We start from the raw sequence: 57,671 nt of genomic DNA, 5'->3' as shown, positions 1-57,671 counted from the left end.
TCCCCATCGGCCGGCCGCTGCGCAACACCCGCCTGTACGTCCTCGGCGACGACCTGCTGCCCGTCCCGCGCGGCGTGCGCGGCGAGCTGTACATCGCCGGGGCGGGCGTGGGGCGCGGCTACCTCGGCGACACCCGCCGCACCGCCGTCACCTTCCTGCCCGACCCCTTCGCGGCCGACGGCTCCCGCATGTACCGCACCGGCGACCTCGTGGAGCTGCGCCCCGACGGGCAGCTCGCCTTCGTCGGCCGCCGCGACCACCAGGTCAAGATCCGCGGGCAGCGCATCGAGCTCGGCGAGGTCGAGACGGCGCTCCGCGCGCTGCCGGGCATCGCCGACGCGGTCGCCGCGGCCGTCGCCGACCCGGCGGGGCACAAGCGCCTGGTGGGCTACCTGGAGCCGGAGCCCGGCACCTCCCCCGACACCGCCGCCCTGCGGGCCCTGCTCGCCGGCCGGCTGCCCGAGGCCCTCGTCCCCACCGTGCTCGTCACCCTCGACGCGCTGCCGCTCACCGCACACGGCAAGGTGGACCGCAAGGCACTGCCCGTCCCCGACCAGGTCGCCGCCGCCACCGCGGTCCGGGCCCCCCGGACCCCCGCGGAGGGGATCATCTGCGCGGTCCTGGCCGAGGTGCTGGGCCTGCCCGAAGTCGGCGTGGACGACAGCTTCTTCGCCCTGGGGGGCGACAGCATCAGCTCCATCCAGGTCGTCAGCCGGGCCCGCCGGGCCGGACTGGTCGTCACCGCGCGCGACGTGTTCAAGCACCGCACGCCGGCCGCGATCGCCGCCGCGTCCCGCCTGGCCGAGGCGGCCCCGACCGCCGCGGCCGCCGTCCTGGACGACGGCACCGGGGAGATCGAGCCGACCCCCATCTTCGACCGGCTGCGCGAGCAGCTGTCCGAACTGCCGGACGCGACCCGCGAGTTCGCCCAGTACATCGCCGTCAACGCACCCGCCGGCCTGACCCCGGCCGTCCTGGAGCCCGCCCTCCAGGCCGTCCTGGACCGGCACGACGCCCTGCGGCTGAAGCTCACCTCCCCGGTACCGGGCCTGTGGACGCAGGAGGCCCTGCCGGCCGGCGCGGTCGACGCCGCCGACGTCGTCACCCGGGTCACCGTGCCCGCCGGCGCCGACCGCGCCGCCGTGCTCGCCGAGCAGACCGCCGCCGCCCGGGCCCGGCTGCGCCCCGAGACCGGCCTCGTCGTCCAGGCGGTCCTGCTGGAGGAGGCGCCCGGCGCGGGTGGCCGGCTGCTGCTGGTCGTCCACCACCTCGCCGTGGACGGGGTGTCCTGGCGGATCCTGCTGCCCGACCTGGAAGCCGCCTGGCAGGCCGTCACCGAGGGCCGCACGCCCGCCCTCGACCCCGTCCCGACCTCCTTCCGGACCTGGGCCAAGGCCCTGTCCGCGGAGGCCCGCACCTCCCGCCGGGTGGCCGAACTCCCCCTGTGGAACGCCCAGTCGGCCGGTCCCGCCGAGCTCCTCGCCGACCGCCCGCTCGACCCGGCCGCCGACACCTGGGCCACGGCGGGACGGCTCCGCCTGGAGCTGCCCGCGGCGCTCACCGCCGACGTCCTCACCCGGGTCCCCGCCGCCCTGCACGCCGAGATCAACGAGGTGCTGCTCACCGGCCTCGCGCTCGCCGTCACCGGCCGCACCGGAGCCGGGGGCACCCGTACCGTCGTCGAGCTGGAGGGCCACGGCCGGGAGCAGATCGGCGACGGTCTCGACGTGTCCCGCACGGTCGGCTGGTTCACCAGCGCCTTCCCCGTCGCACTGGACGTCGGCGAACTGGACCGGGCCGAGGTCCTCGCCGGCGGCCCGGCCGCCGGCACCGCCCTCAAGCGGGTCAAGGCCGCCCTGCGCGCCCTGCCCGACCACGGCATCGGCTACGGCCTGCTGCGCCACGTCAACCCGCAGACCGCCCTGGTGCTCGCCCGGGCCGCCGTGCCCCAGATCGGCTTCAACTACCTGGGCCGGTTCGCCTCGGGCGACGGCGCCTGGGCGATCGAAGCCGGCGGCGCCGGCCTCACCGGCTCCCCCCGGACCCCGCTCCGCCAGCCCCTGGACCTGGTCGCGATGACCGAGGACCGCCCCGAGGGGCCGGTGCTGGTGGCCGAGTGGACCTGGCCCTCCGGCGCCCTCGACGAGAGCGCCGTACGGGAGATCGCCGAGGCGTGGTTCGCCGCGCTCGGCGCCCTCGCCGCACACGCCGGCCGGCCCGGCTCCGGCGCCCGGATCGCCGCCGACTTCCCGCTGGTCGACGTCGGTCAGGAGGAGGTCGACGCCTGGGAGCGCGAGCTGGACGGGCTCACCGACGTGCTACCGCTCTCCCCGCTCCAGCGCGGCCTGTTCTTCCAGGCCGAGTTCGACCGCCAGGGCATGGACGCCTACACCCTCCAGGTCGTCATGGACATCGGCGGCTCCCTGGACGTGGCCGCGCTGCGCGCCGCCGCCACCGCCCTGCTGGAGCGCAACCCGGCGCTGCGCGCCCGGTTCCGCGACCGCGAGCACGGCGACCCGGTGCAGCTGATCCCCGCGTCCGTCCCCCTGCCGTGGGTCGAGCACGACCTCACCGGCTCCGCGGACCCCGGCGCCGAGGCCGGCCGCCGTACCGAGGAGGAGTGGCTGGACCGCTTCGACGTGACCCGGGGACCGCTGACCCGCTTCACCGTCTACAAGCTGGGCGCCGAACGCCACCGCGTCGTGTGGACCACCCACCACATGCTGGTGGACGGATGGTCGCTGTCCGCCGTCCTCGCCGAGGAACTCGTCACCCTGTGGGGCAACGGCGCAGACCTCAGCGCCCTGCGCCCGGTGGCCCCCGGCCGCGCCTACCTGGAGTGGTCCGCCGCCCAGGACAAGCCGGCCGCCCGCGCCGCCTGGCAGCGGGAGCTCGACGGCATCGACGAGGCCACCCGGCTCGGTCCCGCCGACCGGGCGCGGGTCTCCGTCCTGCCCGAGACGTACACGGTGGAACTGCCCGAGCGGATCACCGCCGCGCTCACCCCGTGGGCCAACCGCCAGGGCCTGACGATGAACACCGTCGTCCAGGGGGCGTGGGCCGTCGTCCTGGGCGGCCTCACCGGCCGCAGCGACGTCACCTTCGGCGCGGTCGTCTCCGGACGGCCCGCGGACCTCCCCCAGGTCGAGCAGATGGTCGGCGCCTTCCTGCACACCCTGCCCGTACGGGCGGACCTGGATCCGGCCGTGCCCTTCGAGGAGATGCTGGCCGGCCTCCAGGACCGTCAGCTCGCCCTGGAGGAGCACCAGCACCTGGGCCTGGCCGAGGTGCAGCAGGGCGTCGGCATCGGCGAACTCTTCGACACCGTGGTCAGCTTCCACAACTACCCCGCGGCCGCCCTGGACGCGATCGGCTCCTACGTGCCCGGCCTGACGATGCTGGACTGGAAGGCCCGGGTCATCGCCGAGTACCCGCTCGCGGTCGGGGTGTTCCCCACCGGCGGGCAGGGCCTGCGGGTGGAGGCCCAGTACCGTCCCGACGTCTTCGACGCCGCCCGGGCCGAGGTCTTCGTCGACCGGTTCGCCCGCGTCCTGGAGCAGCTCGCCGACGCCCCGGACACCCCGCTGGGCCGGGTCGACGTGCTCACCGGCGGCGAGCGGGACCGGGTGCTCGGCACCTGGTCCGGCGCGGCCGCGGCCCGGCCGGCCGCCACCACCCTCGCGACGGCGGCGTTCGAGCGGTGGGCCCGGGTCTCGCCGGCCAAGCCCGCCGTCTCGCTCGGCGCCGAAGAGCTCGACTACGCCGAGCTGAACGCCCGCGCCAACCGGCTGGCCCGGCTGCTGGCCGCACGCGGCGTCGGCCCCGAGCAGCCCGTCGCCGTGATGCTGCCCCGCTCGCCCGGGCTGGTCGTCGCCGCACTCGCCGCGCTCAAGGCCGGCGCGGTGTTCCTCCCCGTGGACGCCGACTACCCGGCGGACCGCATCGGCTACATGCTCGAGGACGCCCGGCCGCCGGTCCTGCTGACGGACACGGCGACGGCGGCGCGCCCCGCCGGTCTGCCCGACCTCGCGGGTCTCGGGACCGTACCGGTCCTGCTGGACGCGCCGGAGACGGCCGCCCTGCTCGCCTCCCTCGGCGGGCACGACCTCACCGACGCCGAGCGGACGGCTCCCCTGCACCCGCAGAACACGGCCTACGTCATCTACACGTCCGGCTCCACCGGCCGCCCCAAGGGCGTCACCGTGGCCCACACCGGCCTGATGTCGATGGTCGCCAGCCTCTCCGACCGGTTCTGGCTCGACCACGACGTCCGGGTCCTGCAGTTCGCCTCGTTCAGCTTCGACGCCTCCGTCTTCGGCATCATGCTGGCGCTCCTGAACGGCGGCACCCTGGTCATCGCCGACGAGGAGGCCCGCAACCCCGGACAGCCGCTCGTCGACCTGATCAACGAGGCCCGCATCAACCTGGTCGCCCTGCCGCCCGTCGTGGTCGGCGGGCTGCCCGCCGACGCCACCCTGCCGGCAGACCTGCGGCTGGTGGTCACCGGCGAGGCGGTCCCGGCCGGGGTCGTCGAGCGCTGGGGCGGCTCGGTCAGGCTGTTCAACGGCTACGGGCCCACCGAGGCGGTCGTCGGCTGCACCGTCGCCGGCCCGCTGGCCCCGCAGGGCGGACGCCCGCCGATCGGCAAACCCACCAACGCCCACCGGGTGTACGTGCTCGACGGGAACCTGCGGCCCGTGGCCCCCGGCGTCACCGGCGAGCTGTACGTCGCCGGCGGCCTGGCCCGCGGCTACCTGGCCCGGCCCGGACTGACCGCGTCCCGGTTCGTCGCGGACCCGTACGGCCCGGCCGGCTCCCGGATGTACCGCACCGGCGACCTCGTGACGTGGCTGCCCGACGGGGACCTCGACTACCTGGACCGCGTCGACGACCAGGTCCAGCTCCGCGGCATCCGCATCGAGCTCGGCGAGATCTCCTCCGCCCTGCTCGCCCAGCCCGGCGTCGAACAGGCCGTCGTGGTCATGCGCGAGGACGAGGCGGGCGAGCGGCGCCTGGTCGCCTACGTCGTCGCCGGCTCCGCCGCCGGCCCGGCGGACACCGGCGTGCTGCGCGAACGGCTCGCCGCCGAACTCCCCGACTACATGGTCCCCTCGGCCGTGGTCGCCCTGGAGGAGCTTCCGCTCACCGCCCACGGCAAGCTGGACCGCGGAGCCCTGCCCGACCCGGACCTGGGCGCCGCCTCCCGCGGCCGCGCCCCCCGCACGCCCGTCGAGGGCATCCTGTGCGGGCTGTTCGCGGACGTCCTCGGCCTGGAGCAGGTCTCCATCGACGACGACTTCTTCGAGATCGGCGGGCACTCGCTGCTCGCCACCCGTCTGGTCAGCCGGGTCCGCAGCACCCTCGGCGTCGAACTGCCCATCCGGGCGCTGTTCGAGGCGAGGTCCGTGGTGGCCCTGGCCGGACAGGTCGCCCACGCCGCGCAGGCCCGGCCCGCGCTGGCACCGGCCGCGCCCGGAGGGGAGCGCCCGCTCTCCTTCAGCCAGCAGCGCCAGTGGTTCCTCAACCGGCGACAGGGCCGCGCGGACGGCTCGTACAACAGCGCCATGGCCTTCCGCCTGACCGGGAAGCTCGACACGGACGCGCTGCAGGCGGCCCTGGGGGACCTGGCGGCCCGGCACGAGGTGCTGCGGACCGTGATCCCCGAGCGGGACGGGACACCCGTGCCGCGGGTGCTGGACCCGGAAGCGGGAGCTCCGGTCCTCGGGACCGTGTCCGTCTTCACCGACCAGCTCGACACCGCACTGGCCTCCGAGGCCGACCGCGGCTTCGACCTCACCGAGGAACCCCCGCTGCGGGTCCGGCTGTTCCCGGCCGGCGCGGACTCCTTCGTCCTCCTGATCGTCCTGCACCACATCGCCTTCGACGGCTGGTCGATGGAACCGCTGCTCGACGACCTGGCCACCGCCTACCGGGCCCGGACCGGGGGGCGAGCCCCCCGGTGGGAGCCGCTGCCCGTGCAGTACTCCGACTTCGCCGTCTGGCAGCGCGAGCTGCTCGGCGACCCGGCCGACCCGGACGGGCTGGGCGAACGGCAGCTGGACTTCTGGCGCGACGCGCTGGCCGGCCTGCCGGAGGAGCTGCCGCTGGCCACGGACTTCCCCCGCCCCGAGGGCGGCGGCACCGCCGGTGACACGGTGATGTTCGAGGTGGACGCCGCTCTGCACGGCGCCCTCGCGGAGATCGCCCGGACCACCGGGAGCACCGAGTTCATCGTCTTCCAGGCGGCGCTCTCGGCCCTGCTGACGCGGTGGGGTGCCGGAACCGACATCCCGCTCGGGGTGTCCGTCGCCGGACGCACCGACGACGCCCTCGCCGGCATCGTCGGCATGTTCCTCAACACCCTGGTGCTGCGCGGCGACACCAGCGGCGACCCCACCTTCCGGGAGCTCCTGGAGCGGCTGCGGGAGACCGACCTCGCCGCCTACTCGCACCAGGACGTGCCGTTCGACCAGGTCGTGGACGCGCTCCGGCCGGCCCGCGCGCTGGGCCGCCACCCGCTGTTCCAGGTCTCGCTCACCGTGCAGCACGACGGGGTGCGCGTACCGGACCTGGTGGGGCTGACCGCCGAGCCCGAGTACGTCGGGTCCGACCAGGCCAAGCTCGACCTGGTGCTGGAGCTGTTCAACTGGCCCGGCCGGGAGGGCATGCGCGGTCTGCTGACCTTCAGCACCGCCCTGTTCACCCGGGAGACCGCGGAGCGGCTCGTCGAGCAGTTCCAGCAGGTGCTGCGGGCCGCCGCCGCCGACCCGGAGGTGCGCATCAGCGCCCTCGAGGCGGACCGCGGACCGGTCGGCACCCCGCTCGGCGCTCCGGCTGCCGCACTGATCGCGCGGGTCGCCGAGCGGATCGCGGCCGCCCCGCAGGACATCGCCGTCGGCTCCGGCTCCCGGGCCCTGTCGTACGGGGCACTGGACGAGCGCGCCCGGCAGCTGGCACCGCACCTCGCCCGGCAGGGCGCCGGCCCCGGCCGGGTCGTCGTCCTCGCCGTGCCGCGCGCCGCCGACCAGGCGGTCGCCGCGCTCGCGGTCCTCGGCACCGGTGCGGCGTACGTACCGGCCGGAGCCGAGGAGCCGAGCGAGCGGGTCCGCGCACTGGTGGAGGCGACCGCCGCGGTGGCCGTCCTCACCACCGAGGGGCTCGCCGGACGGCTCCGCAGCGCCGGTGTGCCGGTCGTGGTCCTGGACTCCCCCGAGGTGCGTTCCGGTGCGGCGCTCCCCCTGCCCGACCGGGCGCCGGACCAGGACGGGACCGCCTACCTGGTGCGCGCGGCCGACGGGTCGGCCTCCGCCACCCCCGTCAGCCACGCCGAGGCGGCCGTCCTGGCCGGCGTACCGGGGTCCGGGCTGTGGCAGGCCCTGCTCTCCGGCAACGGCACCCGGGTCCCGGACCGGCCGGGCCGCGACTGGTCCACCCCGGACCCGTCCTCCCCGGCGGCGGCCGGGACGCCCGCACCGCCGGCCGGGGAGGCCGCCGCAGCGCCCGCCGCGGAGGACTCCGCGAGCGACCCCGTCACGGCCGCGCTCCTGGGAATCGTCCACGACGTGCTCGCCAGTGACGCGGTCACCGCCGCGGAGAACTTCTTCGACGCCGGCATGGACAGCATGAAGTCCCTGCGGCTGGTCAGCCTGGCCCGCAAGGCCGGACTGAAGCTGAGCATCGCGGACGTCTTCGTCCACCAGAGCGTCGCCGCGCTGGCCGCGAGCCTGCGCCCGGAGCCCGAACCGGAGCCCGAACCGGAGCCCTCACCGGTCCCCGAGCCCGCCGTCGCCGCCCCGGCCCCCGAGTCGATGCGCAGCAGCGCCCGGGGCATGGCCGAGGCCATCGCGGAGGCCGACGGAATCGACCACGTCGAGCACTTCACCCCGATGCTGGCCATCCAGCCCGACGGCGACCGCGTCCCGCTGTTCTGCGTGCACAGCGGCGTGGGCCTGTCCCTCTCCTACCTGACGCTGGTGCCCTACCTCCACCCCGACCAGCCCGTCTACGCCCTCCAGTCGCCCACGGTGGTGGACGGCGCCCCGCTCCCGGAGAGCATGGAGGCGAACGCCGCGACGTACATCCGCCTGATCAAGGAGGTCCGGCCCGAGGGCCCGTACCACCTGCTGGGCTGGTCGTTCGGCGGACTGCTCGCCTACGAGATGGCCGTCCAGCTCCGGGCCGCCGGCGACGAGGTCGGCGTCCTGACCGTCATGGACTCCTTCCCGCGCACCGACGCGGTCGACGAGCGGGACGAACAGGTCCGGCTGGGCTGGCTGATGGAGGGCATCGGCCACCACCGCGACGAGTTCGCGGGACGCCGGCTCGTGCCGGACGACCTGTACGAGACCCTGCGCCGGGACGGCAACCCACTGGCCCGGATGGGCCAGGAGCGCCTCGCCCGGGTGGTGGACCTGATGGGCCGCCACCAGATCCTGAACACCCGCTACGAGCCGGGGGAGTACGCCGGAGCGGTCGAGCTCTTCCTGGCCGAGCACTCGCCCTGGGGCGAGGTGACCGACAAGGACGTCCTGTGGAAGGAGTTCATGACCGGCTCCGTGCGGGTCCACCGCATCGACTGCGCGCACGACGACATGCTGAACCCGGAGCCGCTGACCGCCATCGGCCCGGCCCTGCGGACCGCCCTCGACGCGTGGAAGGCCGGTGACCGGTCATGACGACCACCCTGCCGCGCCCCGCGGCCGAGCCGGACAAGACCGCCGTGACCGCCGCGACCGGGACGCCGCAGCTCGCGGCGGCCCGGCCGGCGGCCCTGCGGACGCTGCTCACCGAGGCCGGTGCCATCATCGGCCGCCGGCTGCGCCGGATGCGGCGCGCACCGGGCCGCTCGATCGGCATCGTCCTCAATCCGATGCTCTCGCTGATCATGCTCGGCTACCTGTTCCGCAACTCGATCCACCTGCCGCAGGGCGGCGACTACGTCGAGTACGTCTTCGCCGGCGGAGCCGTCCAGGTCGGCCTGGCCTGCGTCGGACCCACGGCCGTCTCCCTCGCCCTGGACCTCCAGGGCGGCCTGGTCGACCGCTTCCGCTCCCTGCCCATCAACCGGGCCTCGATACCGATCGGGCACACCGCCGCGGACTGGCTCGTGGGCATGGGCGGGCTGGGCACCACCGTCGTCATCGGCCTCGCCCTGGGCTGGCGTTCGCACACCGGGCTGGTGCCCACCCTGGCGGGCTTCGCCCTCATCGGCCTGTTCATCTACGCGATGCTGTGGCTCGGCGTGCTGCTGGCGCTGACCCTGCGCAGCGTCGAGACGATCAGCGTGGTGGCCCCGTTCATCGTGGTCGTCCTGCCCTTCCTGTCCAGCGCGTTCCTCTCGCCGCAGACCATGCCGGCGGCCCTGCGCCCGCTCGCCGAGTGGAATCCGGTCACCGCCGTCATCGCGTCCTGCCGCGACCTGTGGGGGAACCCGGACACGCCCAGCACCGGCTTCGCGGGCACCCATCCGCTCCTGGTCGTCACGGTCACCCTGACCGTGACCTTCGCGACCTGCGCGTTCGTGAGCCTGCGCCGCTTCCGTACGACGACCAGCTGAAGACCCGAGGACCCACACCATGACCGTGACCCAGGACGTGGCCCAGGACGTGGCCCAGGCCACCATCCCCGACCTCGCCACCCTCGACCTCACCGACCCGCAGACCTTCCTGGACGTCGACCCGCACGCCATGTGGCGCCGGTTCCGTGCCGAGAGCCCGGTGCACTGGCACCCCGCGGGACCGCGCACCCCCGGCTTCTGGGTGGTCTCCACGTACGCCGACGCCGTGGCCGTCTACCGGGACAACAAGCGCTTCACCTCCGAGAAGGGCAACGTCCTCACCACCCTGCTGCAGGGCGAGGACTCCGCCTCCCGCAAGATGCTCGCCGTCACCGACGGCGCCCGGCACCGCGAGATCCGCAACGTGATGCTCAAGTCGTTCGCGCCGCGCGTCCTGGAGCCGGTCGTCGCCGGGGTCCACGCCCACACCCGCGACCTGCTCGGCCGGGCGATCGCGGCGGACCGGGTGGACTTCGTCGCCGACGTGGTCGACCACATACCGATCCAGACCATGGGCGACCTGCTCGACATCCCGCACGCCGACCGCCCGCGGCTGGTGGCGTGGAACACCCGGACCCTGGCGCAACACGGCTCGGGGGACGACGAGTTCGAGTCGATCATGGCCCGCAACGAGATCATCATGTACATGGGCGAGCTGGCAGCCGAGCGGCGCCGGAACCCGGGTGAGGACGTCCTGAGCGTCCTGGCGGCGGCGACCGTCGACGGCAAGCCGCTCACCGAGGACGAGATCGTCCTCAACGCCTACAGCCTGATCCTCGGCGGCGACGAGTCCACCCGGACCTCCCTCATCGGCGGGCTGATCGCCCTCGCCGAGCACCCGGAGCAGTGGCGCCGGCTCACGTCCGGCGAGGTGTCGGCGGACGCGGCGACCGAGGAGATCCTGCGCTGGACGACCCCGGCGATGCACTTCGGACGCCGTGCGCTGGTCGACGTACCACTCCGGGACAAGATCATCAGGGCGGGCGACATCGTCACCCTCTGGAACACCTCGGCCAACTTCGACGAGCAGGCCTTCACCGGCCCGGAGCTCTTCGACGCCGGGCGCAGCCCCAACAAGCACGTGGTGTTCGGCCACGGACCGCACTTCTGCCTCGGCGCGTTCCTGGGCCGGGTGCACGTGAAGGCCATGGTGGAAGCCGTGCGCGACATGGTCGACGACATCACCCTGCTGGGCCCGCCCCAGCGCCTCTACTCCAACTTCGTCCGCGCCTACAGCGCCCTGCCCGTCGCCTTCACCGCCCGGGCGGCGGCGCAGGAGGCACCGGCGCCCGCGACACCGAGCCAGACCGGCAAGGAGACCCACTGACATGCGACACGAGACCCGCACGGCCGGCGGCACCACCCTGGCCGTCCTGTACGCCGACACCCAGTCCCCCGAGGTCCGCGCCCGGGCCGAGGAGCTCCTGGCGGAGCACGGCGCCGTCCTCGTACGCGGCCTCGGACTGACCGACGCGGACGCCTTCCACGCCGCCGTGACCCTGTTCGGCGACTCCCTCATCGACAGCTACCGCGGCGGCAACACCCCCCGCGCGGCCGTCTCCGAGGGGGTGTTCACCTCGACCGAGTACCCGGCCCGGTTCGACATCTCCCTGCACAACGAGATGTCGTACGCCCAGGCCTGGCCCGCCCGGCTGTTCTTCGGCTGCCTGATCGCCCCCGAGACGGGCGGCGCCACCCCGGTCTGCGACGGCGGCGCGCTGCTGGCCTCCCTGCCGGCGGACGTACGGGAGCGGTTCGCGTCCGGGGTGGTCTACCGGCAGCACCTGCACGGCGGCTTCGGACTCGGCAAGTCCTGGCAGGCCACCTTCGAGACCGAGGACAAGGCGGTGGTCGAGCGGTTCCTCGAGGACTCGGCGGCCGCGTACGAATGGACCGCCGACGGCGGCCTGCGGGTCGCCCAGCACCGCCCCGGTGTCCGGCACAACCCGCGGACGGGCGCCGACACCTGGTTCAACCAGGCCGACCAGTGGCACCCCTCCAACCTGCCGGACGACGAGGCCGAGACCCTGCTGTCGCTCATCGACGACGTGAACGAGCTCCCGCACTGGATCACCTACGGCGACGGCACCCCGCTGTCCGACGACGACCTGGCCCACGTGCGCAAGGCCCAGCGGGAGAACAAGCTCGTGGAGCCGTGGCAGGTCGGCGACATCATGATCGTGGACAACATGTCCGTGCTGCACGGCCGCGAGGCGTACACCGGGGACCGGAAGATCGTCGTCTCCATGACCTGATGCCCGGCCGGTTCGGCGGAAGGGGCCCGGCACGCGGTACGCCGGGCCCCTTCCGGTCCCTCCGGAACATTCACCGCACCCTTAAGGACGTGGCCGTCCGCCGGCCCCCCTCCTAGGGTCCGACCCGACGGCGCACGTGGTGCCCGCGGTGCCCGGCGGTGCCCGGGCGAGAAATGGACGGATTGCATGAACGCGCTCGACGACATCATCGGAGGCGTGCGGGCCGGCCTGGCCGAGCGGCGGCGCCGGATCCCGGAGTGCGAGCTGCGCGACCTCGCCTCTGAGGTCCGGCCGGTCCCGGACTGCGCCGAGTTGCTGCGCGGCACGGACGGGCTGAAGGTGATCGCGGAGGTCAAGAGGGCCAGCCCCGCCCGCGGCCGGCTCTCGGAGATCGAGGACCCGGCGGCGCTGGCGGCCGCCTACGAGGCGGGCGGCGCGGCGGCGGTCAGCGTGCTGACGGAGGAGCTCCGGTTCGACGGGTCGCTGGCGGACCTGGAGTCCGTACGGGCCCGGGTGTCGGTGCCGCTGCTGCGCAAGGACTTCGTCGTCGACCCCTACCAGGTGTGGGAGGCGCGGGCCCACGGCGCGAGCCTGGTGCTGCTGATCGTCGCCGCGCTCGAACAGCCCCTGCTGGCCGACCTGGTGGCGCAGGCCGCGGAGATCGGCCTGACCCCGCTGGTGGAGGTGCACGACCCGGGCGAGGCCCGCCGGGCGCTGGACGCCGGGGCCTGGGTGATCGGGGTCAACGCGCGCAACCTGAAGACCCTCGAGATGGACAAGGGGGCCTTCGCCCGGATCGCGCCGGACATCCCGGAGAACATCGTGCGGATCGCCGCGTCCGGAGTGCGCGGCCCGCGCTGCGCGGTCGAGTACGCGGAACTGGGCGCCGACGCGATCCTCGTGGGCGAGGCCCTCGTCACCAGCGGCCACCACCGGGAGGCAGTGGCCGCGCTGGTGGCGGCGGGCCGCCGGGTCAACGCACCGCGGCCGCAAGGCGTCCGGGGGTTCCCGCGGCTGCCCGGTTCCCCCGGCAGCGCTTTCCCGTGACGGCCGCCCAGTGCTCCAGCACGGCGGCCGCCGCACCGGAGTCCACCGCCTCGGCGGCCCGCGCCACCCCGTCGGCCAGCCGCGCGGCGACCGGCCGGGCGTCGGGGGACAGGGCCGCCAGCCCGGCCGCCGCCGACAGCAGCACCGCGTCGCGGACCGGCCCCCGGGCACCGGCCAGCACCTCGCGGGCCACCCGTGCGTTGTGGACCCGGTCGCCGCCGCGCAGCGCGTCGGCGGGCGCGTAGGGGATCCCGATCTCCCGCGGGTCGAAGGTCTCCGCCCGCACACCGGAGCCGGTGGCCGTCCACACGGTGGAGGTGGTGGTGACCGTCAGTTCGTCCATCCCGTCGTCACCGCGGAAGACCAGCGCGGACACCCCCCGCCGGTCCAGCACCTCGGCGATCAGCGGCGCGAGCCGTGCGTCGGCGACCCCCACCGCCTGGGCGGCCGGATCGGCCGGATTGGTCAGCGGGCCCAGGGCGTTGAAGACCGTACGGATGCCCAGCTCACGGCGGGGTCCGGCGGCGTGGCGCATGGCCGGGTGGAACACCGGGGCGAAACAGAAGGTGATGCCGGTCTCCACCGCGACCTCCGCGACCTGCGCCGGGGGCAGGTCCAGGGACACCCCGAGCTCCTCCAGGACGTCGGCCGAACCGCAGGCGGACGAGGCGGACCGGTTCCCGTGCTTGACGACCCGGGCACCGGCTCCCGCGGCCACCACCGCGGACATGGTGGAGACGTTCACGCTGTGCGAGCCGTCGCCGCCCGTGCCGACGATGTCGAGGGCGGGACCGGGCACCGACAGCGGCACCGCGTGCCGGCGCATCCCGCGCACCAGCCCCTCCACCTCCTGCGCGGTCTCCCCCTTGGCCCGCAGGGCCGTCATCAGCGCGGCGAGCCGGACCGGCCCGGCCTCGCCGGACATCACCCGGTCCATCGCCCACTCGGTCTCCCGCGCGGAGAGGTCCCGGCGGTCCAGCAAGGCGTCCAGCAATTGCGGCCAGGCAGTCACGAATATCTCCTCGAGCGGGATGAAGAGCAACGGGAAACGGTCCACCCAGTGTGGGAAATGCACGGGCCGCTTTCCAGACCACTGCCGGGAGCCGCGCACAGTCCAATTCGGAAGACACCGAAGGAGAAATCCAGTGGCTCTGCACGCCGCGGTCACACTCGTCAGGGAATCCGAAATTCCGCTGACGTCGCAGATCCAGCGGTTCATCAAGAAGGAGGTGACCGAGGGAATCCTGCACCCGGGCACCCGGCTGCCCTCCAGCCGCCGGCTCGCCGACGACCTCGGGGTCTCCCGCAGCGTGGTGGTGGAGGCGTACGGACAGCTGATCGCCGAGGGCTACCTGGAGGCCGTGCAGGGCGCCGGCACCCAGGTCGTGCGCCACCTGGAGCCCGCCGCACCCGCACCGCCCGTGGCCTCTCTGCTGGACGACGGGCACACCGGCCGCCGGGACCCCGCCGTCCGCTGGGACCTGCGCCCCGGCGGCGGGAACGTCCCCGACTTCCCCCGCCGGGAATGGCTCGCCTCCTACCAGCGGGCCCTGAACTCCGCCGACCCGTCCGCCCTCGACTACCCGCCGCTCGCCGGGGACCCGCGGCTGCGCCTCGAACTCGCCCGTTTCCTGGGCCGGATGTGCGGGGTGCGCACCACGCCCGCACACGTCATGGTGACCGCGGGGTTCGCCCAGTCGCTGGGCCTGCTGACCGCCGTCCTCCCGCAGCGGGGGATCACCGCCCTCGCCATCGAGAACCCCGGCCACCCCGGCCAGCGCCGCTTCGTCCAGGAGAGCGGCCTGCGGACCGTACCGCTGCCGGTGGACGGGGAGGGCCTCGACGTCGGCGCGCTCGCCGCCTCCGGCGCCCGGGCCGTCCTGGTCACCCCCGCGCACCAGTTCCCCACCGGCGCCACCCTGTCCGCACGGCGTCGCGAGGCGCTGGTGCGGTGGGCGCACGAGGTGGACGGCCTGATCATCGAGGACGACTACGACCTCGGCCTCTGGTACGAGCGGGGGGCCGGCCGGCCGCTGGCGCTCCAGCGGCTCGCTCCCGACCACGTGGTGTACGCGGGGACCGCCAGCAAGTCGATGGCCCCGGGGCTGCGCCTCGGATGGCTGGCCGCCCCCGCCCCGCTGCTGGACCGGCTCCAGCGGGTCCGGGCCCGCCAGGACCTCGGCACCGACGTGCTCACCCAGCTGGCGTTCGCCGAGTTCCTGCGCGGCGGCGCCCACGACCGACACCTGCGGCGGCTCGCCGTCCTGTGCCGCGCCCGCCACGACGCCCTGCGGGAGGCCGTGCACCGGCACCTGCCGGGCGCCGCCGTGACGGGGCGGGCCGCCGGACTGCACGCCTACGTGACGCTGCCCCGGCACACCGACGAGTCGGCTCTGGTGGCCGGGGCCCTGCGCCGCTCCGTGCTGGTCAGCGGGGCGGCCTCCCACTACGCGCGGCCCGGCGAAGGGGCGCCCGCCCTCGTGGTCGGGCACGCCCATCTGCCGAGGTCCGGGGCGCAGCAGGCGGTCCGGGAGCTGGCGGCGGCGCTCAGGAGGACGTGAGCGCGCCGGCCCGCATCGCCAGGAAGTTCTCCATCATGGCCAGCCCGCCGGTGGTCATGATGGATTCCGGGTGGAACTGCACCCCCTCCACCGGCAGGGTGCGGTGGCGCAGCCCCATCACGTAGCCGTGGTCGGCGGCCAGTGCCGTGGTGACCAGGGGCTCCGGCAGCGGGTCGGCGACCAGCAGCGAGTGGTAGCGGGTGGCCTCCAGGGTGTTGCCCAGCCCCGCGAACAGGCCCCGGCCGTCGTGCCGGACGGTGCTGGTCCGCCCGTGCATCACCTGTCCGGCGACCTCGATCCGGCCGCCGTAGGCCAGCCCGATGGCCTGGTGGCCCAGGCACACCCCGAGCAGCGGGACCCGGCCCGCGAACTCGTGCACCAGCTCCACGTGCCCGGACTCCGCCGGGTGCCCGGGGCCCGGCCCGAGCACCACCGCGTCGGGCTCCAGCCCGGCCAGCTGCTCCGGGGTGCGGGTCCGCGACCGGACCACCTCGGTGTCCGCCCCCAGCACCTTCAGGTACTGGTCGATGATGTGGACGAAACTGTCGTACGCGTCGATCAGCAGCACCTTCACGGCAGCAGCTCCTCACCGGTGAGCGCCCAGTAGGCGGCCCCCATCTTGGCCAGCGTCTCCTGCCACTCGGACTCCGGCTCGGACTGGGCCACCATGCCCGCCGAGCTCTGCGTGGAGTACGTGTGGCCGTCGTACTCGATCGTGCGGATGCACAGCGCGAGCTCGCTCCACCCGCGCACGTCGACCAGGCCGACCGCGCCGGCGTAGGCGCCGCGGCGCTCCCGTTCCAGGCCGTCGATGATCTCCATGGCGCGTACCTTGGGCGCCCCCGACATGGTCCCGGCCGGGAAGGTGGCCCGGACCGCGTCCCAGACGCCGACCCCCGGGGCCAGCCGCCCGGAGACGCTGGAGACCAGGTGGAACACGTGGGAGTAGGTCTCCACCTCCATCAGCCGGTCCACCGGCTGGGTGCTGGGCAGGGAGACCCGGCCGATGTCGTTGCGGCACAGGTCGACCAGCATGATGTGCTCGGCCTGCTCCTTGACGCTCTCGCGCATCTCCTTGACGCGCCGCCGGTTGACCTCCTCGTCCGGGCCCCGGCGGGCGGTCCCGGCGATCGGGCGCATCACGATCCCGCCGCCCTCGATCCGGAAGAACAGCTCCGGACTGGCCCCGATCAGGGTCCGGCCGGCCTGCGGCACCAGGTACATGTACGGGGACGGGTTGCGGCCGCGCAGCCGGCGGTAGACCTCGACCGGTGTCAGGTCGGTCTCGACGTCGACGCGGTGGCCGATCTGGATCTGGTAGACGTCGCCGACGCCGATGTGCTCCAGGCAGCGCGCCGCCCAGCCCAGGAACGTCTCCCGGTCGACGCTGTCGCGCACCGAGCGCGGAGCGGGCGCCTGCGGAACGGCTCCCGCGGCCGTCGCCGCCCCCCGGCCGGCCGGGAAGCCCGGCAGGTGGCGCGGTTCCGGCAGCCCGGGCAGGCCGGCGAAGGCCGGGCTGTCGGCGCGCAGCCGGCGCACCCGGCCGTCCGTGACGTCGTACCAGACGGTGTCGCGGAACAGGGTGAGCGCGATGTCGGGGCGTCCGCCGTCCCCTCCGGTCCGCTCCGGCAGCTCCTCCATGTGCCAGGCCGATTCGTACGCCAGCGAGGTCAGGAACCCGAAGGCGTACCCGTCCCCGGGAAGCTCGGTGGTCACCGAGAACAGCCCCTGGGCCCGGGCGAGCGCGTCCCAGACCTGCTCGGAACGGGTGAAGCGGAAGACGTACGGGCCGTCGGGCAGCGGATGGAACGCGACCGGGCAGCCGGCGGCCGGGCCGTCCGTGACCAGGCCGGCCGCCTCGACCGCGCCCGCCAGCCCGCGCTTCAGCTCCGGCGTGGCGCCGTCCACCTCGACCCGGTCCGCGTGGACCCGGATCTCGGCGAGCCGCCCGAAGCCGACGACCGCGGAGCGGCGGTCCGCGGGGGCGCCCTCCAGGCTCTCGAAGAGGAACACCTCCTCGGCCGGGAGCACGGCGCGCAGCGCCCCGTACAGGTCCAGCGGGGCGTGCGGCGCCATCTCTTCGGCGACGACCCGCACCGCGACCCCCGCACCGCCCCCGTCAAGTGAAACGCCCATATCCCACAAGGTGAACTCCCGAGGTCATTAGACTTTCCGTCGGAAATGAGTGAAGCAACTTTTTCCGCACGGCCGCCAGACCAATTCCGGAGCCGCGATGCGGTCCATTTCCAAAATGCTTGACCATTCCTCGGACCCAATGGGTAACTGAAGCCATGGAAGAAACCGAGAACAGTGCGTCCTGGCGGAATTTCCCGGCCGCCCAGCAACCCGACTGGCCCGATCCCGGCGCCCTGCGCGCCGTCACGGACCACCTGGCCGCCGCGCCGCCGCTGGTCTTCGGCGCCGAGTGCGACCAGCTGCGCCTGCGGATGGCGGCGGTGGCCCGCGGCGAGGCCATCCTGCTCCAGGGCGGCGACTGCGCCGAGACCTTCGCCCAGGTCACCACCGACTCCATCCGCGGCAAGCTGAAGACCCTGCTCCAGATGGCCGTCGTGCTCTCCCACGCCACCGCGCTGCCGGTGGTCAAGGTGGGGCGGATGGCGGGCCAGTACGCCAAGCCCCGCTCCAGCCCCCACGAGGAGCGCGGGGGCGTGACCCTGCCCTCCTACCGCGGCGACGCCGTCAACGGCCTGGAGTTCACCGCCGCTTCGCGCGTCCCCGACCCGCAGCGGCTGCGAACCATGTACGAGGCCTCGGCCCGCACCCTGAACCTGGTCCGCGCCCTGACCACCGGTGGCTTCGCCGACCTGCACCAGGTGCACGCCTGGAACCGGGGCTTCGTCGCCGGCTCCGACACCGGCGAGCGCTACGAGGCCCTGGCCGACGAGATCGACCGCACGCTGGCCTTCATGCGCGCGTGCGGCGTGGACACCCGCGAACTGGGCACCGCCGAGTTCTTCGTCGGCCACGAGGGGCTGCTCCTCGACTACGAGGCCGCCCTCACCCGCACCGAACCGGACACCGGCCGCACCTACGCCGCCAGCGGACACCTGCTGTGGATCGGCGAACGGACCCGCGATCTGGACGGCGCCCACGTGGAGTTCTTCTCACGCATCGACAACCCGATCGCCGTGAAGCTCGGGCCGGCCACGACCGCCGACACCGTCCTCGCCCTCCTCGACCGCCTCGACCCGGACCGCGAGCCCGGACGGCTGACCTTCGTCGTGCGGGCGGGCGCCGACCGGATCCGCGACGTGCTGCCCACCCTGGTGGAGAAGGTCGCCGCCGAGGGCGCGCTGCCCTGCTGGGTCAGCGACCCCATGCACGGCAACACCGTCACCGCACCCAGCGGACACAAGACCCGCTCCTTCGACACCGTCCTAGACGAGGTGCGGGGATTCGTCGAGGTCCACCGGTCGCTGGGCACCCACCCCGGCGGCATCCACGTCGAGCTGACCGGCGACGACGTCACCGAATGCACGGGAGGCGGCAACACTGTCCGGCCCGAGGACCTGCCGCACCGCTACGAGACGGCCTGTGACCCCCGCCTCAACCACACCCAGTCCCTCGACCTGGCCTTCCGGCTCGCGGAGATGTACCGCGAGCGCGGGCCGGTCATCCCCGGGGGACCCGGAGCGCCTCTTCGATGATCCCGAACGGCGGCTGCCCGGCGAGGTAGAAGTGCTCGCCGGGCACGATCAGCGCCCGCGACGGCCCCCGGGTCGACTCCCGCCACGCGGCGCTCTGCCCGATGCCCACCCGGGGGTCCGACTCCCCGACGATGGCGGTGACCGGGCAGTCCAGCGGCGGCCGCGGTCCGCCCTCGTAGGCCGCGAGCATCCTGAAGTCCGCCCCGATGTACGGCATCACCAGGTCCACGAAGGCCTTGTTCTCCAGCAACTCCGGATCGGTGCCGCCCAGTTCCACCAGGGTCCGGCCGATCGACTCCGCGTCCCACGCGGCCGCGGCCACCGGGTCCCCCGCCATCAGGTGCGGCGCCCGGGCCCCCGAGGCGAACAGGTGCCCCACGCCCGAGCCGGCCTCCTCCAGCGCCCGGACCACCTCGTACGCGACGATCGCGCCCATGCTGTGCCCGAAGAACGCGGCCGGCCGGTCGTCCCCCGACGCCAGCAGCTCGGCGGCTATCTCCCGTGCCATCGGCACCAGTTGCTCCGCGCAGTCCTCCGAGAACCGCTCCGCGCGCCCCGGGTAGCAGACCGCGTGGACCTCGTACGCGTCGAGCCCCCTGGCCCATGCCCGGAAGAAGTAGGGCGACCCGCCCGCGTGCGGGAAGCACACCACCCGCTGCGCCGCGAACGGCCGCGCCTCGACCACCTGTGTCCACACCATCTCCGCCACCCCTGCCCCCGCGGCCGAACCACGGTGTCCGCACGTCCTTGACGGCGCGATGGTCCTGCCTCGCACTGACGGCGCGCTGACGTACCGCAGGTCCCGCTGTCAGTGCCCCGTCAGAGTCCTTCAGCACAGTGGCAGCAGTCCGCGACGCCGACCTCTGCCCCGGGAGATTCCATGACGGTGACCTCCGCCTTCCCCTCGATAGCCGAAGCGACGATGATGCCGCGCATCATCCGGCTCGGTCCGAACCTGTACGGCGCGGCCTTCACCCTGATGAAACTGCTCCCGGCCCACCACATCCTCAAGCAGGCGGAGGAACGCGGCGAGCTGGGCCCCGACACGGTGATCGTCGAGACCACCTCGGGCACCTTCGGGCTCGCCCTGGCCATGCAGGCCGCCCTGATGCGCCGCAAGCTGATCCTGGTCAGCGACCCCGCGATCGACGCCAACCTCTACCGCCGGCTGACCGACCTCGGCGCCCGCGTGGAGATCTGCCATGAACCGGCGGAGGTCGGCGGCTTCCAGGAGGCCCGGCTGCGCCGGCTCGCCGAGATCCGCGCCGAACTGCCGGACTCCTTCTGCCCCGAGCAGTACGCCAACCCGGGCAACCCGGGCGCCTACCGCCTGGTCGCCGAGCAGCTCTCCCGGACCCTCGGCACCGTCGACGCCCTGATCGGCCCGGTCGGCTCCGGCGGCTCCATGTGCGGCACCGTACGCGCCCTGCGCGAACGCACCCCGCACACCGAGGCCATCGGCGTCGACAGCCACCACAGCGTCCTCTTCGGCCAGCCCGACGGCCCGCGCGAGCTGCGCGGGCTCGGCAACAGCCTGTGGCCCGCCAACCTCGACCACCGGGTCTTCGACGAGGTGCACTGGCTCACCGCCGGCGAGGCCTACGCCTCCACCCGCGCCCTGCACGCCCGCCACGCCCTCTTCCAGGGGCCGACCAGCGGCGCCGCCTACCTCGTCGCCCGCTGGTGGGCCGAGCGGAACCCGGACCGCACCGGTGTCGTGATGCTCCCGGACGAGGGCTACCGCTACCAGGCCACCGTCTACGACGACAGCTGGCTCGAGGCCAACGGCCACCCCCTGCGCGAGCGGCCCGCCGCCCCCGTCCCGGCGACCGGCCCCGACACGGCCGACGACCGCTGGACCCGCTTCGCCTGGGACCGCAGGGCCTACGAGGAGGTCCCCGGCACCGTGTCCCGGCCCGCCCCGGCGCCCGCCGGCGCCGCCGCCGCCCCGGCGGGGGTGGGCGCGTGAGCGGGGACACCGGCACGGGCCGCCTCGAACAGGGCCTGGGCGCCCGCACCCGCCGCGTCGTGTACGGCGAGCCGGGCCCCGAGACCGTCCGCCGCGAGCTGGAGGCCACCAGCACCGTCGATCTCGCCCACGTGGTCATGCTCCGCGAGAGCGGCCTGCTGCCGGGGCCCGCCGCGGCGGCCCTCCTGGACCGGATCCGGCGGCTGCGGGCCGACGGCTTCGCCGGACTGACCGGCCGGCCGGCCCCGCGCGGCCTGTACCTCATGTACGAGGGCTACCTCGTCGAGCAGCTCGGCGCCGACGTCGGCGGCAAGGTGCACACCGCCCGGTCCCGCAACGACATCAAGGCCACCGTCACCGCGATGCGGCTGCGCACCGAACTCGCCGACCTGCTGGGCGAGATGCTGCGCCTGCAGGCCGGGCTGCTCTCCCGGGCCCGCCGGCACCAGGACGCCGTGATGCCCGTCTACACCCACTTCCAGCCCGCCATGCCGATCAGCTACGGCTACTACCTCGCCGGCATCGCCACCGCCCTCGACCGCGACATCGCCGCCCTCCGCGGCACCCTCGACGACCTCGACCGCTGCCCCCTGGGCGCGGGCGCCGTCGCCGGCACCGATCTGCCGATCGACACCGCGCGGACCGCCGGCCTGCTCGGCTTCCGCGGGCCGACCCTGCACGCCGTCGACGCGGTGGCGGCCCGCGACACCCTGCTGCGCGCCCTGGCCGTGGTGGCGTCGGCGGCGGTCACGCTGAGCCGGCTGGCCACCGACCTCCAGCTGTGGAGCACCCAGGAGTTCGGGTTCGTGGAGTTCCCGGAACGGCTGGTCGGAGGCAGCTCCGCGATGCCGCAGAAGCGCAACGCCTTCCTGCTGGAACACGTCAAGGCCAAGGCGGCCTGGGCGGTGGGCGCCTGGACCGCCTCGGCCTCCGCGGCCAAGTCCACGCCGTTCACCAACTCCATCGAGGTCGGTACCGAGGCCGTCGCCGTGGCCTGGCCCGCGCTGACCGCCGTACGGGAGTCCGTGCTGCTGGCCCAGGTCCTGGTCTCCGGAGCCCGCCCGGTCACGCACCGGATGGAACAGCGGGCCCGCGAGGGATTCACCACCGCCACCGTGATCGCCAACCGGCTGGTCGGCGAGGGCGTGCCGTTCCGGACCGCGCACCACGTGGTGGGCCGGGCCGTACGGGACGCCATCGCCTCCGGCGAGCACGAACTCACCAAGATCGAGACCCCGGAGGGGGTGACCGACCTCGGGGGCGCACTGCCCTCGCTCGCCGAGGTCGTCGCCGGCCTGAACCGGGGCGGCGGCCCGGGCGAGAGCGCCGCGGTCGTCACGACCCTGCGGGACCGGCTCGCCGGACACGGCGACCGGCTGACGGACCACCGGGCGCAGCTGCGCGACGCCGCGCGGCGCCTGGACACCGAGGTGGACTCCGTCGTGGCACGCTACGGAACGGGAGTGACCCGATGACCGAGGACGGCGCCGTGTTCGCCTTCCTGGAGAGCAACACCACCGGAACCGGGCGGGACTTCTGCGCCGCCGCCCGCGCCCGGGGGATGCGGCCCGTCCTGCTGAGCCGGGACCCCGGCCGCTACCCGTACGCCGCTGCGGACGGCATCGACACGGTGGTGCTGGACACCTCCGACCCGCAGGCCGTTCTGGAGGCCTGCAGCCGGCTCGCACCGGCGGCCATCGCCTCCAGCTCCGAGTACTTCGTCGCCCTGGCGGCCCGTATGGCGGCCAAGCTGGGGCTTCCGGGGCCGGACGGCGACGCGGTCGCCCGCTGCCGGTCCAAGGACACCCAGCGGGCCGTGCACGCGGCCGCCGGGGTGCCGGTGCCGGAGTTCGCGGCGGTCACCGGGGCCGGCGAGGCCGCCGAGGCCGCCGCCCGGATCGGTTTCCCCGTCGTCCTCAAGCCCGTCAGCGGCTCCGGCTCGGCCGGGGTCCGGCTGTGCGCGGACCGGGAGCAGGCCCGTGCGTGGGCGGACCGGCTGCTGGCCGAGGGCTCGGCCACCGTGCTGGTGGAAGCGGCCGTGCACGGTCCCGAGTTCTCGGTGGAGACCTTCGACGGGGCCGTGGTGGCGGTGGTGGCCAAGCACGTCGGTCCGGAGCCGTACTTCGTCGAGACCGGGCACGACGTCCCCGCCCCCGTCCCCGCCGCCACCGCCGCGCTGCTCGGAGCCACCGCCGTGCGGGCGGTGTCCGCGCTGGGCCTCGGCTACGGAGCGGTCCACACCGAGCTGCGGCTGGGCCCCGACGGCCCCGTGGTCATCGAGGTCAACCCGCGCCTGGCCGGCGGCATGATCCCGGTCGCCGTCCGGGCCGCGACCGGGGTGGACCTGGTCGACGCCGTGATCGCCCGGGCCGCCGGACAGCCGCCCGCCGAGCCGGGACCCGCGGCCGGCCACGCCGCCGTCCGCTTCGTCCAGGTGGGCGCGGAGGGCCGGGTCACGGCCGTCGCGGGCCTGGCCGACGCGGCCGCCGCGCCGGGGGTGGCCGCCGCGGCCGCCACGACCGCGGTCGGCCGCGAGGTGCGGGTGACGCACTCCTTCCAGGACCGCCTGGCCTGCGTGGTCGCCGCCGGCCCCGACCCCGCCACCGCGGCCCGCCGGGCCTCGGCAGCCACCGCCCTGATCGACATCACCGTGGAGGAGACCCCCCGATGAAAGGCGCCCCGCCGTCCCCCTCCCGCCCGCGGCCCCCCCACACAACCGCCGGAGCCGACACCACACCACCCGCCCCCACCCCAGCCCCCACGACCGGAACCGGGACCACCCCACCCACGGCCCCTGACCCGACAACCCCACCCGGCCCCACAACCACCCGCCCGCCGGCCCCGGCACCCACCGCGACCACCCCATCCCCGGCCCCCGGCCCGGCAACCCCGCCCGGCCTCGCGGCCGACCGCCCGGCGGCCCCGGCGGTGCCGGCACCCGGCCGCGCTTCTGCCCGCCGCCCCGCACCCGTGGCCGCCGGCACGGCCGGAGAGGCTCCGGCCGCCCCCGGCGGCACCCGGCTGCCCCGCTGGGCCGGCGCCACCGGCGCCACCGGCGCCGCGGAGGACGGGACGTACGAGGTGCCGGTCCCGGCCGGCCTGGCGGCGGATGCCGTGCGGACCGCCGCCGCGCTCGGCCTCCCCCCGGCCGCACTGCTCGCCGCCGCCCACGCCCGGGTCCTCGCCACCGTCGCCGCCGAACGGGAGATCCGGACCGGCCTCGCCGACGGGCCCGGCGTCCGCGAGCTCCGGCTCTCCGTGGTCCCGGCCGGCTGGGCGGAGCTCGCCGGCGCCGCCGCGGCCGCCCTCGGCGCGGCCGCCCCCGCCGCCCCCGGCGCCCCGCCCGAGGTGGTCTTCGACCCGGCCGGGGACGCCCCCGCCGCGCTCGGCCCGGGCGAGGTGCTCCGCGTCTCCTGGAGCGCCACCGGCCCGCAGCCGCGGCTGCGGCTGCGCCACGACCCCCGCGCCCTGGACGCCTCGTACGCGCAGCGCCTCGCCGGCTACCACCTCACCGCCCTGCGCCTGCTCACCGAGGACCCGTACGCCCGCCACGACCGGCAGGGCCTCCTGTCCCCCCGCGAGATCGAGACCCAGCTCTACGGCCTCGCCGGCCCCCGGACCGAGCTGCCCGACGCCGTCCTCACCGACCTCTTCGAGGCGCGCGCCCGCCGCCATCCCGACGCCGTCGCCGCCCGGCACGGCAGCCGGGCGTGGACCTACGGCCGCCTCGACGCACACGCCAACCGCGTCGCGCACGCGCTGCTCGCCGCCGGGTCCGCGCCGGGAGACGTCGTCGCCGTCGTCATGGACCGCTCCCTCGACTGGATCGCCGCCGCGCTCGGCGTCCTCAAGGCGGGCGCGGTCTACCTCCCCATGGGCCCCGAGCTGCCCGTGGACCGGATCACCGCCCAGCTCGCGGCCGCCCAAGCCGCCTTCGTCCTCGCCGACGCCGACGCACTCGGCCTCGCGGACAAGGCCGCCGACGGCACACCGGCTCCCGCGACCGTGCTGTCCGTACCGGAGCTCCTCGCCGCGGACCTGCCGGACGGCCCGCCCGGCGTCCGCGTACGCCCCGGCGACGCGGCGTACGTCTACTTCACCTCCGGCTCCACCGGCGACCCCAAGGGCGCCCTCTGCGAGCACGCCGGCCTGCTCAACCACCTCCTGGCGAAGATCGCCGACATGGGGATGGCCCACGGCGGGGACACCGGCAGCGGCGAGGTCGTCGCCCAGACCGCCCCGCAGAGCTTCGACATCTCCCTCTGGCAGTTCGCCGCACCGCTCCTGACCGGCGGCGCCACCCGCATCGTGTCGACCGACGTCCTGCTCGACGTGGACGGCTTCCTCGACGAGATCACCGAAGGACGCGTCACCGTCGCCCAGACCGTCCCCGCCTACCTCGAAGTACTCGTCCGGCACCTGGAGCGCCGCCCCCGCGCCCTGGGCGACCTGCGCACCGTGTCGGTCACGGGCGAGGTGCTCGCCCCCGCCCTGGTCCGCCGCTGGTTCGCGCTCTGCCCGGGGATCACCCTGGTCAACGCCTACGGCGCGACGGAGGTCTGCGACGACACGATGCACGAGGTGCTCGACCGGGCGCCCGAGCCCGGCCGTCCCGTCCCCCTGGGCCGCTCCCTGCCCAACGTCAACACGTACGTCCTCGACGAGAACCTCGCCCTGGTGCCGCTCGGCTCGGCGGGCGAGATCGCCTTCTCCGGTGTCTGCGTCGGCCGCGGCTACGTCAACGACGAGGAGCGCACCCAGCAGGTCTTCGTGGCCGACCCGTTCCGCTCCGGCACCCGGATGTACCGCACCGGCGACTTCGGCCGCTGGCTGCCGGACGGCCGGATGGAGTACCTGGGCCGGCACGACGAACAGGTCAAGATCCGCGGTTTCCGCATCGAACTCGGCGAGATCGAGCACCAGCTCCTCGCCGTCGCCGGCATCGGCGAGGCGGCGGTCGTCATCGTCGGCGACGCCGGCGTCCAACGGCACCTCGTGGCCTTCTTCACCGCCGGTCCCGACGGCCCCTCCGTCGAGCAGGCCCGCGGCCACCTGGCCGCCGTACTGCCCGACTACATGGTGCCCAGCTACCTGCACCCCCTGCGCCGGCTGCCCCGCACGGCCAACGGCAAGGCCGACAAGAAGGCACTGGCCGAGCTGGCGAGCACCCTCGGCCACGGCGGCGACGGCCACACCGGCCCGGCCACCGCCACCGAACGGCGGCTGGCGATGCTGTGGGCCGAGGTCCTCGGGGTACCGCTGGAGCGGATCGGCCGCCACGACGACTTCTTCGCCCTGGGCGCCAGTTCGCTCGCCGCGGTCCGGGTCGTCGTACGGCTCGACCGCGCCCTGTCCGTGAAGGAACTGGTCGCCCACCCGGTGCTGACCGACCTGGCGGCCCTCCTCGACGGCCGCCGGCGCGGCGAACCCCGCGACACGGCGCCCCCGCTGCTGCACCCGCTGCTCGCGGTCCGCAACCCCCACCACACCCTGGTGTGCCTGCCCTATGCGGGCGGCAGCGCCCTGAACTTCCGTGCGCTGGCCGCCGAGTTGGAGGGCGAGGGCATCGCGGTCCTCGGGGCCGAACTGCCCGGTCACGACTTCGCGGCCGAGGACGAGCCGCTCGAGGACGTGGCGGCCGTCGCCGCACGGGCCCGCGACGAGATCCTCGCCCGGGTCGACACCCCCGTACTGCTCTGGGGCCACTGCTCCGGGGCGGCCGCGGCGCTGGAGACGGCCCGGCTGCTCCAGGAGGCCGGCCGGCCCGCCGAGCGGGTCTTCCTCGGCGGGCAGCTGCTGCCCTCCGAGGACGCGCTGCGGGCCGAGCTGGCCGACGTGGCCCTCGCTCCCCCGCAGGCGCTCCTGGACCGGCTGCGCGCCGACCACGCGTACGTCGAACTGGACGCCTTCGCCCCCGAGCGGGCCGCGGCCGTCGACCGCGCCTACCGGCACGACGTGACCACCGCCGGCCGGCACCTGCTGCGGATCCTCGACGACCCGGCGGCGCACCGGATCGACGCCCCCGTGGAGGTGGTGGTGGCCCGCGACGACGCCTGGACGCCCGCCGCGCACGAGGCGTACCGGGCCTGGCGGGCGGTCTCCGACCGCGTCACGCTGCACCAACTCGAAGAGGGCGGGCACTACTTCACCGGCACCCGGGCCGCGGAGACCGCCGACGTGGTGAGGAGGACCACCGCATGACCACGACCCAGACGGCCGCACCGGTCAGCCCGGCGGCCGTCCCCGCCACCGGATACCGAAAGCTCGCCGCCAGCGGGGTCAGCACGGCCTTCGGCACCTTCGGCGAACTGCTCCAGGGCGTCCTGCCGGAGGAGGACGGCAACTTCCTCGTGACGCTGCCGGTGGCCCGCTGGTCCATGGTCCGGTTCGAGATCCGCCCGGAGGAACCGGAGCTGACGGTGTGGCCGCCGCACAAGAAGAAGGCGCTGCGGCTGACCTCCATGATCCTGGAGGACGAGGGACTGCCGGCCGCCGGCCTGCTGCGGATCGACACCACCCTGCCCGAGGGCAAGGGCCTGGCCAGCTCCTCGGCCGACCTGGTGGCGACCGCGCGGGCGGTCGCCAACGCGCTCGGCATCCCGATGCCACCGCGCCGCATCGAGCGCTACCTGGCCAGGATCGAGCCCACGGACGGGGTGCTCTATCCGTCGGTGGTGGCCTTCCACCACCGCAGCGTCCGCCTCCGCGCCGAGCTGGGCTCCCTGCCGTCGATGGCCGTGGTCGGCGTCGACGAGGGCGGTGCGGTGGACACCGTCGCCTTCAACAACATCCCCAAGCCGTTCACGGACGCGGACAAGCGCGAGTACGCACGGCTGCTGGACCGGGTCACCGGCGCGGTGGCCGCCCGCGACCTGCCGGAGGTGGGCAGGGTGGCCACGGCGAGCGCCCGGATGAACCAGGTGCTGCGCCACAAGTGGTCCCTGGAGCCGATGACCGCCATCTGCGAGGAGGTCGGCGGTCTCGGCGTGGTGGTCGGCCACAGCGGCACCACGCTCGGCATCCTGATGGACACCGACGCGCCGGACTGCCCCGCCCGGCTGGCCGTGGCGGCCCAGCTCTGCCAGGAACTCGTGGGCAACGTGACGGTCTACCGGACCCTCAGCTTCCACTGATCCGGCACCGGGCGGCACCCTGCGCGGCCGCCCCCGTGACCAGCGCCCGGGCCATCCCCCTGCCCCGGCGCTTCCCCGGCCCCCGGGACGAGCCGTTACGCTCGTCCCGGGGGCCGCCGTACGTGCGCCGGCGCCGCGCGCGATCGCCGCCGCCCGCTTCCGCTTCGGGCCGCGCCCGTTGTCCACCGGTCGGTGGACAACGAGTTCAACCGGTCGAGCCTGTCGCCGGCACACCTGCTCCGACCAGCATGTATGTCATGACGAACCCCACTGTGCGCATGGCTCGATGGAGCGCCCGCAACCCCTGGAAGGCCATCACCGGATGGCTCCTCTTCGTCGTCCTCTGCCTGGGGGCGGGGATCGCGATCGGCTCCAACCCCGCAGCCAGCGAGGACTTCCGGATCGGCGAGGCCGGCCGGGCCGAGGCCATCGCCGCCGAGGGCGGCCTCCAGCAGAAGCCCACGGAGCGGGTGCTGATCCACGCCAAGCCCGGCGCCGCCGCCTTCGACCGGCCCCTGGCCGAGGCCGCCGCCCGGGACATCGGCGCCCGGATGGCCGCCCTCCCCGAAGTCGCCGCGGTGGGGGACCCGGTACCGGCCACCGACGGCTCCGCGCTCCGCGTGGACGTCACCATGAAGGGCGCCGAGTTCGACGCCAAGAAGCACGTGGACGCGCTCCTCGCGCAGACCGCCGCCGTCCAGGACGCCTACCCGGGGCTGTGGGTGGAGGAGGTCGGCTCCCCCTCGATCAGCAAGGGCGTCGACGGGCTCCGCAGCGACGACCTGTCCCGCACCGAGGTCATCGCCCTCCCCGTCACCCTGCTCACCCTGCTGGTGGTCTTCAGCTCCATCGCCATGGCCATCGTCCCGCTGCTGCTGGCCCTCTCCTCGATCATCGCCGCCGTCGGCCTGTCGATGCTCGCCTCGCACGTCTTCCCGGACGCCGGCGTCGGCACCAACGTCATCCTGCTGATCGGCCTGGCCGTGGGCGTGGACTACACGCTCTTCTACCTCAAGCGGGAACGCGAGGAGCGGGCACGGGCCGGCGGCCGCCTCACCCCGCAGGCCGTCGTCGAACTGGCCGCCGCCACCTCCGGCCGCGCGGTCGTGGTCTCCGGGCTGGCCGTCGCCATCTCCAGCGCCACCCTGTTCCTCGCCGACGACGTGATCTTCTCCTCCATCGCCACCGGCGCCATCGTCGTCACCTTGGTCGCCGTCCTCAGCTCGCTGACCGTGCTCCCCGCCCTGCTGGCCAAGCTCGGCGAGCGCGCCGACCGCCGCCGCGCCCGCAAGGAGGCCCGCGCCGCCCTCAAGGGCCGCACCCTGCGCGTCAGGCAGCCGAAGACCGGCACCGGCAGGATCACCGCCGCCGTGCTGCGCCCCGTGACCCGGCGCCCCGTCGCCACCCTGGCCGTCGCCACCCTCGCGATGGTCGCCCTCGCCCTGCCGGTACTGAACCTGAACCTCACCGAAATGGGCCGCGACACCCACTCCCGCTCCATCGGCGCCATGCAGACCTACGACCGGGCGATGGCCGCCTACCCCGAGCTCAACTCCATGCACCAGGTCCTCGTGAAGGCCGACGCCGACCGCCGCGACGAGGTGGCCGCCGCGCTCACCCGGCTCGCCGACCGCGCCACCGCCGAGGACCCCGCGCTCAGCGGCCGGCCCTTCCTGCGCACCTCCTCCGACGGCCGGATCACCATGCTGGAGATGGCCGTCGCCCACCCCGTCGGCAGCACCGAGGCCCACACCTCCCTGAACAACCTCCGTACGGAGCTCATCCCCGCCACCCTCGGCGGACTCACCGGCACCGAGACCGCCGTCACCGGCGACGTCGCCCGCAACGCCGACTACCCCGCCCACCAGAAGCAGAAGCTCCCGCTGATCATCGGCGCGCTGCTGCTCGTCACCTTCGCGATGACCGTGTGGGCCTTCCGCTCGATCGTCCTCGGCCTGATCGGGATCGTCCTCAACCTGCTGTCGGCCTTCGCCTCGCTGGGCCTGCTGGTCCTCGTCTTCCAGAACGAGTGGGCCGAGCAGCTCCTCGCCTTCGACTCCACCGGCTCCATCGGAGCCCGGGTGCCGCTCTTCCTCTTCGTGATCCTCTTCGGGCTCTCCATGGACTACCAGGTCTTCGTGATCAGCCGGATCCGCGAGGCCGCCATGAACGGCACCCCCACCCGGCAGGCCGTCCTCGACGGCATCGGCAGCTCCGCCGGCGTGGTCACCAGCGCCGCCGTGGTCATGGTCACCGTCTTCGCCAGCTTCGCCGCGCTGCACCTGATCGAGATGAAGCAGATCGGCTTCGCCCTCGCGGCGGCCGTCCTGCTCGACGCCTTCGTGATCCGCATCCTGATCCTCCCCTCCCTGATGCTCCTGCTCGGCGAGTGGAACTGGTGGCCGTCGCGCGGAATGCGCCAGGTGCGGACCACGGCTTCAACGGAACGTCAGCCGGCGAACGTAGGCTGACCGCATGAGCCAACGGCCGCAACCCACCGACCGGTTGACCGTCCAGAAGTTCCACGGCTGGTACACCGCGGCCTGGGTGCTCCTCGGCCTGTTCCCCTCCGTCATCGGGGTGGAGAACGACTCGGGAGCACCCAAGTGGGCCGCCCTGGCCCTCCTGGCGGTCCTCGCCTCCTGCTACACGGCCGTACGGCGGTTCCCGGACAATCCCGTCCTGCGGCCCCAGGCGTACCTGGCCCTGCTCGCCCTCGGGCTGGGGGCCATGGGAGGCCTCCCGGGCGGCGGCGCCGCCCTGTTCATCGTCGCCCTCCCGCAGTTCTGGCTCTTCGCCACCGGTGTCCGCGCCTCGATCGTCCTCAGCGGCGCGGCCGCGGCGGCCACCATCGTCGGCAGCACCCTGCGCAGCGCCGAGTCCCTCACCGGGAACGTCGTCTTCGTCCTCCTCGGATACGCCGCCTCCATCCTGACCGGCCTGCTGATCCACCGGCTCGTGGCGGACGGCGACGCCCGCGCCGGCCTGCTGGGCGCCGAACTGGAGACCGCCCAGGCCCGGCTCGCCGAGGCACACCGGCAGCAGGGCGCGGCGGACGAGCGCGAGCGGATGGCCCGCGAGATCCACGACACCCTCGCCCAGGGCTTCGCCTCCATCATCGTGCTGGCCGAGGCGGCCCGCTCGACCCTCGCCTCCGACCCCGAGCGCACCGCGCAGCAGCTGGTCTCCATCGAGCAGACCGCCCGCGAGAACTTCGCCGAGGCCCGGGTGCTGGTGGGCTCCGCCCCGCAGAGCGGCCTGGCCCCCGGCTCGGTCGCGGTCACCCTGCGGCGGACCCTGGACCGGTTCACCCAGGACACCGGCCTGACCGTCGAGGCGGACCTGCCGGCGGACGTCTCGTGCGACCAGCAGACCCGCATCGCCCTGCTGCGCTGCACCCAGGAGTCGCTGGCCAACGTGCGCAAGCACGCCGCCGCCACCACGGTCGGCGTGGTCCTCACCCAGCACCCGCACGCGATCGAGCTGGAGATCACCGACGACGGGAACGGCTTCGTCGTCGCGGAGTCCCGCGGCTTCGGTCTCGACGGCATGCGCAAGCGGCTCGCCGAACTCGACGGCGAGCTCACGGTCACCAGTTCACCCGGGGACGGCACCCGCATCCTCGCCACGATCCACACGAACGGACAGCTCTGAGATGACGACGAGCCCCCATGACGGCACGGCCGCCCCGGACGGCACCGGCATCGACGGCCGGATCCGGATCATCGTGGTGGACGACCACACGGTGATGCGCGCCGGCGTCGTCGCCCTGCTCGCCCCGGAGCCGTCCATCGCCATCGTCGGCGAGGCCGACAACGGGCAGCAGGCCGTCGCGCTGGTCGCCTCCCTGCGGCCCGACGTGGCCCTCGTCGACCTGCGGATGCCGGTCATGGACGGGGTCGCGGCCACCGCCGAGATCGCGGCCGGCCCGGCACCGACCCGCGTCCTCATCCTCACCACGTACGACACCGACGAGGAGATCGAGCGGGCCGTCGAAGCCGGCGCCGTCGGCTACCTGCTGAAGGACACCACCCGCGAACAGCTCGTGGCCGCCATCCGCTCGGCGGCGCGCGGCGAGACCGTGCTGGCCCCGCGGGTCGCGGAGCGGCTCGTGGCCAAGATGCGCCGGCCGGCCCCGGTGGCGCTGACCGCCCGCGAGCTGGACGTGCTCAGCGCCGTCGCGGACGGTCTGTCGAACGCGGACATCGGCAAGCGCCTCGTCATCGCCGAGGCCACCGTCAAGACGCACCTGCTGCGGGTCTTCGCCAAGCTCGACGTGAGCGACCGCACCCACGCCGTGGTGACCGCCATGGAACGGGGCCTGCTGGTCCGCCCGGAACGCGATTGAACGGAACCGGCTCGGCCGAAGCGACACGCATCACACCCCCGCCTCTCCCCGCGACCCACTTATGCCGAGACCGAAAAGGGACCAGAGGTGCGGAAAGCCGAATCGGCCGCCACCGCTTGCGCGGTGACGACCGATTCGTCGATGTGGGCGAGGGGGGATTTGAACCCCCACGTCCCGAAGGACACTGGCACCTGAAGCCAGCGCGTCTGCCGTTCCGCCACTCGCCCGAGCAGCGTCCCAGTGGTTCTTCCCTTTCGGGCCGTTCCCCTGGCGACATCGGAACATTAGCACGTCGGACGGGGTGGATTCACATCGCTTTCCGCGGGCACCCGCACCCCTGCCGGCACCTGCCCCTCCCGTACTCCCCGCCCGGTGCGGGACACTGTCCCTGGAGCGCCCCTACGATCGCTTGTGAGGACCAACACTCGTCCACGCAGGACCGATGGGGAACCACCCGAATCCGCCACGCGTGGATACGATCAGTAAGCAGTACAGGGCGACAACGACGGAGGAGGTGCCCCATGGGAGTTCTGAAGCGGTTCGAGCAGCGACTCGAAGGTCTGGTGAACGGCACCTTCGCCAAGGTGTTCAAGTCCGAGGTCCAGCCGGTGGAGATCGCCGGCGCCCTCCAGCGGGAGTGCGACAACAACGCCACCATCTGGAACCGCGAGCGCACCGTCGTGCCCAACGACTTCATCGTCGAGCTCAGCGCCGGCGACTACGACCGCCTGAGCCCCTACTCCGGGCAGCTCGGCGACGAGCTCGCGGGCCTCGTCCGCGACTACGCCAAGCAGCAGCGCTACAGCTTCATGGGCCCCATCAAGGTCCACCTGGAGAAGGCCGACGACCTCGACACCGGGCTCTACCGGGTCCGCAGCCGCACCCTCGCCTCCAGCAGCTCCCAGCCGCAGGCGGGCCAGGGCCAGGCGCTCCAGAACCAGCAGCAGGGCGGCTACGGGTACCCCCCGGTCGCCGCCCCGCCCATGCCCGCCGGCCCGCCCCCGGGCGGACCGGCCGGCGCACGCAGGCCGGGCCCCGGCGGCCCCGCCGCCCCCGTACCGGCCTCGGGCGCCCCGCGGCGCCACTGGATCGAGATCAACGGCACCCGCCACCAGATCTCGCGCCCCACGCTCGTACTCGGCCGAAGCACCGAAGCCGACGTGCGGATCGACGACCCCGGCGTATCGCGCCGGCACTGTGAGATCCGGACCGGAACGCCCTCGACGATCCAGGATCTCGGGTCCACCAACGGCATCGTGGTGGACGGGCAGCACACCACCCGCGCTACGCTCCGCGACGGCTCGCGGATCGTCGTGGGCAGTACCACCATCATTTACCGGCAAGCCGAAGGGTGAAGCGGGGGCAATGTCAGAGCTGACCCTGACGGTCATGCGGTTGGGTTTCCTGGCCGTTCTGTGGCTGTTCGTCATCGTGGCCGTCCAGGTCATCCGCAGCGACCTCTTCGGAACGAGAGTGACCCAGCGCGGCTCCCGCCGCGGCGGCGCCGCCGGCGCCCCGCAGCAGGCCGGGGGCCGCCAGGCCGCGCCGCCGCAGCAGCGCCAGCGGCGTGGTGCGCCCACCAAGCTCGTCGTCTCCGAGGGCACCCTCACGGGAACCACGGTGGCCCTCGCCGGCCAGACGATCACGCTCGGCCGCGCCCACGACTCCACGATCGTGCTGGACGACGACTACGCGTCCAGCCGCCATGCCAGGATCTATCCCGACCGGGACGGACAGTGGATCGTCGAAGATCTCGGGTCCACCAACGGCACGTATCTCGACCGGACCCGGCTGACCACCCCGACGCCCATTCCGCCGGGCGCACCGATCCGCATCGGCAAGACCGTCATCGAGCTGCGGAAGTAGTACGAGAATGAGCGAGCGGAGCGAGCGCGCGTCGGCGATCCGTCCCACCGAGGACACGGACCCGAGCGCGCTCCCGACCGGAGGGTGGGCAGTGTGGCTCGAGACCGGTTGTACCCGGAGGAAGCGTCGACTGGGCAGGTGCGCATGAGTCTGTCCCTGCGGTTCGCCGCCGGTTCGCACAAGGGCATGATCCGTGAGGGGAACGAGGATTCCGGCTACGCCGGGCCGCGCCTCCTCGCGATCGCCGACGGCATGGGAGGCCAGGCCGCCGGCGAGGTCGCGAGCTCCGAGGTGATCTCCACCCTCGTGCAGCTCGACGACGACGTCCCGGGCTCCGACATCCTCACCTCCCTGGCCACGGCCGTGCAGCGCGCCAACGACCAGCTGCGCGTCATGGTCGAGGAGGACCCCCAGCTCGAGGGCATGGGCACCACCCTGACCGCGCTGCTGTGGACCGGGCAGCGCCTCGGTCTCGTCCACGTCGGCGACTCCCGCGCCTACCTGCTGCGCGACGGCGTCCTCACGCAGATCACCCAGGACCACACCTGGGTGCAGCGCCTCGTCGACGAGGGCCGGATCACCGAAGAGGAAGCCACCACCCACCCGCAGCGCTCCCTGCTGATGAGAGCGCTCGGCAGCGGCGACATCGTCGAGCCCGACCTCTCCATCCGCGAGGTCCGCGCCGGCGACCGCTACCTCATCTGCTCCGACGGGCTCTCCGGCGTGGTCTCCCACCAGACCCTGGAGGAGACCCTCGCCGACTACCACGGCCCCCGCGAGACCGTGCAGTCGCTCATCCAGCTCGCCCTGCGTGGCGGCGGACCCGACAACATCACCTGCATCGTCGCCGACGTCCTCGACACGGACAGCGGGGACACCCTCGCCGCCCAGGTCAGCGACACCCCGGTCGTCGTCGGTGCGGTCGCCGAGAACCAGCACCAGCTCTTCGACGGCGGCAACGCCATGCAGACCCCGGCCGGCCGCGCCTCGGGCCTCGGCCGCCAGGCCGCCCCTCCGGCCGGCGCCTTCGGGCCCCCCGGCAGCGGCGACCAGGGCGGCTACGGCTACGGCGACCCGGGCCAGGGCGGCGGCGGGAACTACGGCAGCTTCGGCGAAGCCGACGGCTACGACAACGACTCCGGGTACGAGGACACGTACGACCACCCCCGCCGGCGCCGCAGCAAAGGGCGCAAGTGGACCACCCGCACGCTGACCCTGCTGCTCGTCGTGGGCGTCATCGGCGGCGGGCTCTACGCGGGCTGGCGCTGGACGCAGACCCAGTACTACGTCGGCAAGCAGGGCGACCACGTCGCGCTCTTCCGCGGGATCAGCCAGAAGCTCGGCCCGCTGTCGCTCTCCAAGGTGGAGACCGACCGCCCCGACATCGAACTGAAGTACCTGCCGCCCTTCAAGCGCAAGCTGGTCGAGGCCACCATCAGCGAGAGCAACCTCGACGGAGCCCGTCAGAAGGTCGACGAGCTCGGGGTCCAGGCCTCCGCCTGCAAGAAGGACGAAGAGCGCCGCAACGCCGAGGCGCAGAACCAGACACCCGCCACCACTCTGACTGCCCCGGAGCAGCAAGTGGTCGGCCATTGCGTCAAGCAGTAGACACCCGCGGGCGCAGGGGGCCTGCCACACCATGAGCGTTGTCACCAACACGACCACCATCGGCGCCATCGAGCTGCCGAGCCGGCGGAACACCGAGCTCCTGCTGCTCGGCTTCGCCGTGGTCATCCCGATCTTCGCCTACGCCAACGTGGGCCTGTCGATCCACGGCGAGCTGCCCCCCGGCATGTTCACCTACGGACTCGGCTTCGCCGTGCTCGCCGGCCTCGCCCACCTCGTCGTACGCCGCTACGCCAAGTACGCCGACCCGCTGCTGCTGCCGATCGCCACCCTGCTCAACGGTCTCGGCGTCGTCCTGATCTGGCGGCTCGACCAGTCCGAGCGCCTGCAGAACCTCGCCAGGAAAAGCTTCGGCGCCTTCTCCGAGTCCGCGCCGCGCCAGATGATGTACACGGGGCTCGCCATCGCCCTGTTCTCCGTCGTCCTGCTGGTCCTCAAGGACCACCGCGTGCTGCAGCGCTTCACGTACATCTCGATGGCCGGCGCCCTGATCCTGCTGATCCTGCCGGTGATCCCGGGTCTGGGCGCGGACGTCTTCGGCGCCAAGATCTGGATCAGCGTCGGCGGCTTCTCCATCCAGCCCGGCGAGTTCGCGAAGATCGTCATCGCCATCTTCTTCGCCGGCTACCTGATGGTGAAGCGCGACGCCCTGGCCCTGGCCAGCCGCCGCTTCATGGGTCTCTACCTGCCGCGCGGCCGCGACCTCGGCCCGATCCTGATGATCTGGGCGATGAGCCTGCTCGTCCTCGTCTTCGAGAACGACCTCGGCACCTCGCTGCTCTTCTTCGGCATGTTCGTGATCATGCTGTACGTCGCCACCGAGCGGACCAGCTGGATCGTGATCGGCCTGCTCATGAGCGTCGGCGGCGCCGCCGTGGTCGGCGCGACCGCCAGCCACGTCAAGGCCCGCGTCACCGCCTGGCTCGACCCCTTCGCCTGCTACGCCACCTCGGGTGCCTGCGAGCAGGTCGGCCAGTCGATCATGAGCTTCGGCTCGGGCGGGGTCCTCGGCACCGGATGGGGCCAGGGCAACTCCGACCTCATCGGCTTCGCCGCCAATTCCGACTTCATCTTCTCCACCGTCGGCGAAGAGCTCGGCCTCTCGGGCGTCATGGCCTTCCTCCTGCTCTACGGCCTGATCATCGAGCGGGGTGTGCGCACCGCCCTCGCCGCCCGCGACCCCTTCGGCAAGCTCTTCGCCATCGGTCTCTCCGGCGCGTTCGCGCTCCAGATCTTCGTCGTCGCCGGCGGCGTCATGGGCCTCATCCCCCTCACCGGCATGACGATGCCCTTCCTCGCCTCCGGCGGCTCCTCCGTCCTCGCGAACTGGGTCCTCGTCGCCATCCTCATCCGGATCAGCGACACCGCACGCCGACCTGCCCCGGCCCCCGCCCCGTCCCCCGACTCCGAGATGACCCAGGTGGTCCGCCCGTCATGAACAAGCCCCTGCGCCGCATCTCGCTGTTCTGCGGGCTGCTCGTCCTCGCCCTGCTGATCCGGACCAACTGGCTCCAGTACGTCCAGGCCGAGGAACTCAGCACGCGCAAGGAGAACCGCCGGGTCCAGATCGCCCAGTACGCCACCGAGCGCGGCAACATCATCGTGGCGGGCGAGCCGATCACCGGCTCCGCGGTCACCGACGGCAGCGACTACAAGTACAAGCGCACCTACGTGAACGGCGAGCTGTGGGCCCCCGTCACCGGGTACGCCTCGCAGGCCTTCGGCTCCACCCAGCTGGAATCCCTCGAGGACGGCATCCTCACCGGCAACGACGACCGGCTCTTCTTCGACCGCACCATCGGCATGTTCACCGGGGAGAAGAAGCAGGGCGGCAACGTCGTCACCACGCTCAACCCGGACGCCCAGAAGGCCGCGTTCGACAAGCTCGGCAAGAAGAAGGGCGCGGTCGCCGCCATCGACCCGCGCACCGGGGCCATCCTGGCGCTGGTCTCCACCCCCTCGTACGACCCCTCGCGCTTCGCCGGCAACTCCAAGGCGGACGGGAACGCCTGGGTCGAGCTGAAGGACAGCGAGGACAAGAACCTCGTCAACCGAGCCCTGCGCGAGACGTATCCGCCGGGCTCCACCTTCAAGGTGGTCACCGCGGCCGCCGCGCTGGAGAACGGCGTCGTCAAGGAGATCAACGACCCGACGGACACCCCGGAGCCGTACTTCCTGCCCGGCACCAAGACCCCGATGGTCAACCACGCCTCGGGCTGCGAGAAGGCCAGCCTCAACGAGGCCCTGCGGGTCTCGTGCAACTCCGTCTTCGCCAACCTCGGCAACCAGGTCGGGCGCGACAACATGGTGAAGACCGCGGAGAAGTTCGGCTTCAACAACGACAAGATCGACATCCCGGTCCGCGCCTTCGCCAGCGTCTACGACAAGAAGATGGGCAAGGACGGCAACGCCCAGAGCGCCATCGGCCAGTTCAACACCGCCGCCACCCCGCTCCAGATGGCGATGGTCACCGCGGCGATCGCCAACGACGGCAAGCTGATGAAGCCGTACATGGTCGACCAGCTCACCGCGCCCAACCTCGACGTCATCGAGAAGCACTCCCCGGAGGAGATGAGCCGCCCGCTGTCCGCGGCCAACGCGCAGAAGGTCCAGGAGATGATGGTCAACGTCGTCGAGAAGGGCACCGGCGAGAAGGCCAAGATCGACGGCGTGAAGGTCGGCGGCAAGACCGGCACCGCCCAGCACGGCGAGGGCAACAAGAAGCGCCCCTACGCCTGGTTCATCTCCTACGCCGAGAACGCGGACGGCACCTCGCCGGTCGCCGTCGCCGTCGTCATCGAGGACAGCGACGCGGACCGCGAGGACATCAGCGGCGGCGGCCTGGCCGCCCCCGTCGCCAAGGCCGTGATGGAAGCCGTGCTGAAGAGCGGCAAGTGATCCGGGGAACGAGCCGGCGTGAGCCGAGCGTGAGGCGCCCATGACGGACCGGAACGGAGTGATCCGCGTCACTGAAGCGGGCCGGATCCGAGCGTACGGTACCGGTCCAGTATCAGCCTGTGGCCACGAACCGATCACGGACGATCGGCCGGTAGCCTTTGCGCGAACAGCACACCGCCGGACCACACACAGGTGCGGTCGGGACTGACGGAGAGGGCTGCAACGTTATGGAAGAGCCGCGTCGCCTCGGCGGCCGGTACGAGCTGAGCCACGTGCTCGGCCGCGGTGGCATGGCCGAGGTCTACCTCGCCCACGACACCCGGCTCGGCCGTACCGTCGCCGTCAAGACCCTGCGCGCCGATCTCGCCCGCGACCCGTCCTTCCAGGCCCGGTTCCGTCGCGAGGCCCAGTCGGCCGCGTCGCTGAACCACCCGGCGATCGTCGCCGTCTACGACACCGGCGAGGACTACGTCGACAACATCTCCATCCCGTACATCGTGATGGAGTACGTCGACGGGTCCACCCTGCGCGAACTGCTGCACTCCGGCCGCAAGCTGCTGCCCGAGCGCACGCTGGAGATGTGCATCGGCATCCTCCAGGCCCTGGAGTACTCGCACCGGGCCGGCATCGTGCACCGCGACATCAAGCCCGCCAACGTGATGCTGACCCGCACCGGCCAGGTCAAGGTCATGGACTTCGGCATCGCCCGCGCCATGGGCGACTCCGGCATGACCATGACGCAGACCGCCGCCGTCATCGGCACCGCCCAATACCTCTCCCCGGAGCAGGCCAAGGGCGAGCAGGTCGACGCGCGCTCCGACCTGTACTCCGCCGGCTGCCTGCTGTACGAGCTGCTCAGCGTGCGGCCCCCCTTCGTCGGCGACTCCCCCGTGGCCGTCGCCTACCAGCACGTACGGGAAGAGCCGCAGCCTCCGTCGAACTTCGACCCCGAGATCACGCCCGAGATGGACGCGATCGTCCTGAAGGCGCTGGTCAAGGACCCCGACTACCGCTACCAGTCCGCCGACGAGATGCGCGCGGACATCGAGGCCTGCCTCGACGGCCAGCCCGTCGCCGCCACCGCCGCCATGGGCGCGGCCGGCTACGGCTACCCCGACCAGGGCCACGGCTACGGGCAGCAGGGCTACGACCAGCCCACCACCGCCCTGCGCGCCGCCGACTCCGGCGCCCAGACGTCGATGATGCCGCCCATGCCCCCGGGCGACGGCGGATACGGCTACGGCGACCAGGGCCACGGCGGCTACGACCAGGGTCCGCACCGCCGCCAGAAGAAGAGCAGGGCGTCCACGATCCTGCTCGTGGCGGCGGGCATCCTCGTCCTGGTCGGCGCGATCCTCATCGGGCGCTCCCTCTTCAGCGGGGGTGCCGACAACCGGCCCGCCGTGCCGAAGTTCATCGGCGCGACCCTGGAGGAGGCGCAGAAGAGCGCCGACAACGTCGGTCTCAAGGTGGTGAAGGAAGCCGACGCCGCCTGCGAGGAGCAGCCCAAGGGCAAGATCTGCAAGCAGGACCCGGCGGCCGACACCAAGGTCGACAAGGGCAGCACGGTCAAGGTGACCGTCTCCTCGGGCTCGGCACCGGTGGCCATCCCCGACGTGGTCCGGCTGCCGTACGACCAGGCCGAGAAGACCCTCAAGGACAAGGGCTTCCAGGTCGAGCGCAAGACCCAGGAGTCCGACAGCACCCCCGGGGTCGTCCTCGAGCAGAACCCGAAGCCGGGCACCGAGGCCCACAAGAACGACGTGATCACGCTGACCGTCGCCAAGGAACAGTCCAAGGCGGTCGTCCCGGACCTGCGGGGCAAGACGAAGGAGGACGCCGCCAAGGCCCTCCAGGCCGTCAACCTCAAGCTGGGCAGCGTGACGGAGGCGGACGCCCCGCCGGGGACCGAGCCGAAGAAGGTGTTCTCCCAGCAGTACCAGCCGGGTGAGCAGATCGAGGTCGGCAAGACCGTCAGCATCACCGTCGCCAAGGCCGCGCAGCAGACCCAGGTCCCGAACCTGGCCCAGAAGACGGTGGCCCAGGCGAAGCAGGAACTGGCCGCCCGGGGCCTGACCTTCGGCCGGGTCATCAACGGCCCGACGGACGACAACGCGATCGTGATCTACTCCGACCCGGTCGCCGGCAGCCCCGCCAACACGGGCCAGGCCGTCAACGTCTACACCATGGCGGGCGGCCAGCAGGACGGCGGCAACACCGCCGGAAACGGCTTCTTCGGAGGCCTGACGGGCGGCAACCGCCGCTAGCCGCGGCTCAGCACCCCCAAAAGGTCCGGCCCCCTCCCGGGGGCCGGACCTTTTTCCGCTCTGTGCCGCCCACAGGGGCTACCGCGCCTCCCCGCCCCCGACCGGCCGCGCCCGGGGCCCTCACGCGCCCACAGGGGCCCTGGAGGGCCTACGGGCGGAGCTCCGCCGGACGGGTCCGCTTCGCGTCCACCTTCTCCGTGCGGACCAGCTCGCCCCAGACGACGTACCGGTACTTCGACGTGTACACCGGCGTGCAGGTCGTCAGCGTGATGTAGCGGCCCGGAGCGGTCTTGCCCGACTCCTTCGGGACCGGGTTGATCACGTCCACGTCGTACTTCGACGTCTGGCGCAGCTCCGCGAAGACCTTGTACACGTACCAGGTGTCCTTGGTCTCGAAGACGATCGCGTCGCCGTTCCTCACCTTGTCGATGTTGTGGAACTTCGCCCCGTGGCCGTCCCGGTGCGCGGCCAGCGCGAAGTTCCCCTTCTCGTCCCACGGCAGCGCCGACTTCACCGGCTGCGTGTAGTAGCCGGCGACGCCGTCGTCGAGGACGTCCGGATCGGTGCCGGGCTTCACCAGCACCTCGCCGTTCTTCATCGCCGGTACGTGCAGGAAGCCGATGCCGTCCCGGGTGTCCAACTCGCCCGGGGCCACCGGCTGGGCGGGGGCCTGCGCGTGCCACTGCCGGCGGATCTCCTCACCGCGCGCCGAGGCCTGCCGGTCCGCGAGCACGTTCGTCCACCACAGCGAGTAGGCCACGAACAGGGCCAGGACCAGGCCGACCGTGATCAGGAGCTCGCCCAGCAGGCTCAGGAACCCGGCGAGCATACTCCGGTTCGGGGGCGGCGGGGCGGTGTCAGGGCGGCCGGGGTCGCCGTCGTGGCTGCGGTGGCCGCGCTTGCTGCGGTGGCGAGACACTGCTGATTCGGTCCTCAGGGCGGCTACGGGCTGGTCAGCGCGGGCGGAGGGCCCTGGCTGCGGGGGCGTTCGTCGATCATCCTGCCCCATACGATCATCCGGTAGGTGCTGGTGAACTCCGGGGTGCAGGTCGTGAGCGTGATGTACCGGCCCGGCCCGGTGAACCCCGAGCCCTCCGGCACTGGCTTGATCACCGAGACGTTCGTCGGCGGCGTCTGCGGCAGCGACGAGGTCGTCTCGTACGTGTAGTACGCGTCCCGGGTCTCCACGACGACGGGATCACCGGGCACGAGCCGGTTGATGTAGCGGAACGGCTCCCCGTGGGTGTTGCGGTGGCCCGCCAGCGCGAAGTTGCCCTGCGGGTCCGCCGGCATGGCCGTCTTCAGCGCGCCCTCGCCGTAGTGCCCGACCATCCCCTTGTCGAGCACCTTCGGCTTGCTGATGCCCTCCGCCACCGGGACCTTCACGTCCAGCTTCGGGATGTACAGGATCGCGAAACCCTGCCCGGGCTCGAAGGCGGTCACCGGGGGTGCGGCGGCCCCGGAGCCGGGGCCCGGGTCCTGCCGCCACGTCTGCTGGAGCGAGCCGGCGGCGCCGTTCGCCGTCCGCTCGGCCAGGAGGTTCGTGTACCAGAGCTGGTAGGCGACGAACAGCAGCATCACCAGGCCCAGCGTGATGAACAGCTCCCCGCCCAGCCGGCTCGCGACGACCACCGGGCCGCCCGACGCCGGCCGCCTGCGCCGCCGGCCGCCCCGCCTGCGGGTGTGGCGGGCGGCCCGCTTCGCGGCCTCCTGTGCCGCCCTGCGTCGCGCGGCCCGGCCCTGCGTGGGCGCGGACGGCGCGACCGCGGTCACGCGACGGCCTTGCCCACCACCGGGGCCAGCCCCACCGAGCGCTCCACCGCACCCGCGTCGCCGCACCGCACCAGCCAGTTGGCGAGCATCCGGTGGCCCCACTCGGTCAGTACCGACTCGGGGTGGAACTGCACACCCTCGACGTCGTGCTCCCGGTGGCGCAGGCCCATGATGATCCCGTCCTCGGTGCGCGCCGTGACCTCCAGCGCGTCGGGCAGGGCCAGGGGCTCGGCGGCCAGCGAGTGGTAGCGGGTCGCGGTGAACGGCGACGGCAGGCCGGCGAAGACGCCGAGGCCCTCGTGCACCACCGGCGAGGTCTTGCCGTGCAGCAGCTCCGGAGCCCGGTCCACGACCCCTCCGTAGGCGACCGCCATCGACTGCATGCCGAGGCAGACGCCGAAGACCGGAACGCCCGTGTCGGCGCAGTGGCGGACCATGTCGACGCAGACGCCCGCCTCCTCCGGCGTGCCCGGACCCGGGGAGAGCAGCACGCCGTCGAAGCCGTCCTGCGCGTGCGAGAGTTCGACCTCGTCGTTGCGCAGCACCTCGCATTCGGCGCCGAGCTGGTAGAGGTACTGGACCAGGTTGAAGACAAAGCTGTCGTAGTTGTCTACAACCAGAATGCGCGCGCTCACGGAGTGGCTCCCGATCCCTCGTCCACTGTCACATCGTTGAACGGCAGGAGCGGCTCGGCCCACGGGAAGACGTACTGGAACAGCACGAACACCACCGCGAGGACCAGTACGAGCGAGATCAGCGCACGCACCCACGCGTTGCCGGGCAGATGCCGCCAGATCCAGCCGTACATGGCTTCTGTTTCCTTTTCGTCCTCATTCGTTCAACGCACCGCGGGGGCGGTACGCGAACAGACTAAAGGCAGCGGCCCGGCCGGGTGGGTCACCTGGGCAATCCCTCCGGTCCGCCCTGCCCCACGGGGCGCGTCCCGGTCAGCTCCGCCCAGACCACCAGCCGGTGGCTGTGGCCCCACTCGGGGTCGCAGGTCGTCAGCGTCAGGTACGGGCCGGGCGTCGTGAAGGGCGACCTCGCCGGGACCGGGTCGACCACCCGGACGTCGGTGGGCAGGGTGCGCAGCGGACCGCCGCGGACCGTGTAGGTGTACCAGGTGGTGGCGTCCTTGAGGATCACGGCGTCCCCGGGGCGCAGTTCGGGGAAGTCCTTGAACGGGTCGCCGTAGGTGCGGCGGTGTCCCGCGACCGAGAAGTTGCCCGTGGCGCCGAGGCGGGCGGTGCCCGCGTAGTGGCCCAGGCCCTTCTTCAGCACCTCGGTGCCGGTGCCCTCCAGGACGGGCTTGTTCCAGTCCGGGCCGAAGCGCGGGACGTACATCTCGGCGAAGGCCTGGCCGGCGGGGTAGGGGGGCGGGGTCTCCTCCCGGGGCCGCGGGGCTTCCGTCGGGGTGGCCGGGGCGGCGGGCTGCGGTGCGGCCGGCTGCGGTACGGCGGGCTGCGGGGCGGCCGCGGGGGCCGCCGCCCAGGTGTCGCGCATGCGGGCCATTTCGGCGTCCATGGCCCGGTCGGCCTTGACCCCGGTCCACAGCAGTACGTACGCGACGAAGAGCACGATCAGGGTGCCCGCCGTCAGGCACACCTCGCTGAACGTCCGTACCACCAGGCGCAGTACGACGTCGGTACGGGCCCCTTCACGGGGTGGGTGCCACCGGCTTCGCATAGTGGAGGTCCACTGTGCCGGAGTAGCCGGGAAGTGTCAGCGCCTTGTGCTCGTCCACTTTCCAGCCGAGTCCGTACGCGTTGACGTACAGCTGGTAGTTCTGGAGCGCCGGGGAGGCCGCCATCGCCTTGCGCAGCGCGCCCGGGTCGCCGACCGCCGAGACCTTGTAGGGCGGCGAGTAGACCCGGCCCTGGAGGATCAGGGTGTTCCCCACGCAGCGGACCGCGCTGGTGGAGATCAGCCGCTGGTCCATGACCTGGATCCCCTGGGCCCCGCCCTGCCACAGGGCGTTCACGACCGCCTGGAGGTCCTGCTGGTGGATCACCAGGTCGTTGGGCTGGGGCTCGGGCACGTTGGGGATGCGGGCGGTGGCGTTGGGCGGGGCGTCGTTGAGGGTGACGGTCAGGCCCCTGCCCGTCAGCTCCTCGGTGCCGGACGCCGTGCGCAGGGCGGCCAGCCTGGCGTCCTCGGCCTTCGTGCTGCCGTCGTCGCGCTCGGCGAGGGCGTCCACCCGGCGGCGGACCGCTCCGGTGCTCTCCTCCAGCTCCGCGTTGTTCTGGCTGCGCTCCTCGATGAGGTCCGACAGCTTGAGGAGCGAGGCGTCGGTCCTGATGTTCGTACCCTTGGAGGTGTTGAAACTGGTGACGAAGAGCAGCCCGGCGAGGGCGAAAACGGCGGCCGTCAGCAGCCGGACCGGTCCGGCCCGGCGGGGACCCGCGGAGGAGTCGTCGGAATTGCTCAACGTACCCTTCTCCTTCAACGCCACAGGTCCACTACGCTAACGGACGCCCGGGGCAGGCAAGGTCCCCAGCGCATCGACAGGAGAGCCCCTCGTGCCGAAGTCACGTATCCGCAAGAAGGACGACTACACCCCGCCGCCGACGCGGCAGCCGCAGAGCATCAGGCTGACGAACCGCAGCTGGGTCGCCCCGGTCATGCTGGCCTTCTTCCTGATCGGACTCGCGTGGATCGTCGTCTTCTACGTGACCGAGACCCAGCTGCCGGTCGAGTCGCTGGGCAATTGGAACATCGTGGTCGGTTTCGGATTCATTGCGGCGGGATTCGGCGTATCCACGCAGTGGAAGTAGCACCGATCGCCCTCTGACGGAAGCTCTCCCCAGGAGTTATCCACAGCGTCATCCACACCTGAGGAAAAGACAGAAGATCTGTGGATAACTCTGTGGAGAGTTGACGCCGGTGTGATCAGGTGAGTTCCCCGGTGCGGAGCAGGATCACCGCTGCGACCAGCAGGAACACCGCCACACAGGTTCCCCACTGGAGCAGTGCGCGGCCCCGGCCGGCGGTGGGTCCGAGCATGCCCAGGCCCACCAGAGCGCCGGTGACCAGCCCGCCCACGTGGGCCTGCCAGGACACGTTGAGGCTGCCGCCGAGCGGTACGAAGGTCAGCACCAGCATGAACACGACCATGACGATCACCGGCCGCATCTCGTGGCGCAGCCGGCGCACCAGGACGACGGTGGCGCCGAGCAGGCCGAAGACGGCGCCGGACGCGCCGAGGGTCGGGGTGTTCGGCGGGGTCAGCAGATAGACGAGGGCGCTGGCGCCGAGCCCCGAGAGCAGGTAGACGGCGAGGTAGCGGGCCCGGCCCAGAGCCGCCTCCAGCGGGCCGCCGATCACCCACAGGCCGATCATGTTGCCGATGATGTGCCACCACTCGACGTGCAGGAAGACCGAGGTCACCAGGCGGTAGTACTGCCCTGTGGACACTCCCTCGACCGGGGCGCCGAAGAACTCCACGTACCGTCCGAGCAGCTCCAGCCGGATCACCAGCGCCGGGGCGGCCAGGCCTGCGAGGAAGACGGCGGCGTTGAGGGCGATCAGGATCTTGGTGACCAGCCGGGGGTCGTCCGCGACCACCCCGCCCGCGAGGGTGCGCGGGGCGTTCGCGGCCGGCCGGTGTCCGGTGCCGGAGCCCTCGCGGACGCAGTCGGGACACTGGAAGCCGACCGAGGCGCTGATCATGCACTCGGGGCAGATGGGGCGCTCGCAGCGGGTGCAGCGGATCCCCGTGTCACGGTCCGGGTGGCGGTAGCAGCCCGGCAGACGGTCGGTGTCCATCGGTTCCCTCGATCAGCGGCGAGGCAGGGGAAACGCCCCGCCGGTCCGGTATGCATGCAGTACGGACGGACGGGGCGGAAAGGTTCCCGGGCACCGGTCGCAGACGCCCCTGGACCCGGGTCGCGTCAGCGCTTCTCGATGACGACCGATTCGATGATCACGTCGTCCAGCGGGCGCTCGGTGCGCGGGTTGGTGGCCAGGCCGGCGATGGCGTCCACGGTCTTCTGGCTGGCCGGGTCGGTGACCTCGCCGAAGATGGTGTGCTTGCGGGTCAGCCAGGCGGTCGGCGCGACGGTGATGAAGAACTGCGAGCCGTTGGTGCCCGGGCCCGCGTTGGCCATGGCGAGCAGGTAGGGCTTGGTGAAGGCCAGATCGGGGTGGAACTCGTCGGCGAACTGGTAGCCGGGGCCCCCGGTGCCGTTGCCCAGCGGGTCACCGCCCTGGATCATGAAGCCGCTGATGACACGGTGGAAGACGGTGCCGTCGTAGAGCGGGTCCGTGGTCTTCTGGCCGTCGGTGGGGCGGGTCCACTCGCGGCCACCCGTGGCGAGCTCCACGAAGTTCCGGACGGTCTTCGGGGCGAAGTTCGGCAGCAGCTCGATCTCGATGTCGCCTTTGTTGGTCTTCAGGGTGGCGTAGAGCTTCTCGGCCACGGGTCTGCCTTCCATAGTCATCACTGTCGGTCCAGATAGTCGCACGGAGCGCTCCGCGGCACAGAAATCCTCCACCCGTATGCCCTGTCACGCATGCCCGTCAGCGCTATGGCAGGCATGATCCGACAAAGGGTGGAAAGGTGAACTGTGTCCGCCACCGAAGAGGAGGATCCCGTGACCCGCAAGGACAGCGTGCGCCTGGCCGCCGAGAGCGCCAGGGATACGGTGAAGCACGCGTCGGATTTGGTGGCGCCGTACGCAGGAAGCGCCAAGGACGCGGCCGTGCACTACGCGCATGAGGCGAACGTTCTGCTGGCGCCGAAGGTCTCGCACGCGGCCAACGAGGCCGCGCGGCAGGCTCGCATGACGTACGACAGCCATGTTCATCCCCGGCTCAGGGCGGCGCGGACGCACGTCCCGCCGAACGTGGACCGGGTGGCGACGAAGGCGGTGCGGCAGTCGCGCCACGCGGCACGGCGGGCGGCCGACTACACGCAGCCGCGGATCGAGAGTGCGATCGCCGCTGCCACGCCGGTGGCCGGGGAAGCCGCGTCGCGCTCGGCGGCGGCGTTCGCCGCCCTGCGCGGGCAAGTGACGCCGAAGGAGATCGAGCGGCTGGTGCGGCGCCACGAACGGCGGGCGCGCATGGGCCGGGTGTTCAAGGGCTTCGCCTGCGTCGGTCTCCTGGCCGGTGGCGCGTTCGCGGCGTGGAAGTGGTGGGACCAGCAGTCGAACCCGGACTGGCTCGTCGAGCCGCCGGCGGCCACCGAGCTGTCGGCGCAGGACGCCCCCGCGAGCTTCGACGACGAACTGGCGGCGAAGGAGCGCGAGGCGGGGCCGGGCAACGGGTCGGCCGCGCAGGACAAGCAGGCCTGACCTCGGCGCCACCCGTCGCCGGATGGTGGCCGAAGGGCCCGGATCCTCTTCTGGATCCGGGCCCTTGGGCTGTCCACCTGCGTTCGTTCTTGTTCTGCCGGCCGGGCCCGGGCGCTCAGGGGAGGGTGAGGACCATGCCCGGCCGGATGAGGTCGGGGTTGGAGCCGATGACGCCCTGGTTCATGGCGTAGAGCTCGCGCCAGCGGCCCTCGTTACCGAGCTCGCGGCGGGCGATCGCGGGGAGCGAGTCGCCGGGCTTGACCGTGTACGTACGCCTCTTGGCGGCGGCCGCCGGCTTGGGGGCGGCGGGAACGGCCTTGTGCGCGGCCGAGTGGGGCGTCGGGGTGTGTGCGGCGCCGGGCGCCGTGGAGGCGGGCGCCCCGGGCTTCGGCATCGCGGCGGGCCGGGGCGTGGCCGGGACGGCCTTGTGTGCGGCCGAGGAAGGGCTCGGCTTCGCGGGGGCGGAGGCGGGCTTGGGCGGCGCGGCCGCCGCCATCCGCTCGCCCGCCCCGCGGGGGGCCGAGGCGGGGCCGGGCGCAGGACGCGTGGCAGGCGCCTGCTGCTCCATCTGCTCCTTCGCCTTCGCGGCGGCGTCGTGCGCCTTCTTCTTGTCGGACTTCAGGAAGTCAAAGAGTCCCATGTCTGTACGCCTCCGGCGTGGTGTTTCCCCCTGGGCTCGGTGCCTTTCCCCACTGTCGGCCACCGGGGGCCCCGCGGCCCTGTGACGGGACCGTCCGGGGGACACCGCCGCGGGAGGTGGGCCGTCACTGGCGGGCGCGGCGGGCCGGGCGGGGGCTGTCGGAGGGGGTCCCGAGGTCGCCCTCGGCGAGGACGCCGAGAACGCGCAGCAGGGTGGCTCGGTCGGCGTCGGCGAGGGAGGCGAGGGCGTCGGCGTGGACCTTGTCGACGATCGCCTGGCTGCGGACGGCGAGGGCCGCGCCCTCGTCGGTGACGGCGATGATCCGGGCCCGGCGGTCCTTGGTGGAGGGACGGCGCTCTGCCAGCCCGGCCTTCTCCAGGGCGTCGACGGTGACGACCATCGTCGTCTTGTCCATGTCGCCGATCTCGGCGAGCTGGATCTGGGTGCGCTCCTCCTCCTGCGCGTGGACGAGGACGCAGTGCATGCGGGGGGTGAGCCCGATCTCCCCGAGGGCGGCGGCCATGCGGGTGCGGAGCACGTGGCTGGTGTGGTCCAGGAGGAAGGAGAGGTCGGGCTCGGTCCGGGTGTTCGCCATCGCGGTCATGACCTCACCCTAACAATTAGGTCCGAAGAAAATCGTCTGCAACAAAACTATCTGCTACGGTCACAACCAGTCGCCCGCACCGACGCCGTCTGCCGCACCGACCGACTGGAGAGACCGATGCCCGCCGCTTCTTCCTCCTTCACTTCTTCCGCCTCCGCTTCTTCCACCTCCGCTCCCGCTGCCGCCGTCCCGCACCCGGCAGCCGCCCCGCGCGGGCTCCGGTCCCGCTGGACCGCCCTGGGCGTGCTCTCGACCGGCATGCTGATGACGGTCCTCGACGGCAGCATCGTCACCGTGGCGATGCCCGCCATCCAGAACGACCTGGGCTTCTCCCCGGCGGGTCTCAGCTGGGTGGTGAACGCCTACCTGATCGCCTTCGGCAGTCTGCTGCTGCTCTCCGGACGCCTCGGGGACCTGCTGGGCCGCAAGCGGATGTTCCTCGCCGGAACGGCCGTCTTCACGGGCGCCTCGATACTCGCCGGCTTCGCCGCCTCCCCCGCCGTGCTGACGGCCGCCCGCTTCCTGCAGGGCCTCGGCAGCGCCATGGCCTCCGCCGTCGGTCTCGGCATCCTGATCACGCTGTTCACCGGGCCACGGGAACGCGCCAAGGCCATCGCGGTGTTCTCCTTCACCGGAGCGGCCGGCGCCTCCCTGGGCCAGGTGCTCGGCGGGGTCCTCACCGACGCCCTCGACTGGCACTGGATCTTCTTCATCAACCTGCCCATCGGTCTGGCCGCACTCCTCCTGGCCCTGCCCGCGCTCCCCGCGGACCGGGGTCTGGGCCTGGCCGCGGGCGCCGACGTACTGGGCGCCGTCCTGGTCACCGCCGGGCTGATGCTGGGCATCTACACCGTGGTCGAGGTGGAGCAGTACGGCTGGGTCTCCGCGCACACCCTCGGCCTCGGGGCGCTCGCCGCGGTCCTGCTCGGCGCCTTCACCCTCCGGCAGGCGAAGGCCCGTACGCCGCTGGTGCCGCTGAGGATCTTCCGCTCCCGGACCGTGGTCGGGGCCAACCTCGTGCAGATGCTGATGGTCGCCGCACTCTTCTCCTTCCAGATCCTGGTCGCCCTCTACCTCCAGAAGGTCCTGGGCTACGGAGCCGCGGCGACCGGTCTCGCGATGCTGCCCGCCGCCCTGGTCATCGGCGCGGTCTCCCTCGGCGTCTCCGCCCGCCTGAACGCCCGCTTCGGCGAGCGGAACGTGCTGCTCGCCGGTCTGGGCCTGCTCGCCCTGGCGCTGGGCCTGCTGACCCGCCTGCCCGTACGGGCCGACTACGTCACCGACCTGCTGCCGGTGATGCTGCTGGCCGCCGGCTTCGGCCTGGCCCTGCCGGCCCTCACCACGCTGGGCATGTCCGGCGCCGACGACCGTGACGCCGGGCTCGCCTCGGGGCTGTTCAACACCACCCAGCAGATCGGCATGGCCCTCGGCGTAGCCGTTCTGTCCACCCTCGCGGCCTCCCGTACGCAGTCCGCGACCCGGGCGGGCAGCACCCCGGCCGAGGCCCTCACGAGCGGGTACCACCTGGCCTTCGCCATCGGCGCCGCGCTCCTGCTGGCCGCGGTCGCCTTGGCCGCGGCCCTCCTGCGGGCCGATGTTTCACGTGAAACATCGGCCGGCCGATAGCTCCTCCTCGGGTCTACACGGTCACCGGAGCACGGTCCTTGACGAAGAATTCGCCGGCGGCGCGCAGCGCATCGGCATCGTCGAGGACCGTGCCCGGCGCGTTTCCGAGGCCGAGCAGCGAGCCGCCCCACCGCATGCCCATGTAGGCGGCGCAGTTGCGCAGGGTGCCGATCAGCGGGTCGGCCATCGACCGGTCCTCGGAGGACAGCGCGGTGATGCTCCACATGGTCTTGCCGGCCATCCGCGGTTTGAAGTCGAGACCCGGCACCCGCATCCAGCCCGACCAGTGGTCGAGGTAGAGCTGCGCGCTCGCCGAGAGGCTGTACCAGTAGAGCGGCGAGGCGACGACGAGGTCGGTGGCGGCCAGCGTGGCGTCCAGCAGGACACGGGAATTGCCGACGGGCTCGGGGTAGATGCCGGGCCCGTCGTGGCGCCGGTCCTCGAACGCCGGGACCGGAAGGTCCTTCAGGCGGAGCCATTCCTGCTCCACGCCGTCGGGGAGGGCGGCGGCCGCCTCCCGTGCGAGGGCCTCGGTGTTGCCGTCCAGGCGGCTGCTCGCCAGCAGGAACAGGAACCTGCGGCCGCCGGACTGATCTGTCGTGGTCATGCTCTGCTCTCCTCGGTCATGGTGTCGTGGACCAGCACGGGGCCCGTGCCGGTCAGCGGCCTGGCGAACGCGCCCAGCACAGGTCCGCGCCGCGGCAGGTCGTACACGGCCCACTCCTGGTCCTGGAGCTCGACGTGTACGGGTCCGGAGCGGCCCGGGTGCACCGGGACCCGGTGCGGCGCCGTGGTCAGCGGCAGTCCCGCCGCCTTCATCACGGCTTCCTTGCGGGTCCAGGCGCGGACGAAGGCCGCGCGGCGCGATTCCGGGGGCAGCTCGCGCACCTGGAGCTGTTCCTCGGGGGCCAGGCAGCGGTCGATGAGCCCCTCGGTGTCAAAGTCCCGGACGTGTTCGAGGTCGACGCCGATCGGGTCGTCCACGGACAGCCCGAGCAGCCAGAACTCCTCGGAACGGGCGACGCTCAGGAACACCTGGGGCACGGAGGCCGCGACGAGGACCAGGTGCTGGTGGCGCAGCCGCCCCCGGTGGGCCGTGCCGGTGCGCCCGAACCGGATCTCGCCGGGCTCCACGTCCGCGTAGGCGGCGAGGGTGCGCCGCACCGCCGCCCAGGAGGCCGCGAAGCGCCGGCGGTCCTCGTGCCGGGAGAAGCGCAGACACCGGCCGCGCTCCTCCTCGGAGAGCAGCTCCATGTCCTGGCGCAGTACGGCCCCGCGGTCGTCGCCGAACCACACATGGGCGCCGCCGCGTTCGGGGAGGACCGCCGGGGCCGGACGGGCGGTCGCCCGGCAGGGCGCGGCGGGGGGACCGGAGGGGGCGGCTGCAAGGGCTGCAGTGCGGGCGGAGTACACCGCGTCACCCCTCCCCGCCTTCGTCGCACCGCCGGGCCCGTATCGCCCGCGCGACCTCGTCGCGCGCCTCCAGGACCAGCCGGCGAAGGGCCGCGGGAAGGTCGGCACCCGCCAGGAAGGCGTCGGCGGCGGCCACCGTCCGCTCCGAGACCGCCCCGGAGGGGAAGGCCTCGCGAGCGAAGCGCTGGGCGGTGCCTCCGGGCGCCTCGGCCCAGATCCGCCCGACCTCGGCGAAGTAGGGTTCCGCGAAGGGCTCCAGGAGGCGCCGGTGGTCCGGCTCGGCGAAGCCCTCCAGCGTGGCGCGCAGCAGGCTGTTGGGGAGCTCGCCGGAGATGATCCGCTGCCAGGCGGCGGACTTGGCCTCCGCCTCCGGGAGGGCCGCCAGACAGGCGACCGCGTTGCGTTCACCGGCCGCCGAGGGGTCCCGGCGCCGCTCGGTGTCGATCTCGGCCGCTCCCGCCGCGCCGCGGACCACCAGGCGCCTCAGCAGCGCCCAGCGCAGGTCCACGTCGACGGCCAAGCCCGGTAGGGTCCGGACGCCGTCCAGGATCTCGCGGATCACGGTGAGGTGGGCGGGGGAGGCGGCCGTTGCCAGCAGGGCCTGGAGATGGACCAGCTGGAGGTCGGAGCCCGGTTCCGCCGCGGTCAGCGCCGTGAGGGCCGCTTCCGCGAGCACCTCCAGGCCGGTGGCCCGCCACTGCGGGGAGGCGAAGTCGTGGAGGGCCTTGCGGGCCTGGTCGACGAGGGTCTGCGCGAGGGTCGCGTCGGTCACCGAGCCCAGTCGGCCGGCGACGAGGCGCACGTAGTCGCGGGCGGGCAGCTCCGCGTCGCGCGTCATGTCCCAGGCGATGGTCCACGCCTGGGCGGAGGCCAGCGGGTCGCGGATCTCGCCGATGGCCCCGAGCACGGTGTGCAGGGAGCGGTCGTCGAGCCGGACCTTGGCGTACGTCAGGTCGTCGTCGTTGAGCAGGAGCAGGTCGGGACGGATCTCGCCGACGAGTTCGGGGACCTCGGTGCGCTCCCCGGTCACGTCGAGCTCGATGCGGCGGCGCCGTACGACACCGGCCGGGCCGCGGTCGTAGAGGCCGATCGCCATCCGGTGCGCGCGCAGCACCGGCCGCTCTCCGGTGCCCTCCTGGACGACGGCGCACGCGGCCACCCGGCCGGAGGCGTCGAACCGCCAGTCGACGCGCAGGGTGTTGACGCCCGAGGTCTCCAGCCATTCCTTGGACCAGGCGGCGAGATCGCGGCCCGAGGTCTCCTCCAGGGCGGCCAGCAGGTCCGGAAGGGTGGTGTTGCCCCAGGCGTGGCGGCCGACGTAGCGGGCGACGGCGGCCAGGAAGTTCTCGCGGCCGACGTAGGCGGCCAGCTGCTTCAGCACGGCCGCGCCCTTGAGGTAGGTGATCCCGTCGAAGTTGACCTCGGTGGCGGCGATGTCGGGGATGTCGGCGGCGATCGGATGCGTCGAGGGCAGCTGGTCCTGGCGGTACGCCTCCGCCTTCCGCAGACTGGCGAAGGTGGTCCAGGCCCCCGTCCACTCGGTGACCTCGGTCTGTGCGAGGAGACCGGCGTAGGTGGCGAAGGACTCGTTCAGCCAGAGGTCGTCCCACCAGCGCATGGTGACGAGGTCGCCGAACCACATGTGCGCCATCTCGTGCAGCAGGGTCTCGGCGCGCCGTTCGCGCAGCGCGGCGGTGGCGCGGGAACGGAAGACGTACTTCTCGTTGACGGTGACGCAGCCGGCGTTCTCCATCGCGCCGACGTTGAACTCGGGCGCGAAGACCTGGTCGTACTTGGCGAAGGGGTACGGGCTCCCGAAGACCCCGTGGAAGAAGTCGAAGCCCCGCTTGGTGACGTCGAAGAGGACCTCGGCGTCCAGGTGTTCGGCGAGCGAGGCCCGGCAGAGCAGGCGCAGCGGGATCGTCCGGCCGTCCTCGGCCCGGTAGTCGTCGCACACTCGGTGGTAGGGGCCGGCGACGAGCGCCATGGCGTAGGTGGGCAAGGGCTCGGAGACAGGGAAGCACCAGGTCACCGCGTCGGCGGACGGTTCGGCGGAGGTCGCTCCGGGCGTGTTGGAGGCGACCTCCCAGCCGGCGGGGGCGTCCACCGTCAGCTCGAGGCGGGCCTTGAGGTCGGGCTGGTCGAAGCAGGCGAAGACGCGCTGCGCGTCGGCGGTCGCGAACTGGCTGTAGAGGTACACCCGGTCGTCGACGGGGTCGGTGAAGCGGTGCAGTCCCTCGCCGGTGCGCGAGTAGCGGCAGTCGGCCACCACCCGCAGCTCGTTGTGGGCCGCGAGACCGGGCAGGGCGATCCGGCCCCCCTGCACGGCCGTGTCCAGGGGTTCACCGTTGAGGAGGACCTCGTGGACGACGGCGCCGGCCAGCTCGATGAAGGTGGCCGCGCCCGGCTCCGCGCAGTCGAACCGCACGGTGGTGGCGGAGCGGAAGGTGTCGGGGCCCCCGGTCAGGTCGATGCGGACCCGGTAGTCCTCCACCGAGAGGAGGGCGGCGCGCTCCCGCGCCTCGTGTTGCGTCAGATTCCCTGCCACGCCGCGTCCTTCGTGAGCGGGGCGGCACAGGGCTCGGGCGCCGGGTCGGGGGTGTGGAAGACGGTGGTCGTCTTGAAGGTTCCGGCGCGGACGACACCGGCGGAGTCCTCCAGGGCCCGGATGTACGAGCCGGCGTATCCGGAGGGCAGCAGGAACAGGCCCCACGTGGGGGTCCACTCCTGGAGCTCACCGGTCCCCGGGTCGACGACCTGCTCGGGGCGCGAGCCCACCCGGCGCTGGACGATGAAGCCCGCGCCGGCCGCCGCGTCGAGGGCGTCCTTCCACTCCTGTTCGGTGCTGTCCCAGCCCGCGACGATCCCGGCGCCTCCGTAGTCGGCGGTCGGTTTGAGGATCAGCTCCTGGCGGTGGGCGCGGCAGTGGTCGACCAGCTCCGGAGTGAGCAGGCGGGTCCAGGGCAGGATGCGGTCGATCAGCCGGGAGTCCTCCGCCGAGAGGCCCTCGCGCATACGGGGGTCCGACATGAGGGCCATGGCCCCCTTGTTGCCGAACAGCGCGCTCTGCGGGGTGGTCCACAGGACGACGCGGCCCTCCTCGTGGGCCCGCAGGACCGGTTCGAGAGCGCGCGGGCCGTCCGGGTCGTCGACGATCTCGTTGGGGGTGAAGTAGCGCAGCACCACGTCGATCTGCCGTCCGTGCAGCCGCAGCCGGCCGCCGGACTCCTCGATCTGCCCGATCTCGCCGATGACGAGGTCGATGCCGCAGCGGTGCATCATCTCCGCGAAGGAGCGCGCGAGATGGGTGGAGCCGCTCAGGCCGCCGTTGGCCTCGACGTACGCGACGACGGGCTCCGCTCCGCCGGTGAGCGGCAGGGAGATCTCGCGCAGGGTGTCGGCGAGGCGCTCGCCGGTGTGGACGTAGCCGATGCCGTGCTCCTCGGCGAAGGCGGCGAAGGCGGGCACTTCGAGCAGGGTGCGGGCGAGTTCGGCCCGGTCGGTGCCGCCCAGGCTGCTGCCGATGTTGAGCTCGAAGAGCTTGAAGGACTCGCCGTCGTGGCTGAGGTCGGCCCGCCCGTAGAGCGCGGGCTTGTCGGCGAGCCGGCTCATCACGGCCGCGCGGGCCCGGTCGATGCCCAGCGCCTCGCAGTAGCGGCCCAGATCACCGTCGTAGAGCCGGTCGGGCAGGGAGAACAGCAGCTCGAAGAACGCGGCGAGGTCGGCGGCGGTGGAGCGGATCTCCGCCTCGGGGACGAAGAAGGGCCGGGGCAGCAGCACCTTGCCGAAGGCGTTGTCGAAGGCGCTCGGCAGCGGGGCGTCGCGGACGGCGTCGAGCAGCCCGCGGTCGCCTTCCAGGGACCGGCGCAGGTAGGTCTCGTTGACAGTCACGGGGGATCAGTCCTCTGGTTGGGGGGAGGGGTCGGCCGTCGGGGTGGTCACAGCGCCGGCTCGGTGACCTTGGCCTCGTCGATCCGGGCGTTCGCCTCGGTGCGGACCTCGACCGCGGCGGTCAGGCGCAGGGTCGCGGCGGCCGTGAGGAGGCCGACCACCGCACAGCCCCACCACAGGGCGGCCGGTCCCACCGTCGTGAACAGGCCGACGGCGATCAGGGGGGCGGCGAGACGGGCGGCCGACCAGACCCAGCTGACGGCGCCCTGGTAGCGGCCGCGCGCCGTTTCGGGGGCGATGTCGGCGACGATCGCCCCGGCGACGACCCCGTTGACGATCTCGCCGACCGACCAGACGACGACGGTCAGGACGTAGTGCCAGGGCTTCTGGGCGAGCCCCGTGGAGGCGATGCCGAGCCCGTACAGCACCCAGGAGGCGGCCAGTACCTTGACCCGGGGGAACTTCGCGACCCATCCGTAGAGGACGGGCTGCAGGGCGATGACGATGACCGCGTTGGCGACGCCGACCAGCCCGAACACCGCCGGCGACAGGCCGTCCGTCTGGATGGCGAGCGGGATGGCGAACTCGGACATCGTGTAGATGGTGGTGCCGAGCACGCTGACCGTCAGGTACGCGACCATCAGCCGGTCGCGGAAGACGACGCCGTAGCCCGCACCGCCCGCGGCCTTGGCGGCGGCCGGCCGCGGCAGGTCCTTGGGGATGCCGGCCAGCACGATGCCCGCGTAGACGAGGCAGGTCAGGCCGTCGAGCAGGAACAGCAGCCAGAAGCCGCGGCCCGCGAGATAGCCGGCGCCGGCGCTGGCCGCCGCCGTGCCGATGTTGAACCCCCAGTGCAGCAGGCTGAAGGCCTTGCCGCGCAGCTCGGTGCCGACCACGTCGCCGACGAGGGCGGAGGCGGCGGGGCGGTAGACGCTGGAGGTCAGTCCGAGCAGGGCCGCCGCCGCACCGAGGGTGAGGGGGCCCGGTGCCGCCATCAGCGCACCGAGGCCGGCCGGGGTGGCGACCAGGCCGATGACGACCGCGAAGCGGCGCCCGACCCGGTCGGCGAGCAGTCCGCCCAGGATCGGCCCGAACATGCCGCCGATGCCGAGGGCCACGACGATGCCGCCGGTCTGCGCCGTGGTGATGCCGCGCGAGGCCAGGTAGAAGACCAGGAACGGCACGACCATGGTGCCGATGCGGTTGGCGATCATTCCGGCGAACACGATCCAGAAC

General features: G+C 73.1%; 42 protein-coding genes, 1 tRNA gene and 1 pseudogene (2 of these 44 only partly in view). 24 read left to right on the top strand and 20 right to left on the bottom strand.

Going from position 1 to position 57,671, the window contains the following annotated elements:
- From ACIP5M_RS02860 to trpC, 5 genes are all read left to right on the top strand, one after another.
- Window positions 1-8,675 carry the 3' portion of an amino acid adenylation domain-containing protein gene (locus ACIP5M_RS02860; RefSeq protein WP_401191095.1) on the top strand. The gene continues 2,377 nt to the left of window position 1, outside the view, so 8,675 of the gene's 11,052 nt are visible here — the last part of the coding sequence; the start codon falls outside the window, past its left edge; its stop codon occupies window positions 8,673-8,675.
- Window positions 8,672-9,556 (top strand): ABC transporter permease, encoded by an 885-nt coding sequence (locus ACIP5M_RS02855; RefSeq protein ID WP_401191093.1) that lies wholly within the window; start codon window positions 8,672-8,674, stop codon window positions 9,554-9,556. Before ACIP5M_RS02860 ends, ACIP5M_RS02855 begins: the two co-directional genes overlap by 4 nt.
- 19 nt (window positions 9,557-9,575) lie before the next feature.
- Window positions 9,576-10,883, top strand: a complete 1,308-nt coding sequence (locus ACIP5M_RS02850; protein ID WP_401191091.1) for a cytochrome P450 — start codon at window positions 9,576-9,578, stop codon at window positions 10,881-10,883.
- Between the two features lies 1 nt (window position 10,884).
- On the top strand, window positions 10,885-11,811 hold the full coding sequence (locus ACIP5M_RS02845) for a TauD/TfdA family dioxygenase (RefSeq protein WP_401191089.1): 927 nt from the start codon (window positions 10,885-10,887) through the stop codon (window positions 11,809-11,811).
- A gap of 186 nt (window positions 11,812-11,997) precedes the next feature.
- Window positions 11,998-12,858, top strand: coding sequence for an indole-3-glycerol phosphate synthase TrpC (trpC, locus tag ACIP5M_RS02840; protein WP_401191087.1), 861 nt, complete (start codon window positions 11,998-12,000; stop codon window positions 12,856-12,858).
- On the opposite strand, the gene trpD is transcribed toward trpC, so the two are convergent.
- Window positions 12,785-13,870 (bottom strand): anthranilate phosphoribosyltransferase, encoded by a 1,086-nt coding sequence (gene trpD / locus ACIP5M_RS02835; RefSeq protein ID WP_401191085.1) that lies wholly within the window; start codon window positions 13,868-13,870, stop codon window positions 12,785-12,787. The genes trpC and trpD overlap by 74 nt on opposite strands.
- 133 nt (window positions 13,871-14,003) lie before the next feature.
- Here trpD and ACIP5M_RS02830 point away from each other — a divergent pair, with 133 nt between their 5' ends.
- Window positions 14,004-15,419, top strand: a complete 1,416-nt coding sequence (locus ACIP5M_RS02830) for a PLP-dependent aminotransferase family protein (protein WP_401191083.1) — start codon at window positions 14,004-14,006, stop codon at window positions 15,417-15,419.
- On the opposite strand, the gene ACIP5M_RS02825 is transcribed toward ACIP5M_RS02830, so the two are convergent.
- A complete protein-coding gene (locus ACIP5M_RS02825) occupies window positions 15,406-15,993 on the bottom strand; it encodes an anthranilate synthase component II (RefSeq protein WP_401191082.1) in 588 nt (195 codons plus the stop codon). The genes ACIP5M_RS02830 and ACIP5M_RS02825 overlap by 14 nt on opposite strands.
- Window positions 15,990-17,555, bottom strand: coding sequence for an anthranilate synthase component I family protein (locus ACIP5M_RS02820; RefSeq protein ID WP_401191081.1), 1,566 nt, complete (start codon window positions 17,553-17,555; stop codon window positions 15,990-15,992). Before ACIP5M_RS02820 ends, ACIP5M_RS02825 begins: the two co-directional genes overlap by 4 nt.
- 155 nt (window positions 17,556-17,710) lie before the next feature.
- Here ACIP5M_RS02820 and ACIP5M_RS02815 point away from each other — a divergent pair, with 155 nt between their 5' ends.
- Window positions 17,711-19,087, top strand: a complete 1,377-nt coding sequence (locus tag ACIP5M_RS02815; RefSeq protein WP_401191079.1) for a class II 3-deoxy-7-phosphoheptulonate synthase — start codon at window positions 17,711-17,713, stop codon at window positions 19,085-19,087.
- Here ACIP5M_RS02815 and ACIP5M_RS02810 read toward each other — a convergent pair.
- Window positions 19,053-19,787 carry a thioesterase II family protein gene (locus tag ACIP5M_RS02810; protein WP_401191077.1) on the bottom strand — a complete coding sequence of 245 codons (735 nt, stop codon included), beginning with the start codon at window positions 19,785-19,787 and terminating at the stop codon, window positions 19,053-19,055. The genes ACIP5M_RS02815 and ACIP5M_RS02810 overlap by 35 nt on opposite strands.
- Before the next feature lie 180 nt (window positions 19,788-19,967).
- Between ACIP5M_RS02810 and ACIP5M_RS02805 the strand changes: the two genes are divergently transcribed.
- The 8 genes from ACIP5M_RS02805 (at window position 19,968) to ACIP5M_RS02770 (ending at window position 32,537) form a co-directional block, all read left to right on the top strand.
- Window positions 19,968-21,056, top strand: a complete 1,089-nt coding sequence (locus tag ACIP5M_RS02805) for a cysteine synthase family protein (RefSeq protein WP_401191075.1) — start codon at window positions 19,968-19,970, stop codon at window positions 21,054-21,056.
- On the top strand, window positions 21,053-22,531 hold the full coding sequence (argH, locus tag ACIP5M_RS02800) for an argininosuccinate lyase (protein ID WP_401191073.1): 1,479 nt from the start codon (window positions 21,053-21,055) through the stop codon (window positions 22,529-22,531). The genes ACIP5M_RS02805 and argH overlap by 4 nt, the downstream gene beginning before the upstream one ends.
- The gene (locus tag ACIP5M_RS02795; RefSeq protein WP_401191071.1) at window positions 22,528-23,727 is read left to right on the top strand and encodes an ATP-grasp domain-containing protein; all 1,200 of its coding nucleotides are present in this window, start codon (window positions 22,528-22,530) and stop codon (window positions 23,725-23,727) included. Before argH ends, ACIP5M_RS02795 begins: the two co-directional genes overlap by 4 nt.
- Window positions 23,728-24,026: 299 nt before the next feature.
- Window positions 24,027-27,257 (top strand): amino acid adenylation domain-containing protein, encoded by a 3,231-nt coding sequence (locus ACIP5M_RS02790; RefSeq protein ID WP_401191069.1) that lies wholly within the window; start codon window positions 24,027-24,029, stop codon window positions 27,255-27,257.
- Entirely contained in the window at window positions 27,254-28,189 is a 936-nt protein-coding gene (locus tag ACIP5M_RS02785) for a kinase (protein ID WP_401191068.1), read from the top strand. Before ACIP5M_RS02790 ends, ACIP5M_RS02785 begins: the two co-directional genes overlap by 4 nt.
- 257 nt (window positions 28,190-28,446) lie before the next feature.
- Window positions 28,447-30,660, top strand: coding sequence for an MMPL family transporter (locus ACIP5M_RS02780; protein WP_401191066.1), 2,214 nt, complete (start codon window positions 28,447-28,449; stop codon window positions 30,658-30,660).
- Between the two features lie 4 nt (window positions 30,661-30,664).
- On the top strand, window positions 30,665-31,843 hold the full coding sequence (locus ACIP5M_RS02775) for a sensor histidine kinase (RefSeq protein WP_401191064.1): 1,179 nt from the start codon (window positions 30,665-30,667) through the stop codon (window positions 31,841-31,843).
- A 1-nt stretch (window position 31,844) separates the two neighbouring features.
- A complete protein-coding gene (locus tag ACIP5M_RS02770) occupies window positions 31,845-32,537 on the top strand; it encodes a response regulator (RefSeq protein WP_401191062.1) in 693 nt (230 codons plus the stop codon).
- Between the two features lie 144 nt (window positions 32,538-32,681).
- On the opposite strand, the gene ACIP5M_RS02765 is transcribed toward ACIP5M_RS02770, so the two are convergent.
- Window positions 32,682-32,764, bottom strand: a tRNA-Leu gene (locus ACIP5M_RS02765).
- A 294-nt stretch (window positions 32,765-33,058) separates the two neighbouring features.
- Between ACIP5M_RS02765 and ACIP5M_RS02760 the strand changes: the two genes are divergently transcribed.
- The 6 genes from ACIP5M_RS02760 (at window position 33,059) to pknB (ending at window position 41,194) form a co-directional block, all read left to right on the top strand.
- Entirely contained in the window at window positions 33,059-33,892 is an 834-nt protein-coding gene (locus ACIP5M_RS02760; protein WP_401191060.1) for an FhaA domain-containing protein, read from the top strand.
- A 10-nt stretch (window positions 33,893-33,902) separates the two neighbouring features.
- Window positions 33,903-34,403, top strand: coding sequence for an FHA domain-containing protein (locus ACIP5M_RS02755; protein ID WP_401191058.1), 501 nt, complete (start codon window positions 33,903-33,905; stop codon window positions 34,401-34,403).
- 144 nt (window positions 34,404-34,547) lie between these two features.
- Window positions 34,548-36,011, top strand: a complete 1,464-nt coding sequence (locus ACIP5M_RS02750) for a PP2C family protein-serine/threonine phosphatase (protein WP_401191056.1) — start codon at window positions 34,548-34,550, stop codon at window positions 36,009-36,011.
- Window positions 36,012-36,042: 31 nt separating this feature from the next.
- Window positions 36,043-37,467, top strand: coding sequence for an FtsW/RodA/SpoVE family cell cycle protein (locus tag ACIP5M_RS02745; protein WP_401191054.1), 1,425 nt, complete (start codon window positions 36,043-36,045; stop codon window positions 37,465-37,467).
- The gene (locus tag ACIP5M_RS02740; RefSeq protein WP_401191052.1) at window positions 37,464-38,927 is read left to right on the top strand and encodes a peptidoglycan D,D-transpeptidase FtsI family protein; all 1,464 of its coding nucleotides are present in this window, start codon (window positions 37,464-37,466) and stop codon (window positions 38,925-38,927) included. The genes ACIP5M_RS02745 and ACIP5M_RS02740 overlap by 4 nt, the downstream gene beginning before the upstream one ends.
- A gap of 227 nt (window positions 38,928-39,154) precedes the next feature.
- Complete coding sequence (pknB, locus tag ACIP5M_RS02735) at window positions 39,155-41,194, top strand: Stk1 family PASTA domain-containing Ser/Thr kinase (protein WP_401191051.1); 2,040 nt, start codon at window positions 39,155-39,157, stop codon at window positions 41,192-41,194.
- A 148-nt stretch (window positions 41,195-41,342) separates the two neighbouring features.
- On the opposite strand, the gene ACIP5M_RS02730 is transcribed toward pknB, so the two are convergent.
- The 6 genes and pseudogenes from ACIP5M_RS02730 to ACIP5M_RS02705 form a co-directional block, all read right to left on the bottom strand.
- The gene (locus tag ACIP5M_RS02730) at window positions 41,343-42,023 is read right to left on the bottom strand and encodes a class E sortase (RefSeq protein ID WP_401191853.1); all 681 of its coding nucleotides are present in this window, start codon (window positions 42,021-42,023) and stop codon (window positions 41,343-41,345) included.
- A gap of 113 nt (window positions 42,024-42,136) precedes the next feature.
- Window positions 42,137-42,829 (bottom strand): annotated as a pseudogene (locus ACIP5M_RS02725) (class E sortase); the annotation flags it as partial.
- Window positions 42,830-42,963: 134 nt separating this feature from the next.
- Window positions 42,964-43,602 (bottom strand): aminodeoxychorismate/anthranilate synthase component II, encoded by a 639-nt coding sequence (locus tag ACIP5M_RS02720; protein WP_401191049.1) that lies wholly within the window; start codon window positions 43,600-43,602, stop codon window positions 42,964-42,966.
- Window positions 43,599-43,775: a hypothetical protein gene (locus ACIP5M_RS02715; protein ID WP_030011120.1), complete on the bottom strand. Its 177-nt coding sequence runs from the start codon at window positions 43,773-43,775 to the stop codon at window positions 43,599-43,601. The genes ACIP5M_RS02720 and ACIP5M_RS02715 overlap by 4 nt, the downstream gene beginning before the upstream one ends.
- A gap of 89 nt (window positions 43,776-43,864) precedes the next feature.
- Window positions 43,865-44,653: a class E sortase gene (locus ACIP5M_RS02710; protein ID WP_401191046.1), complete on the bottom strand. Its 789-nt coding sequence runs from the start codon at window positions 44,651-44,653 to the stop codon at window positions 43,865-43,867.
- On the bottom strand, window positions 44,625-45,395 hold the full coding sequence (locus ACIP5M_RS02705) for a DUF881 domain-containing protein (RefSeq protein WP_401191044.1): 771 nt from the start codon (window positions 45,393-45,395) through the stop codon (window positions 44,625-44,627). The genes ACIP5M_RS02710 and ACIP5M_RS02705 overlap by 29 nt, the downstream gene beginning before the upstream one ends.
- 91 nt (window positions 45,396-45,486) lie before the next feature.
- Here ACIP5M_RS02705 and crgA point away from each other — a divergent pair, with 91 nt between their 5' ends.
- Entirely contained in the window at window positions 45,487-45,741 is a 255-nt protein-coding gene (gene crgA, locus ACIP5M_RS02700) for a cell division protein CrgA (protein ID WP_401191042.1), read from the top strand.
- Between the two features lie 115 nt (window positions 45,742-45,856).
- On the opposite strand, the gene ACIP5M_RS02695 is transcribed toward crgA, so the two are convergent.
- Together ACIP5M_RS02695 and ACIP5M_RS02690 are read right to left on the bottom strand one after the other, a co-directional pair.
- On the bottom strand, window positions 45,857-46,732 hold the full coding sequence (locus tag ACIP5M_RS02695; protein ID WP_401191040.1) for a rhomboid family intramembrane serine protease: 876 nt from the start codon (window positions 46,730-46,732) through the stop codon (window positions 45,857-45,859).
- 125 nt (window positions 46,733-46,857) lie between these two features.
- Window positions 46,858-47,385, bottom strand: coding sequence for a peptidylprolyl isomerase (locus ACIP5M_RS02690; RefSeq protein ID WP_401191851.1), 528 nt, complete (start codon window positions 47,383-47,385; stop codon window positions 46,858-46,860).
- Window positions 47,386-47,559: 174 nt separating this feature from the next.
- Between ACIP5M_RS02690 and ACIP5M_RS02685 the strand changes: the two genes are divergently transcribed.
- The gene (locus ACIP5M_RS02685) at window positions 47,560-48,261 is read left to right on the top strand and encodes a DUF5324 family protein (protein WP_401191038.1); all 702 of its coding nucleotides are present in this window, start codon (window positions 47,560-47,562) and stop codon (window positions 48,259-48,261) included.
- A gap of 115 nt (window positions 48,262-48,376) precedes the next feature.
- Here the strand turns inward: ACIP5M_RS02685 and ACIP5M_RS02680 are convergent, their stop codons facing one another.
- Window positions 48,377-48,901, bottom strand: coding sequence for a LysM peptidoglycan-binding domain-containing protein (locus tag ACIP5M_RS02680; protein ID WP_401191036.1), 525 nt, complete (start codon window positions 48,899-48,901; stop codon window positions 48,377-48,379).
- 124 nt (window positions 48,902-49,025) lie between these two features.
- Window positions 49,026-49,505 carry a MarR family winged helix-turn-helix transcriptional regulator gene (locus tag ACIP5M_RS02675; RefSeq protein WP_401191034.1) on the bottom strand — a complete coding sequence of 160 codons (480 nt, stop codon included), beginning with the start codon at window positions 49,503-49,505 and terminating at the stop codon, window positions 49,026-49,028.
- Window positions 49,506-49,763: 258 nt separating this feature from the next.
- Between ACIP5M_RS02675 and ACIP5M_RS02670 the strand changes: the two genes are divergently transcribed.
- Window positions 49,764-51,131 carry an MFS transporter gene (locus ACIP5M_RS02670; RefSeq protein ID WP_401191848.1) on the top strand — a complete coding sequence of 456 codons (1,368 nt, stop codon included), beginning with the start codon at window positions 49,764-49,766 and terminating at the stop codon, window positions 51,129-51,131.
- A 13-nt stretch (window positions 51,132-51,144) separates the two neighbouring features.
- On the opposite strand, the gene ACIP5M_RS02665 is transcribed toward ACIP5M_RS02670, so the two are convergent.
- The 5 genes in view from ACIP5M_RS02665 to ACIP5M_RS02645 are tightly spaced (at most 47 nt apart) and all read right to left on the bottom strand, a layout consistent with a single transcriptional unit that may run on beyond the window.
- The gene (locus ACIP5M_RS02665; RefSeq protein WP_401191032.1) at window positions 51,145-51,738 is read right to left on the bottom strand and encodes a flavodoxin family protein; all 594 of its coding nucleotides are present in this window, start codon (window positions 51,736-51,738) and stop codon (window positions 51,145-51,147) included.
- The gene (locus tag ACIP5M_RS02660) at window positions 51,735-52,544 is read right to left on the bottom strand and encodes a 4'-phosphopantetheinyl transferase family protein (protein WP_401191030.1); all 810 of its coding nucleotides are present in this window, start codon (window positions 52,542-52,544) and stop codon (window positions 51,735-51,737) included. Before ACIP5M_RS02660 ends, ACIP5M_RS02665 begins: the two co-directional genes overlap by 4 nt.
- A gap of 4 nt (window positions 52,545-52,548) precedes the next feature.
- On the bottom strand, window positions 52,549-55,092 hold the full coding sequence (gene pepN, locus ACIP5M_RS02655; protein ID WP_401191028.1) for an aminopeptidase N: 2,544 nt from the start codon (window positions 55,090-55,092) through the stop codon (window positions 52,549-52,551).
- Complete coding sequence (locus ACIP5M_RS02650) at window positions 55,077-56,435, bottom strand: hypothetical protein (protein ID WP_401191026.1); 1,359 nt, start codon at window positions 56,433-56,435, stop codon at window positions 55,077-55,079. Before ACIP5M_RS02650 ends, pepN begins: the two co-directional genes overlap by 16 nt.
- Window positions 56,436-56,482: 47 nt before the next feature.
- On the bottom strand, window positions 56,483-57,671 hold the 3' portion of the coding sequence (locus ACIP5M_RS02645) for an MFS transporter (protein WP_401191024.1). The gene runs 62 nt beyond the window's last position; 1,189 of the gene's 1,251 nt are visible here — the last part of the coding sequence; its start codon lies beyond the right edge, outside the window — the gene reads right to left on this strand; it ends in the stop codon at window positions 56,483-56,485.

The organism is Streptomyces sp. NPDC088762 (genome assembly GCF_044750905.1).
Lineage (GTDB): Bacteria > Actinomycetota > Actinomycetes > Streptomycetales > Streptomycetaceae > Streptomyces.
Note: the sequence above shows the minus strand (reverse complement) of the source record. Positions and strands in the feature narration are given on the sequence as shown.

Excerpts from the sequence above, each read along its gene's own strand:
- ACIP5M_RS02795 (WP_401191071.1), top strand. The coding sequence starts at position 22,528 with ATGACCGAGGACGGCGCCGTGTTCGCCTTCCTGGAGAGCAACACCACC.
- ACIP5M_RS02780 (WP_401191066.1), top strand. The coding sequence starts at position 28,447 with ATGACGAACCCCACTGTGCGCATGGCTCGATGGAGCGCCCGCAACCCC.
- ACIP5M_RS02680 (WP_401191036.1), bottom strand. The coding sequence starts at position 48,901 with ATGGGACTCTTTGACTTCCTGAAGTCCGACAAGAAGAAGGCGCACGAC.
- ACIP5M_RS02760 (WP_401191060.1), top strand. The coding sequence starts at position 33,059 with ATGGGAGTTCTGAAGCGGTTCGAGCAGCGACTCGAAGGTCTGGTGAAC.
- ACIP5M_RS02670 (WP_401191848.1), top strand. The coding sequence starts at position 49,764 with ATGCTGATGACGGTCCTCGACGGCAGCATCGTCACCGTGGCGATGCCC.
- ACIP5M_RS02785 (WP_401191068.1), top strand. The coding sequence starts at position 27,254 with ATGACCACGACCCAGACGGCCGCACCGGTCAGCCCGGCGGCCGTCCCC.
- ACIP5M_RS02710 (WP_401191046.1), bottom strand. The coding sequence starts at position 44,653 with ATGCGAAGCCGGTGGCACCCACCCCGTGAAGGGGCCCGTACCGACGTC.
- ACIP5M_RS02675 (WP_401191034.1), bottom strand. The coding sequence starts at position 49,505 with ATGACCGCGATGGCGAACACCCGGACCGAGCCCGACCTCTCCTTCCTC.
- ACIP5M_RS02850 (WP_401191091.1), top strand. The coding sequence starts at position 9,576 with ATGACCGTGACCCAGGACGTGGCCCAGGACGTGGCCCAGGCCACCATC.
- ACIP5M_RS02730 (WP_401191853.1), bottom strand. The coding sequence starts at position 42,023 with ATGCTCGCCGGGTTCCTGAGCCTGCTGGGCGAGCTCCTGATCACGGTC.
- ACIP5M_RS02665 (WP_401191032.1), bottom strand. The coding sequence starts at position 51,738 with ATGACCACGACAGATCAGTCCGGCGGCCGCAGGTTCCTGTTCCTGCTG.
- ACIP5M_RS02695 (WP_401191040.1), bottom strand. The coding sequence starts at position 46,732 with ATGGACACCGACCGTCTGCCGGGCTGCTACCGCCACCCGGACCGTGAC.
- ACIP5M_RS02755 (WP_401191058.1), top strand. The coding sequence starts at position 33,903 with ATGTCAGAGCTGACCCTGACGGTCATGCGGTTGGGTTTCCTGGCCGTT.
- ACIP5M_RS02805 (WP_401191075.1), top strand. The coding sequence starts at position 19,968 with ATGACGGTGACCTCCGCCTTCCCCTCGATAGCCGAAGCGACGATGATG.
- ACIP5M_RS02855 (WP_401191093.1), top strand. The coding sequence starts at position 8,672 with ATGACGACCACCCTGCCGCGCCCCGCGGCCGAGCCGGACAAGACCGCC.
- ACIP5M_RS02745 (WP_401191054.1), top strand. The coding sequence starts at position 36,043 with ATGAGCGTTGTCACCAACACGACCACCATCGGCGCCATCGAGCTGCCG.
- ACIP5M_RS02770 (WP_401191062.1), top strand. The coding sequence starts at position 31,845 with ATGACGACGAGCCCCCATGACGGCACGGCCGCCCCGGACGGCACCGGC.
- ACIP5M_RS02815 (WP_401191079.1), top strand. The coding sequence starts at position 17,711 with ATGGAAGAAACCGAGAACAGTGCGTCCTGGCGGAATTTCCCGGCCGCC.
- ACIP5M_RS02810 (WP_401191077.1), bottom strand. The coding sequence starts at position 19,787 with ATGGTGTGGACACAGGTGGTCGAGGCGCGGCCGTTCGCGGCGCAGCGG.
- ACIP5M_RS02750 (WP_401191056.1), top strand. The coding sequence starts at position 34,548 with ATGAGTCTGTCCCTGCGGTTCGCCGCCGGTTCGCACAAGGGCATGATC.
- ACIP5M_RS02820 (WP_401191081.1), bottom strand. The coding sequence starts at position 17,555 with ATGGGCGTTTCACTTGACGGGGGCGGTGCGGGGGTCGCGGTGCGGGTC.
- ACIP5M_RS02845 (WP_401191089.1), top strand. The coding sequence starts at position 10,885 with ATGCGACACGAGACCCGCACGGCCGGCGGCACCACCCTGGCCGTCCTG.
- ACIP5M_RS02715 (WP_030011120.1), bottom strand. The coding sequence starts at position 43,775 with ATGTACGGCTGGATCTGGCGGCATCTGCCCGGCAACGCGTGGGTGCGT.
- trpC (WP_401191087.1), top strand. The coding sequence starts at position 11,998 with ATGAACGCGCTCGACGACATCATCGGAGGCGTGCGGGCCGGCCTGGCC.
- ACIP5M_RS02775 (WP_401191064.1), top strand. The coding sequence starts at position 30,665 with ATGAGCCAACGGCCGCAACCCACCGACCGGTTGACCGTCCAGAAGTTC.
- ACIP5M_RS02740 (WP_401191052.1), top strand. The coding sequence starts at position 37,464 with ATGAACAAGCCCCTGCGCCGCATCTCGCTGTTCTGCGGGCTGCTCGTC.
- pknB (WP_401191051.1), top strand. The coding sequence starts at position 39,155 with ATGGAAGAGCCGCGTCGCCTCGGCGGCCGGTACGAGCTGAGCCACGTG.